The following is a 57,466-nucleotide window of genomic DNA, read 5'->3' on the forward strand; positions in this document are numbered from 1 at the left end:
TAATAAAAACAATAGTAGCAAGCATAGGAACAGGATTTACATGGTTCTTTGGAACTTGGGATTTAGCATTACAGATATTAGTTACTCTAATGACTTTAGATTATGCAACTGGTTGGATGAGGGCATATTTTAATAAAGAATTATCTAGTAATATTGGGCTTAAAGGTATTGCTAGAAAAGGCGTTATATTTGTAGTATTAATAGTTGCAGTAAGCTTAGATAGGTTATTAAATATTGATAAATGGATATTTAGAACCCTTATTTGCTATTTTTATATAGCAAATGAAGGTTTATCTATTTTAGAAAATTGTGGATCATTAGGATTGCCTATACCAGAGAAAATAAGAGAAGCATTATTGCAACTTAAGGAAGGGAATAAAAAAGAAATTAAGAAGGAGGATTAATTATGAAAATAGGTATAGACTATGGACATACTTTAAAGGGTTATGATACTGGAGNNNAGGAGGAGGACAAGGAACAGAAGTATATACCTATAATAAGGAGATTTTTACAGAAGCACATAAAGCTTTAAATAACATAACAGCTTTAGGATTTAATAATAGAGGAGTTAAGGATGGCAGCAATTTATATGTAATAAGAAATACAAAAGCTAAAGCAATGTTAATAGAGCTATTCTTTATAGATAGCATAGACGTAGAGTTATACAAAAAAGTAGGTGCAGAAAGATTAGCTAATGCAATTGTAGAAGGAATTACAGGAAAAGCTATGCCTAACAATGGTAATTGGTATTCTTTAGATGGAAAGCTAGGTGTTGTTACTGCCAAAGACGGCCTAAATGTAAGACAGAGTAAATCTACTAATAGCAAAATATTAGGTATCTTGAAACATGGAGAAAAAGTAAGATTATACAGAAAAGAAGGGAAGTGGATACACATTTACTATCCTAATCATGGTGGATATGTACATGGTGATTATATAGACATATTTCAGTAAAAAGATAGTTTTTAACTTGAAACAAGGACTATCGTATTTTTTATATAATGTATTAAATACTATTCACATCTATAGATATTAATAATTTACATTTGTTACTATAGGTCTAATTATATACTTAAATTTATTCGTATCACTCTAATTTTTAAATCTTTCTTCGATCTTTTTAATTATATAATCTATCTAGCTCCTTTTTAATACTTTTTTGTACAAAATGGTTAAGGTCTATTCTAATGGAAGCCTCTAGTAAACTTTTTCCTCCCTATATTATGCCTACATTTGAGCTAAGATTAGTTTGCAGATTCTAACGGAAAGTTATTATTTATTTAAAATATTAAAAGTAAAGTTTAACTTCTGCGGCAGAAGTAGAAAAAAACGTCTGTACTATCTAAATCTAGCTCTTCAGCTATTCGTTCAACCAAATCTATAGTTACATTCTTATTATATTTTTCTTTATTTTCAAGCTTACTAAGATAAGATTGTGTTATTCCTAACCTTTTAGCAAGATATTTTTGCGACATTCTTTTTGATTTTCTTGCATTTTTTAACATTATCATACCTCGAATTGTTTCATCAATTGGATTTTTACACAAATTACGACAAAATAAAACTTATAAATTGTGCCTCAAAAGGACTATGTCGAAATATTCCTGTCAGGAATACTTTCACGAGGTATAATTATATTGCATTTAAAGTAGAGTTGGAGGGGAATTTATGAAGGGATTTATATATAAAAACAAAAAATACATAGTAAAATTATGTGATTATAATTTTAAATATTACATTACAAAATATAAGGGATATACAATAATTTATTTCAATAAAACCTTAGATAGTAAAGAGAAATCTAGAATACTTCATAAGCTAATAAGAAATTCTATGATATACTTCTAGAATGCAATGTTAAAAAATGCAAGAATAAATTATAGATTTTGTTATATTTTGCATATGTAAAAAGCTAAGTTGTAATATTAAAAGTAGCTTTATTACTAGTTCTATTAAAAAATTATATATATTGTATTGTATTTACAACAATGGGCTGATGGTATAAAATTAAATGAAAGTTGGCAAGTATAAATAAGACATTTTTAGAAAATAACTAGTAATTATGATACTCTATTTTATAATACTGCATTAAGATAATACTTTAATGCAATTATTAGTGAGCCTTTATTCTAGTATTAGTATCAAGTTTTAATTAATTATTTTAGTTCAAATATCTAAAAATGCTCAAATTTGAGTTTAAAATGGAGATGATAATTTTGATAAATGGAAACATTGAAAGTGTAAAAAAATCCATACTTGATAGATTAGATACAATATATGAAATGAAGATACCTAAAGATATGATATTTACAGAAGAGCTTGTAAATCTTTTAAATGAAGTTACTTTAGATTTAGAAAGAGAAATTAGTGTTGCTATAGATAGAAAAGGAAATGTAATAGGAGTGGCAATTGGTGATAGTAGTACCGTAGACATTCCAATAATAGATGTTAAAGAAGGAAAATTATCAGGAGTTAGAGTAATTCATACTCATCCTAATGGAAATCCTAAACTATCTGGATTAGACATATCTGCCTTAATTAAGTTAAAGCTTGATGCTATGGTTGCAATTGGAGTTAATAATGAAGGTAACTTAAAACATCATATAGGATTTTGTGATGTAAACAATAATATTTTAGTTGAAGAAGAATTAGAATTTAAAACTGCGGAAGATGTAATGCAGTTTAAGTTTTTAGATAAGGTTAGGCATATAGAAAGCCTTATCAAAGAAAATGATGTTATTGAGGATAATACAGAGAGGGCAATATTAGTTGGTACAGAAGACGAAGAAAGCTTAGAAGAACTTGGTGAACTTACAAAGGCTTGTGAAGCTATTCCTGTATATTCAATACTTCAGAAGAGAAGCAAAAATAAAATAGATCCTGCTTATTATATAGGCAGAGGTAAAGTAGAAGAGATAGCTTTAGTAAGGCAATCATTGAGAGCTAATGTAGTTATTTTTGATGAAGAACTATCAGGAGCACAGGTTAGAAATTTAGAAGGTGCATTAGGTGTAAAAGTTATAGATAGAACTACTCTGATACTAGAGATTTTCGCAAGAAGAGCAAAAACAAAAGAAGGAAAAATTCAAGTTGAACTTTCACAGTTAAAGTATAGACTTTCAAGATTGGGAGGTCTAGGTACAGTACTTTCAAGAACTGGAGGAGGTATAGGTACAAGGGGTCCAGGAGAAAAGAAGCTTGAGACTGATAAAAGACATATAAGAGAAACAATATATGACTTGACTAAAGAGCTTGAAAGAATAAAGCATGTTAGAAATACACAAAGAGAAAAGAGAAATAAAGATAGCGTATCTAAGATTTCTCTTGTAGGATATACTAATGCAGGGAAATCAACGCTAAGAAATACTCTTTGCGATATTTACCCATTAAAATCTTCAAATATAAAGGAGAAGGTATTTGAAGCAGATATGTTATTTGCAACTTTAGATACTACTACTAGAGGAATATTACTTCCAGATAATAGGGTAGCCACTATAACAGATACAGTAGGATTTATAAGAAAGCTTCCTCATGAATTAGTTGAAGCCTTTAAATCTACCTTAGAAGAGGTTATTTATTCAGATTTACTGCTGCATGTAGTAGATAGTTCTAGTGACAGCGCTGATAAGCAAATTGAAGTTGTTGAAGATGTTTTAAAAGAATTAGATACCTGTGATAAACCAACTATATTAGTTCTTAATAAAACAGACAAAGCTTCAGAAGAAAAATTACAGGATTTAAGAGAAAAATATAAGAACTATAAAATAATAGAAGTATCTGCAAAAGAAAGAATAAACTTACAAAAGTTGTTAAATGAAAGTACAGAATTACTCCCTTATAAGTTAAAAGCTTTTAAGGTGCTAATTCCATATGCAGATTCTAGTACTGCCGCATATCTTCATAGAAATGGAAAAGTTGATAGTGAAGAGTATGTAGAAGAAGGAACAGTTATGATGGTTCAAGGTGATGAGGAAGTATACAATAAATGTAAAGATTATATAATTGAAGAATAAGTATACGCCTTCTAAAATAGAATTATAATGAAGAAAGATAATAGTTTATATAGCTTACTTTAAAAATCATACATAGATATGTTAGTTCTAAAAATTAATATATGAAAATAGTTGATGTCTTTTAATATTATAATTAAAACTATTGAATTCATAAGTTATGAATGAAAATATTTAATGGCACATATATATTCAACTATACTTGAATAAAACTGCTAACTGATTTTAAAGTTAGCAGTTTTAGTTTTATAAGAAGGCATTTTCTTTACATCTTTAAATTGTTATTTTAGATGCCTAAAGATTTATAAATTGGAAAAATGGAAAAGATAATTCTATAAGGAGGGAGTCAATAGTTAATAAAAATATAGATAAATGTGATTAATTATGTTGATATATACCTAAGGGGTGATATTAATGAAATACATAACTAATTATAAACCAAAAGACTTTTCTGAGTTACTTGGAGTTTCAGTGAAAACATTGCAACGTTGGGATAGAGAAGATATTTTTATGTAGGATATATGGTCTTAAAAAGTGTAAGAAAAAGATAGAGGAGGATGAAGAAATTGCTAAGAGCATACAAGGTGGAAATAAAACCAACGTTGGAACAAAAGATGAAAATTAATCAATCAATTGGAATATGCAGATATTTATATAATTTTTATCTTGCCAAAAATAAAGAATTATATCAGCAATTTAAAGATGGTTTATTGGATAAGCAACATTCATTTATGTCAGCTAATGATTTTGATAAATATATCAACAATGAAATTAAAACATTAGAAGAATATCAATGGATTAATAAATGTGGTTCAAAAGCACGAAAGAAAACTATATGTAATGCAGAAACTGCATATAAGAAGTTTTTTAAAGGTGAATCTAAATTTCCAAGGTTTAAAAAGAAGAATAAATCAGATGTTAAATTATATTTTCCTAAAAACAATAAAGGTGACTGGAAAGTATACAGACATAAAATAATGATACCATCATTGAAAAATGTAAGATTAAAAGAATATGGATATATACCAATAAATGCAAATATTAAAAGTGGAACAGTATCTAAGAGTGCTGATAGATATTATGTATCAGTATTAGTGGAAACTGATATTGTAAGTCCAAATATTCCTATAAATTATGGGGTCGGCATTGATTTAGGATTAAAAGACTTTGCAGTTATTTCAAATGGTATTCGTAAAAAGAATATTAATAAAACTGAAAAAGTAAAAAAACTAGAAAAGAGATTAAAACGTGAACAAAGAAAACTTTCAAGGAAATATGAAAGTTTAAAATTAAGAAATAAAGATAAGAAAGGAGATGCTACTAGACAAAATATCCAAAAACAAATAGCTAAAGTACAAAAACTTCATTACAATCTTTCAAATATAAGAACAAATTATATTAATAAAGCAGTATCTGATATAGTGAAACAAAATCCAAGTTTCGTAACTATAGAAGATTTAAATGTTAGTGGAATGATGAAGAATAAGCATTTATCCAAAGCAGTTGCAGAGCAAAAGTTTTTTGAGTTTAGAACTAAATTAACTAACAAGTGTAATTGGATGGGTATTGAATTGAGAATTGTAGATAAATTTTATCCTTCAAGTAAATTATGTCATGAATGCGGCCATATTAAAAAGGATTTAAAACTTTCTGATAGAATCTATAAGTGCGAATGTGGCTATGAAGAGGATAGAGATATAAATGCAAGTTTTAATTTAAGAGATGCTAAAATCTACAAAATAGCATAAATAAGTTATTGTAGATATGTACGGATGGCTAGTTCGGAATTTATGACTATGGAGTGTTATATCAAATGAAAGTAGTTCTACAGAACAAAATCAGACACGTTGAAGTAGTAAAAATCTCGATATGGGTATATTTGTCCATATTTTGAGTAGCAGTGATCATTATGGAATATATTTGTCCACAGTGCAATGAAATAAAGAACTGTAATTATATATGTAGTAAATGTGGAGGAACCATGGAGGATAAAGGAAGAGTGCAAGAGTATTATGGTCCTTATAGTGCAGATGCACCTATTGAGGATAATGGAAATAGTTGTACTCATGTTTTTCTATGTAATAAGTGCAATCTTATGGAGAGAAATAACATAAAAAAGGTTATCATATAATTTTTTCCATGAACTTTCTTAACTTATATATTATAATTAAATATAAGGTATATTGAAAAATAGCTAATCAGTATGTAGTTTATTTTTGTTATATTGCATCATCACAATTCCAAGAGAATTAGATTGCCAGGGAAACTGTTTCATTGCTCGATGTAAAATATAAGATTCATATTTGATTAGTTATTTTCTTTTATATGTAAAATATCTTATTTCTCAGTTTAAGGTATTTAAAGATGAGGTGAAAAAATTATTGAATAATGGTCTAGTGAAGTTTGATTGGAATTTTGCTGAAAAGTATAGTGACGAAGAAATATCTTATTTCTTACATTTAGAAGGTAAATCCATAGAAACTATAAGTATTATTAGAAATTTGCAAAAAACTGAAGTGCAGAAGCATATAATAGCATGTAAAATAAAATATAGGTATGTAGTTAAAAGCCAAAATATAGAAGAGCTTTTTAAGACTTTATCAAAGGTGGGAAAGTCAGAAAGAATATATATATTAAATAGTCTAGATGTGGTTAATAAAACAAAACTCATAGATTATATATTAAAAAATCATTTAGAAGTATCGTTAAAAGAAAAAGAATTTGGAATATGGGTACTAGGTGAACTTAGAGCTTCTCAATCAGTAGATTTTTTAATAAAGTCTACAGTACATAAATTTGTTAATATTAGAAGATTGTCTGTATCAGCTTTAGGCAAAATAGGAGATTCAAAAGGTGAGATGGCACTTTTAAGAGCACTTCAAGATGAAAATAATCAAGTAGTAAGCTATGCTATAAAATCTTTACAGAAAATAAAAAGTGAAAAAGCCATAGAAAAAATAGAGGAAATTTATAAGGTTAACGATAGACCTTATATAAAAAAGGCTTGTGAAGAGTTTCTAAATAGTTTTAAAGATACAAAAGATAGTATTGGTTAAATTTATTATATTTTATGAGGAGGGATAAGGGATATGAGTTATTTTACCATTAAAGATGAGGCAAGTTCAGAATTTGAAGAAAGAAAATCTGTCTTTATAGGATATGCTAAAAGAGTTAAAACTGAAGAAGAGGCTAAAGAATTTGTAGCAAAGATAAAAGCCATGCATAAGCAAGCTACTCATAATTGTTCAGCTTATATAGTAGGAGAAAATAAAGGAATTCAAAGATATAGTGATGATGGTGAGCCTCAAGGTACAGCAGGTATTCCAATATTAGAAGTTATAAAGAAAAATGATTTAACAGATGTAGCAATAGTAGTTACTAGATACTTTGGAGGTATACTTTTAGGGGCTGGTGGTCTTGTTAGGGCTTATTCTAAAGGTGCGTCTGAAGCTATTAAAGTTAGTGGTATAGTTGAAAAGGTTAAAGGACTTGAGATAAAAGTAAAACTAGACTATGACCTATTAGGAAAAATTCAATATATTTGTGGTAAAAATCAATGGCATATAGAAGATACTATATACACAGATAAAGTTGAGATTATAATGTATTGTGAAAGTAAAAATTATGACACTATACATGGGAGTTTTGTAGAGGCCACTAATGGAAAAGTAATAATTTCTGAAGAAGAAGAGGAATATTATTTTAAAATGGAAAATAGACTTTTTAAAGAGGCGATATAGGGTATTTGAAAGAAGATAGATCACTGTGTTATAATGTTTAAGGAGTATTTTAAAGTTAGGCATTTTCAAAAAAATAATAGACCAGTATATTAGTCTATTTTCCATTATACTGCGTTGTCAGAACCCACCCATAGTGTTACTATGAGCGGAACCTGACGCCTTGTCTGATATGAGGCATATTCAAAAAAATAACTAGTCAGTATGTTCATCTATTTTGTATCATACTGCGTCGTCAGAACTCCATGATAGCTAGACTATCATGAAAACCTGTCAACTTGTCTGAAGCAAAATATATTTCACATCTTTAACTAGTTATTTTATTTCATATGCCTAAAATATACTAACATCTTTGGTTTATTATTTTCTTTCACATGCCTTATACAATGCAAAAACATTATTTAGGCATCTTCATAACTAGTATACTGACCAGTTATTTTATTTCAGGTGCCTTACATATAAAGTTAGGAGAGTGGAACTAAATGTCAGGACATTCAAAATGGCATAATATACAAGCTAAAAAGGGAAAAGTAGATGCTAAAAGAGGTAAAATATTTACTAAAATAGGTAAAGAGTTAATGGTAGCTGCTAAAAATGGCGGTGCAAATCCAGAAACAAACAATAAGCTAAGAGATGTAATTGCTAAAGCAAAGGCTGCTAATATGCCATCAGATACAATAACTAGAGCAATTAAAAAAGCAGCAGGAGAACTTGAAGGAGTTAGCTACGAAGAAATTACATACGAAGGATATGGTGCAGCTGGAGTTGCAGTTATTGTTGAAACACTAACAGATAACAAAAATAGAACTGCAGGAAATGTAAGACATGCCTTTTCAAAACATGGTGGAAATATGGGTTCAACAGGTTGTGTGAGCTTCATGTTCCAAAAGAAAGGTGAAATTGTTATAGAAAAAAATGATGACCTTGATGAAGATGAATTAATGATGATGGCTCTAGAAGCAGGAGCAGAAGATTTTGCTTCTGAAGATGAGGTTTATATAGTAACTACTACACCAGAAGACTTTGGAGCAGTAAGGGAATCTCTTGAAGAAAATGGAGTAGAGTTCTTAGAAGCAGAAGTCAAATTAGTTGCTGACACTAACTCAGAAGTAGATATGGAAACAGCAGGTAAAATACAAAAAATGTTAGATGTATTAGAAGATGACGATGACGTTCAAAACGTATATCATAATGCAGAATTCCCAGAAGGATTTGAAGGATAATGTCCAAAGTTTTATAAGTTAATAGACTTCACAATTTATAGAAATTATAAAAATTAATACAAATATTAAAAATAGGTTTGATTACGCTATATGTAGGCTTTTTGCTTAATCGATTTTCCATTTATAAAAAATTTTAAAACCACCTTTAATATAGATTTTTAGTAAATCATCTATATTAAAGGTGGTTTTTTGATTTTATTTAAAGAGATTGCAAAAGAGTTTAAGCTTGATATATAAATAAAAATATTCTATAGAATAGTATTTGTTAAATTATGAAACTATTGAAATCATTGTAAATATATGATAAATTCGATATAGCAATTTAGAATTTAAGAGAGAAATTAAAAGATTATTATTTTTGATTTTAATGCTAACTTTTATTTAATATAGTGGAAAACTAAATCTAAAAATTTAGGGAAGAACTATGGGAGAAGGAGCTAGAATATACTAGATTATTAGAGGAAATAAAAAATATTCAGAAGAGTTGTCCAATTATTATGATAGTTTATTCAATAAAGTAAGCCAAAAGAGATGTTACATTAAAGTTAGAAAGAATTTAAAGATAGTTAAAAATTATGAAATCAAGGGACAAGTTATAGATTATATGAATTTTTATAAAAATATCAATAATAATTGTGATGGAGATTTTTAAAATGGGATGTTATATTAAAGGAATTTTTATCTTACTGGTAATAGGATTTATAGTTGAATACCCTATACCTTCTATTGTTATAGTGGTAGCTTTAATTTATTTTATATTTAAACCAGAGAAGAAAAGTGTTATTGAAGAAAAGGAAGTTAAGGAGACTTATAAAATTCCTGAAGAAACTTTTAAGCTACATATTATTAATTTTAAATATGGAAATGAAGTAATAACAAATAGAGACTTTCAAGTGTGGTTAGATGATAAAGAGCTATGCTTTTTTGGCAATGTTAGCCCGGAAAATCTTAAAATAAAACAATATATAAAGATAAAAATACCAACTAAAAATATTAATTTTTTTACTAGGATAGGAGATATGTATACAAAAGGAAAAGATGAAAAAGTTGTTGACAACAGAGAAACTGTCATGGAAGTAATTGATGATAAAAATGAAATTACATATTTAAGATTTGATTCAGATGCATATGAAATTTTTGTAACATTGATTATAAATAAGGAAAAATCATTAGTTAGTCTTAGAAAAACAACAAGTGGTCAATGCAAATAATAATAATGAGAGTAATATTAGTAGTGATGAAAGCATGTATAGAATAGAAAAGATAAATAGCTAGGGGAAAAAGAATAGTTATAGAAGAAAAAGTAATTATTAATGAAAGTATAAAAGGATTAGGTAATCTAATCTTTTTTGTTTTTTTAGAAACAGAAAGATTATTAATAATGAGAATATTAGCTAGTATGTATAAAGTGTTACATAAGCTAATGTGATATTTAAGTAAATGAGCATTGGATAAATTAAGCAGTTACTGAAGGCGTTTATTATTAAACCCAACAAGTATACACTTTGGCAATAACTTTATTGTAAAATTAGGATAACAATATTTATGGGGTGGGGACATGGTTAATAAGAATAAGATTTTAATTATAGAGGATGAAAAACCAATTATTGATATAATGTGCTATTCTTTCAGAAAAGAAGGAATGGAAGTTGTATATGGATTAAATGGAAGGGAAGGTATGGTTTTAGTAGAAAGTTTTAAACCAGATTTAATAATATTGGATCTTATGCTGCCAGATATTGATGGTTTTGAAATTTGCAAGATAATAACAGTAAAATATAAGATTCCTATTTTGATGGTTACTGCAAGAGATGATATTATGGACAAGGTTCTAGGACTTGAAATGGGAGCTGATGATTATATAACAAAACCTTTTAATATTAGAGAAGTAGTAGCAAGAGTTAAAGTAGCATTGAGAAGAATAGAAAATTTTAATAATAATTATATAGAAAAATATCAGGAGAAGGATATTATAGTATCAGAAAATATTGTGATTATACCTAAAAGTAGAATAGTAAAAAAGAATGGTGAAGAAATTAAATTAAAGCCAAGAGAATATGATTTATTGCTGCTATTTAGTGAAAATAAAGGGAGAGTTTTTTCAAGAGAAACTCTTTTAGATAGTGTTTGGACTATGGATTATGATGGAGATATTCGTACTGTTGATGTCCATGTTCAAAGGCTTAGAAAAAAGTTGGATGATAAAAACAATCCTTCTATTATAGAAACTATATTTGGAGTTGGATATAAGATGAGGTAAGGTCATGAAGTTAAAATATAAGTTTTTGATAGGATTTTTAGCTGTATTTTCTATAGCTTTTTATATATTAAATTTTTTTATAAGCAAGAATATAGAAAAAAACAATAAAGTAGTTTTAAGTAAAGAGATGAGAACTCTTTATCAAAACTCTCAAAGTTATATAACACAGTATTTTGTTTTAAATTCTATAGAGATAAGTGAAAAAGGTTTTAAAGATAATACAACAGATATAATAGTAGAACTTAGTGATAAAAATAATTGTAATGTTTCATTATATGATAAAGATGGTAATATACTGAATAGTTCCTATGGTGGTGAAGATGTTACTGTTTTTCCTAATTTTAAAGAGGATGTAATTTTAGGAAGTAATGAAGATTTAAATATGGCAAAACAAGACAAACTTTCTTTTTTAGTGAATAATATAGAAAACAAAACCATTGTAAATCTATCTTATCCATTATATATTAATAAAAATTTCTTAGGGATAGTACGATTTAGTAAGGATTATACCTATTTATATGAGGGAAATAATAATCTTTTAAATATAGTAAGAATAATTGTTGTAATAACCTTTACAATAATTTTTATTTTTTCATATCTTTTGTCCATAAAAATAACTAATCCAATTATGAATTTAAGTGAGGCTTCTAGAGAAGTTGCTAAAGGTAATTACGATGTAGAGATTTCTATAAAGTCTCAGGATGAAATAGGAAAACTTTCTGAAGATTTTATAAACATGAAGGATAAAATAAAAAGCCAAATAGAAACTTTAAAGGAAATTCAAGCATATAGAAAAAAATTTTTTGATAATGTAACTCATGAATTAAAAACTCCTCTTACCACAATATCAGGGTATGCAGAAATTCTTAGTGAAGAAGAATTTAGTGATGAGGAATTTTCAAAAAAGGCTATAAATCATATAAAAGATGAAAGCGGCAGATTAGAAAAAATGGTCATAGAACTTCTAGAAATATCAAAGTTAGATTCCTTTGATCATAAAAAGATAGAAGTTGAAAGATTCAATTTTTCTAAACTATTAGAGGATTTGTGTTATCATATGAGCTTTAAAGCAAATAAATATAATATGGATATAGAGGATCATGTACAGGATAATATATATATTTATGGAGATGAAAGTAAGTTAAAACAAGTTATAATCAATCTTTTAGATAATAGTATAAAATATGGTAAGTCTAATAGTACTATAAAGATAAAGGCGGATACTATGGAGAATTACTGTGAGATTGATATTAAAAATAAACTTACAGATAATGAAGAAAAAGAAGAGGGGAGTAGGGGATTAGGGCTTTGTATATGTAAAAATATAATAGAACTTCACAAAGGTATTTTTACCATAGAGGATATAAATAATGAATTCAAACTAGTGAAATTTAAAATCCCTTTAAATTAGCAATACTTTGGCAATAAGTATATAAACTATGGCAATATATACAAGTTAAGATTTATATAAGAAATGTTAAAATTTGGGGGGGGTTTAAAAATGAAAAAAAGAATCATAATATTGCTAAGTACAATTATGGTGTTTCTTAGTGGATGTAGTACACAGTTAAAAGATAATGCGATAATTTTAGAAGAAAATCTATCACAAATTTCTCAAGAAGGCTATCAGTTAGAAATAACTAAGAAATTAATGAAAGAAAAAGAGATATTTGATGTAGAATTTTGGGATTATATCTATGAACCGCTATATAGTGTTGCTCCAGAAGAAGTAAAAAGAAATGGTGATATGGTAAAATTAAAACTTTTTGGTGAAGAATTGGATATGTTGAATATGGAAGGCAAGGATGGACCATATCATCTTCAAACTCAAAGTAACGATAGAAAAAATATTTATTTTAATGCTACATCAGATAGGGAAGGTATTTATAAGGTAAGAGTTGACAATATGAAAAAAGTTGAATCTGTAATTATATTACCTAAAAAAGAAGATTTTATATGCAATTTTAATGTACTAAAGAATGGTAATATTATTTTTAGAGGAATTTATAATGAAAGCATAGGGATATTTTATTATAATGCTTCTAAAAATTCAATAAATAAATTAATAGCAGGAGGAAGAAATGAAAAGGGTACGTGGATACCAATATATAACCTATCTCCTGGAGAAAATAAAATAATTTATTACCAACTTAAAGATAGTACTGGTAATGTAAATATTTATGGAGGTACTTTTAATGAAGGAAAAATTGAAGATGCTACAATAATTGAAGAAAATATAGCCCCTGTAATTTCTGGTTATATTAAAGATGGTAGAAATGTTATAAAAGGAAGAAATCTTATTGGTGCGTCTTTTATAGCTTGGAATAATGAAAAAACTGCTATGATATCAATACCTTCAAAGGTATCTTCAGAGTATAGCTGCAAAGAAAAGGTATATCAAGTAACTTTTGAAAATGAACAAGATAAGATAGATAAGGTAGCTAGAAAATTTATAAATAAGTTTTATATTGTAGGGTCAAAGGAATATGACTTAATGAGGACGTTAGGAAATAACAGTAAAAATAAAAAAGAAGTTGCTAAATTGATTGAAGATTCATTAGCATCTTGTATGACTAGTGATGCACGGCTTACATTAATAAATGATATGAAATATATAGATAGATTAGATGAATATATCTCAAAGAAAGACACTTTAAGTGTATATAATATTGCTTTAGAGAAAACAGAAAAAAATAATGGTTATGTAACATATAATTATAAAATTAAATTGTGGAAAAAAAGTAGTGATAATAAAGATGAAGTGAAAGAAATATCAAAATCTATATGTTTAGAACAAGAAAATAATCAATGGAAAGTTAATAATTATACCAAGTTTACTTATTAGCATTTAAAAGTTATGTGAAGGTAAATGAATTAGATAAATCGTAAGGAGGAAATAGCATGCCATTAAATTCTTTTAATAAAGCATCAAAGAATAAAGATCAATATAGAAAGAGTTGATATGATCCTAATAAATTTATCACAGCTGGAAGCTGGAAAATTACTGCAATATCACTAGCAATATTAATAGGGCTTTTTCTTATAGTATTTTTATTTGTTTTATAAATTAATTATTTTAGCTTATAAAATAATAGAAAGTAGTACTATTTCCTTCTTTAAACTTTTATTGTTTATATACAGCCATTATATTACTGTGATCTTATCACAGTTTTTCTTTATATAAAGTTGTTTAGGAACTTTAATATATAATTTATAAAATATTCTCCTATGATTTGAATAATTATTTTATGTAAATATACATAAATTGAGAATTTAATAAATGATTATAGACAAAAATATATAATATACTTAATATATTATATGAGGTGATTTTACAATGAAATATAAATTTAACTTTGAAAATAGAGAATATGAGCTAAAAGAAGATAACCTTGAATATATTTATGATGAAAACATTGAGGGTTTTGAGTATGAAACCCTTATAGAACTTTTAAATAACAGTGATAAAGTTAATTTTGATTTAGAATATTTTGATGGACGTTGTGATGTATGTGAGGCTGGTAAGGGAGAAGGTAGAAAACATTATGATTTTTTAGAATATCATTTCTTCTTATTTACTAAAAATAATAAATACATTATAAGTACTATTTCAAAGGATTATGAAGAAAGCAAATATACTGATCTATATAAGAGAAAGCTTATAGATAATGATTTTATAGTAAGTATAATTGTATGTAAAGAATGTGGAGCATGGATGGTAGAAATAGAGCAATGTGATATGTAAGAAAATATTACATAAGTGTTATAGACATCAAGTATAAAAATTAAGAATTAATATTTAAGAATGAAGAATTAAGGAAGGAATTCACTTTTAGCGAATTTCTTAAAAAACTTCAAAGGCACTGGAGCTTTAACCTTAACTCTTTATTTTTAATTCTTAATAATAGCTGGTATTTTGTAGGGGTGAACATTGTTCGGAAGTTTTAACTTACATATATGAAATTACTATTCTTGGCAAGGTAAAGATAATTTTTAATATATAAAATTAAAGACTTCTACTACAAAAGAGAAGTCTTCAAAATTTTTATAAATTTTTAATTATATAAAGTTTATGCAACCTCATTTATAGTATTGATATTTTGAGGAGCTTTAGCTTGCTTTTTAAATACTCTACTTCCAATTTCACCAGCTAGTAATCCACCTAGAACACTAAGACCTACTGCTAAAACTACATTTAGAGGATTGTTAAAACCAAAAGGTGCTAATAACCCAGGAATAGGAGAAGCTGTTCCAGGAGCATTATTTATAATTTTAAAATGTGCAGCTGCTAATCCTGAAAGTCCACCACCAAAAAAGTTAGAAACGTATATTGGTATAGCATTGGCAGTTACGATATGTGCTTGAGTTAAAGGCTCTAACATTACAGCAACAACATTGCTTTTATTTCCTAATTTTAATTTGTGGAAAATCATTCCGTTTGTAAATGAACCACCTACACAGGCAATAGATGCAATACCCATTGCTAAACCCTTAAGATCAAGCATAGCAGTTAATGCCATTGAACTTAATGGAGATGTGCAAATCATTTTCATAATTCCGCCTAGTAGGAATCCCATTAAATAAGGAGATTGCTCTGCTGCTATAGAAATCATTTCTCCAATATTGATTAAAGTCGCATTAACTACAGGATCTACGCCTAAAGCAATACCTCTAGCTATTGGAGCTATTAATAATGCTCCAACTATAACATCTAAACCTTCTGGTAATTTTTTCTCTATATATGGAGCAATCAATCCTACTATATATCCTGCAATAAATCCTGGTAATATTCCGTAGCCAGATACAGCCACTCCAGCAACTACAGCATATATAGGATTAATACCCATGCTGATGCCAACTAATATAACTGCTGCAACTCCTCCCATGCTTCCTGAAGAGGAACCAACTGTTGATAAGAAACTAATATTTAATAAGTCACCACTAATATATTTATGAATCGCTTCTACTAAGAAAGTTGCGACCGCTGCATTAGCTAGTCCAGACATAGCTTTTTGACCTTTAGGCATTTTTAAGCTAAATAGTGAAAATAAAGCTAAAGTGAAAATTAATAACCCTATTCCTTTAATAATTGTAAGCATAAATGGCCTCCTTATAAATTTATTTTAATCTTATAAATTTAAATTCATTAGACATGGACAAATTTAGCTAAAAAGTAAATATTTATTCTTTTTAAAATAATCTGAAAATTTAATCTGAATTAAGTTAAAAAAATATCAAATGAATTCAGTGTATAAAACATACAATCTAGTAAAATATTTATAACTATTTGAAATTTTTATAGAAAACTTCTTTATTATTTGATTTAAATATAATTATATTTAGTAGTTACAAAAAAACTCACAATACTACAAAAAATATTCTTAAATAAGGTAAAATTTTTAAAATATTAATACAATTCAAAAAATATTAATATATAAAATTTGTTAATAAATAAATAACAAAAAGGCTATGAACTTAATTTTATAAGCTCATAGCCTTTAAACAATGGAGAATGGAAAATTGACAATTGACAATTTAGGTGGAAATTATTTTTAGGAAAAATAATTTCTGTAAGGATTTTTTGATTAGTAATTTTATATTGCTAGTTTTTTATATTGGTGAACACTGTTCACCGCTACAGCTAGATAATTTTAAATTTCTCAGTGATAACTGAGAAATGTCCATAATTGTGAATTAAATAAAATTGTTCATTGTTAATCGTCAATTTTCAATTGTATAAGTATCATCTTTCACTATAAAAAATTATACCGTTTATGAATTTTTTTATATTAATTTTTCCGTGAATATTGGTTTTACCTCTGATACAATCCATTTCTTTTTTTATCTGTTCAAAATTGTACAGTCCGTTAGAATATTCAATAAATGTTTCATTCATATAGTCCTCTAAGCCTAAGTTTGCTATATTTATCATTCCAACAGTAGCAGCACGTCTAATCCGTTGTTCCATAGATTTAGGATTATCAGTAAACTTACTACAAAGCTCTCTTAAAGTGTAATCTGAGATAGTTTCATTATGTTTCTGTAAATATTCTATAATTAAAATGATATCTTTACTACCAAGTTCACCCATGATACCAAGCTTTTGAAGTATATTTTTTAATTTGTTTATGTAAGTATTATCTTTTTTAGGAGTTTTGATATTTACAGATGTTTCAGCTACAAATAAATCTTGAATCTTACCTAAAGTTCTATTCATATTTATATTTTCTATTACTTTCTTAATTACATTTTCAACTTCTATAGCATTTACAGGTTTTTGAATATAAAATTCAATTCCATTTTCATAGGCTTTTGCTATCATATCCTTTGAAGTAACTTGAGATAGCATTATAAAATTAATTTTTAAATTGGATTCTTTACAAGATTTTACTATAGTAATGCCATCTTTATAGGGCATAAGCAAATCTACAATTACTACATCAGGCTTTAATTCCTTTATATCTTCAAAGCCATCAATACCATTAGTTGCATAACCAATAACCTTTCCGAGGTTTCTATCTTCAATAATAAGTTTTAATATATTAATTATACTTATATCATCATCAATTAAAAAAAATCTCATAATTAAATTTCCTCCAATACATTTTTAGGGATTCGTATGATAAAAGTAGTTCCTTCTTCAATTATAGAATTTACTTCAATTTCTCCTTGCAATGCGTTTGTTATGATATCTTTTACTAAACTTAAGCCAAGACCTCTATTAATTTCACCAGTAGTATAGTTTATTTTAGTAGAGAAGCCAGGAGAAAATATTAAGTTAAGATGTTCATCTTTTATACCAGAGCCAGTATCTTTTATTTTAAATATATGGTGTTTTTCACTTTCAATATGTTTAAACCATATTGAGTTACTCTTATCTTTGTCTTTAATAGATTCAATAGCATTCATGATTATATTTCTAAATATGGACATAAGATAATAATGTTTTTTAGTAAAGAAATCTCTCTCAATATAAAAATAGAGTTTAATGTCTTTACCTAATAGCTCTACTTCTTTCTCCATACTTTCCTTTAATATCTTCATAATATCTTTAAAATAAATACCATTGTCGCTTAATTTATCTTCTAATGCCTCTTTAACACCTCTTACTACTAGAGAATATTCTTTTTTAATTTCATGTATATCTTTAGCTATTGTAAGAGCTGAATCTGCCCAAGTTTCGATATCTTCATTATCGGTTATTTTTTCAAAAAGCTTATAGGAGGTGGTCATGGTGTTTTCAATATGATACATATTTTTCTCCATCCAAAATATCTCTGTTCTAAGCTTAGAAGTAACCCATAAGAGTTTTTTATACCTTTGTTCATGTTCATTTTTTAAAAGAAATATTCCGTAGTAATCTAAAGAGGTTAATAAAACCCAAATTAGAAAAGAACGTATTATAGCTACAAAAAAAATACCTTGTTGAATTTTAAAATCAAAAATACCAGGACCTAATCTGATAGTTATCTCAACTAAATTAGCTAAATAATCAATAATTACAAAACTTATAAAAATTTTCTTAATTTTAAACTTAGAGTTAAATCTCTTATAAAGGCTAAAAAGTATACCATAGGAAAGATAAAAAAATATTTCAGGAAAATATGCATATAAAATATCTTGATAAATTCCAGTATTGATAAAATGCACAAGTACTCTTAAAAAATAAACGCCAAATGCAGAAAAAATAGTAGTTATTATTATATTTAAGTCTTCAAAAATATATAAAAAAATAGGGAATAAAATAATGGCTATAGATATCTTAAAGTTAGTTAATAATAAGTTTATATGCATTTGGGCTGCAATAGATACAAAAGTAGAGGCAATAATGCTTTTTTTTAGTTTTTCATTTTTATTATTTGTAAGATTATTAATATACATGATTTTATCCTTTCCAACTTTACTTTAGAAATACATTTATGCTAATTTTAACATAAAATTTATTATAGCTTTAATAAGCTTTTAAATAAATTTTTACATTTAAATATATTTTTATAAACTTTCTAATATATAATAAAAGGGATTTAATATATATGCGTAGTAATTAGAGTATAAGATTAAACAGGTTACTCAATATACTAGTTATTTTTTAGGATACTAATATATACTTAAAGAAAACTAGAATAATAGACTAATTTAATAAATTTTCTAACCTAAAGTTATATTGAATTGGAGGAGAAAAAATGGAGCATAAATGGAGTTTAAAGGAACTATATGATTCCTTTGAAAGTATTAAGTTTAAAGAAGATATGGCTAAACTAGAGGATTATATCCACAGTTTTAAGGATTTTGGAAATCAATTAAGTTGTAGTGGTGATTTGAAAAAAACTTTAGAAGAGTACATTTCTCTCTATAAAAATATGACCACTTTGTTTAATAAATTATTTAGCTATGCTTCACTTACTATTAGTGTAGATACTAAAAATGAAATTGCGCTAAAAAATTTAGAGATACTTGAAAATAAATATAGTGAAACAGCTGAATCACTGGCTAAAATAAATAAATTTATAGGTTCTATTGAAAATTTACAGCATATAATTGAAGATTCTCATTTATTAAAAGAACATGAGTATTATTTAAATGAAATATCTAAAAGAAGCAAATACACACTAAGTGATAAAGAAGAAGGTATTATTGCTAAAATGAGTAATAGTGGATCTTCAGCTTGGAATAAAATGATGGAGCTTTTAGTTTCTAATTTAAAAGTTGACATTGAAGAAGAAGGAGAAATAAAACAACTTCCATTATCAATAGTTAGAAATTTAGCTTATGATAAAAATAAAGATATAAGGAAAAAAGCCTATGAAGCAGAAATTAAAGGCTATGAAAAAATAGAGGATGCAGTAGCGGCTTCATTAAATGGAATAAAAGGTGAAGTTATAACTGTTTGTAAATTAAGAGGATTTAACTCCCCACTAGAGGAAACACTATTTAGCTCAAGGATGGATAAAGAAACTTTAGATGCTATGATTTCAGCAATGAAGGAAAGTCTACCTATTTTTAGAAAATATTTAAAGAGAAAAGCGGAACTTTTGGGGTATGAAAATGGACTGCCTTTTTATGAATTATTTGCTCCTATGGGTAATGTAGATATGAAATTTGAATATGAGAAGGGCAAAGCATTTGTTGAAGATAACTTTAGAACCTTTAGTGATGAGTTAGCAGATTTTGCGAGGAAAGCTTTTGATAATAAGTGGATAGATGTTTATCCTAGAGAGGGTAAGGTTGGAGGAGCATTTTGTGCTGGACTTCACATGTTAGGAGAGAGTAGATTAATGCTTAACTATGGAAATACTTTTAGTGACGTAGTTACTCTTGCTCATGAACTAGGACATGGCTACCATGGAGAGTGTTTAAAAGAGGAGAGCATCTTAAACAGTGATTATCCTATGCCTATAGCAGAGACAGCATCAACATTTTGTGAAACAATAATTAAAAAGGCTGCTATTAAAACTGCTAGTAAAGAAGAAGCCTTTTCAATTTTAGAAGCAGAAATTAGTGACAGTACTCAAGTTATTGTGGATATATTAAGTAGATATATCTTTGAAACTAATTTATTTAATAGGAGAGAAGAAAGCTCTTTAAGTAGTGCTGAGCTTAAAGAACTTATGATTAATGCCCAACTTGAAGCTTATGGTGATGGTTTAGATAAAGAATATTTACATCCATATATGTGGTTATGTAAGGGACACTATTATAGTGCTGGCTTAAGCTTTTATAATTTTCCATATGCCTTTGGATTATTATTTGCTAAGGGATTATATGCAGATTACCTAAAAAGAGGAGAAGAATTTATAAAAGAATATGATAAATTATTGAGCTTAACAGGGAAAATGGATATAGCTAATCTTACTAAGCTAATGAATATAGATGTACATTCAATAGATTTTTGGAGAAGTTCATTAAAAGTTATTGAAGAAGATATTGAAAGATTCATAGAATTAAGCAAATAAATTTGAAAAAAATTACAAATTATTGTAGTTGACATGTATAAATAAGCTAATTATGGATAAAATCCCTCAATAAGGAGGGATTTATTTTATGTTCAAAAAGTTATTAAAAAACAAAAAAATATTAACATATATTCTTGGTGGTATAATAATCTTTTTATCAAGTTATTTTGTATATACTAATATATTAAAGGGAGAAAATGTTTATTCTTTAGCTAAGGAGGCAAGCTCTACAAGCTCTAAGCCATTAAAATTTAATTCAAAGAATAAAATAGAATTTTTTATTAAATACAGTAACTGTAAAGATTTTATAGAAGATAGCCAAATGAATGAAATGGTAGAGAGAGATAAAGACAAACTTAATGGATTAAAGGAATCAGAGCTAGAGGAAATTTATAAAAGCTATGGATATAAGTTAGAGAAGTTTACAAAGGATCAAGTGATTTTTGTAAAAGAGATTGAAGGGTATAACTATGAAGTTGATAATTACTTTATAGGTATAGGAGAGAATAATGTAGTTATATATAATAAAAAACAGGACGGAAATATAACTATTGAGGAACCTTTAATTAAAAATGTAAGAAGTGAAGAAAATAAAGCAATAACTTTAGATTATATAAAGGATAAAGGAAATCTTGTGGAATCTTTATATAAAGGTAAAAAAGAATACCAATTTAAAACTAAAGAGGAAGCAATAGAATATGCACAAGCATTATGTAGTTCATAAATCATGTTTCTAAAATTAATTTTCAAATATAAGCAAAGATTTAAAAAGTCTTAAGAATGAAAGATTCTTAAGACTTTTTAAATTTTAAGTATTTTAATTTAACATTAGAACTTCTCTTATAAAAGAGAAGCATCAACAATTTTCAATTGCATAGCATTGTGAATTCAATAAGGTTTTTTGTTGAATTGTATAAGTTAAGATGGTAAAGTAATATGTAGTTGTAAATTAAAGTAGGAAGGTGATTATTTTGTATGAATATATAAAAGGTAGATTTATTGGTATAAATAAGGATTATGTGGTTGTAGATAATAATAATATTGGTTACAAAATATTTACTTCAGGAAATACAATGTCTCAAATGCCACCTACTGATTCAGAAGTCTTGCTTTATGTTCAGCAAATTGTAAGGGAAGATTTTATTGGACTTTATGGCTTTATAACTAAAGATGAATTAGCAATGTTCAATTTGTTATTAACTATTAATGGAGTAGGTGCAAAAGCAACTCTCTCTCTTTTATCTATATGCACTGTTAGAAATTTAAAATACGCCATTTTAACGGGAGATGAGAAGACTTTAACAAAAGCACCAGGCGTGGGAAAGAAAACAGCACAAAGAATTATATTGGAGCTTAAGGATAAAATTCACTTAGAAGATATGATGGAAGATGATGTAGCTCATGAAACCATAATAGAGATGGATTCAATAGTAAATGAAGTGTTTGGGGCGTTAATAGCTCTAGGGTACTCAGAAAAAGAAGCTGAAAAAGCAGTTAAAGCTGTTGGTAAAGATGGAACTGTTGAAGAGATGATTAAGAAATGTTTAAGACATTTAATGTCTTAACTACCTATGGAAAGTTTAAAGGAGTGAACTTCTTTTGGAAGATAGAGTAATTACTTCTCAGCTAAGAGAAGAAGATTTAGATGTTGAATATTCATTAAGGCCTCAGCGATTAAAAGAATATATAGGACAGTCAAAGGTTAAAGAAAGATTAGATATATTTCTAAAAGCAGCGAAGATGAGAGAAGAACCATTAGATCATGTATTATTATATGGACCGCCAGGACTTGGGAAAACTACTTTGGCTAATATTATAGCAAAAGAAATGGGAGGAAATCTAAAAGTAACTTCAGGACCAGCTATTGAAAGGGCAGGGGATTTAGCTGCCATACTTACTGGCCTCTCTAATTTTGATGTGTTATTTATAGATGAAATACACAGATTAAATAGAGCAGTAGAGGAAATTTTATACCCTGCTATGGAAGATTACTCTTTAGATATAGTTATAGGAAAAGGAGCTTCTGCTAAATCTATTAGATTGGATTTACCCAAATTTACATTGATAGGTGCAACTACAAGAGTAGGACTTTTAACTTCTCCTCTTAGAGATAGATTTGGAGTACTTTCTCCTATGGAATACTATAATGAAGAGGAGCTTAAAGAAATAGTTGTTCGTTCTTCTAATATTTTAAATGTTTCTATTGAAGAGAATGCAGCTATAGAAATTGCTAAAAGATCAAGAGGCACTCCAAGAATAGCAAATAGACTTCTAAAGAGAGTAAGAGATTATTCTCTAGTAAAGGGTAACGGAGTCATAGATTTTAGTACTGTAAAAGCAGCATCTGAACTTTTGGAAATTGATTGTGAAGGCTTTGATAAAATAGATAATAAAATTTTAGAAGCAATTATAGATAATTTTAATGGGGGGCCAGTAGGAATTGAGACTTTAGCTTATTATATTGGTGAAGAACTTGGGTCTGTTGAAGATGTATATGAACCTTACTTGATTCAAAAGGGATTTATAATTAGAACCCCTAGGGGAAGAGTAGCTTCAGCTAAAGCCTATAATCATTTAGGAAGAAAAATACCAGAGAAAAAATAGTATTTGTTATATTATTCATATAATGGTACAATAATTTACCTATGGAATAAATTTATTTTAAATTTAAGAAGGTGTAAAATTTGAAGGTTAAAGATTTTTATTTTGATTTACCACAGGAGCTTATAGCTCAAGTACCACTTGAAAAAAGAGATGAATCTAAACTTATGGTGGTAAACAAAATTAATGGAGAAATAGAGCATAAAAAATTTAAAGATATTATAGATTATTTTGAAGAGGGAGATACTCTAGTTTTAAATGATACTAGAGTATTACCAGCCAGATTACATGGAATAAAAGAAGAAACAGGAGCTAAAATGGAATTTCTTCTTTTAAGAAGATTAGAAAAAGATATATGGGAAACACTAGTTAAGCCAGGGAAAAGAGCGAAATTAGGTTCAAGATTTATTTTTGGTAATGGTGAACTTAAAGCTGAAATAATTGAAGTATTAGAAAATGGTAATAGAAAAGTTCGCTTTGAGTATCAGGGAATTTTTGAGGAAGTTTTAGATATGTTAGGCGAAATGCCACTTCCACCATATATAACGGAAAAACTTGAAGATAGAGAAAGATATCAAACAGTTTATTCAAAAGAGGTTGGCTCCGCTGCAGCACCTACAGCAGGACTTCATTTCACAGAAGAACTTTTAGAGCAAATAAAAAGCAAGGGAATTAAAGTTATATTTATTACTTTACATGTAGGACTAGGAACATTTAGACCGGTTAAAGCGGAAAATATAGAAGAGCATGAAATGCATTCAGAGTATTATTATCTTTCTAAAGAAACTGCTGATATTATAAATGCCACAAAGGAAGCAGGAAAGAAAGTAATAGCGGTAGGAACTACTTCTAATAGAACACTAGAAAGTGTTAGTGATGAAAATGGAAGAGTAAAAGAAGCATCTGGATATACAAATATATTTATATATCCAGGATATAAATTTAAAATTGTAGATGCACTTATAACAAACTTTCATCTTCCAGAATCAACACTTATAATGTTAATTAGTGCTTTTTCAAATAGAGATATTGTAATGAATGCTTATAAAATAGCAGTAGAGAATAAATATAGATTTTTCAGTTTTGGAGATGCAATGTTTTTACACTGAATAACTCTAGGCATCTTCAAAAAATAGCTAGTCAGTATACTAGTCTGTTTTCTATCATACTATGTCAACAGAACTCACTCATAGCTTAAACTATGAGCGAAACCTATTTCTTTGCTTGATACAAAATAGACGTGGTATCTTTGAACAGTTATTTTATTTCAGATGCCTTAACTAATTAGGAGGAAGATTTTTAGTTATGTATAAATTGTTAAAGAAAAGTGGAAATGTGAGAAGAGGGGAATTTACCACAGCTCATGGAGTGGTTCAAACTCCTGTGTTTATGAATGTTGGCACACTTGCAGCTATTAAAGGTGCAGTATCATCAATGGATTTAAAAGAAATAGGATGCCAAGTTGAACTTTCAAATACATATCATCTACATTTGCGACCTAGTGATGAAGTGGTAAAAAAAATGGGCGGATTACATAAGTTTATGAATTGGGATAGACCAATATTAACAGATTCAGGTGGATTTCAAGTTTTCTCATTATCAAGTATGAGAAAGATACAAGAAGAGGGAGTTTATTTTAACTCTCATATAGATGGTAAAAAAATATTTATGGGACCTGAGGAAAGTATGCAGATTCAAAGCAATTTAGCTTCAACTATAGCAATGGCTTTTGATGAGTGCATTCCTAATCCATCTTCAAGGGAGTATGTTGAAAAATCAGTGGCAAGAACAACAAGATGGCTTGAAAGATGTAAAAAAGAAATGGATAGATTAAATTCCCTTCCAAATACTATAAATAAGCAGCAAATGTTATTTGGAATAAATCAAGGTGGAGTTTATGAAGATATAAGAATAGAACATGCTAAAACTATTTCTAAAATGGATTTAGATGGCTACGCTATTGGAGGTCTTGCAGTAGGAGAAACCCATGAGGAAATGTATAGAATAATTGAGGCGGTTGTTCCACATCTTCCAGAAGATAAGCCGATTTACTTAATGGGAGTAGGACTTCCAAGTAATATTTTAGAAGCGGTTTCAAGGGGAGTAGATTTCTTTGATTGTGTGCTTCCAGCTAGAAATGGAAGACATGGACACGTATTCACTAAATATGGTAAAATAAATCTTATGAATGCAAAGTTTGAACTTGACGATAATCCAATAGATGAAGGGTGTCAATGTCCAGCATGTAAATCTTATACAAGAGCATACATAAGACACTTATTTAAAGCTAAGGAAATGCTTGCAATGAGACTTTGTGTATTACATAATTTATATTTCTATAACAAGCTTATGGAAGATATAAGAGCTGCTATTGATGGAGATTACTTTGAAGATTTTAAAAATGAAAAGTTATCTCAATGGGATGGAAAAGCATAATATGCCAATGTTAAATTTTATTTGGATATAATATAAGGAACTGAAAGGAGGGAGATTATGCAACAATTAATTGGTTTATTACCTATAGTATTGATGTTGGGATTATTTTACATCATGGTTTTTATGCCAGAGAAGAAAAGAAGAAAAAAATATGAAGAAATGTTAACTACTTTAAAGATGAATGATGAAATAATGACTAAAGGCGGAATAATGGGCAAAATCGTTAACATACAAGATGATTACATTATTTTAGAAAGTGGTCCTGATAGAGCTAGAATTAAAATGGCAAAACAAGGTATCAGTCATGTTGTAAAAGCATCAGAAGTAGCTTTAACTAAAGAAGATTAATGAATAATTTCTCCCATCTATTCATATGTATTAAATAGATGGGGGGTATTATAAATGTTAAAAAAAATAAAATATTCTTGTATAGGGCATGGAGTGTTAAGGGCTTTTATTTTAACCATGTTTTGTTTAGTGATTTATTCACTAATCGTTAGTTTTATTTCTGTCAATGCTGTGGTAACATCGGTATTTTTTGTGGTGTTAACAACATTAAGTATTCTTTATGGTACTATATATGCTACTATGAAAGCAGGCCATAATGGATGGTTAATGGGTATTTTAGTTGCTCTTTTTTACATGTTGGCAATTTTTATAGTTGGCATAATATGCGGTAGAGAGTTTGCTTTTGGCATAAAAGAATTTGTAAGATTAGCTTTAGCACTAATTGTTGGTGCCCTTTCTGGAATGATAGCTGTAAATCTATAAAATTTATATAGATATAAATAATTAGGATGGAGGAAATCACAATATGAAACACATCAAAACAGTAAACAAATCAAATATTAAAGAAAGCTTAAAGAAGCCAGGATGCAAAGAGTGTGCTAACTCTTGTCAATCAGCATGTAAAACTTCATGCACAGTAGCTAACTTAGCTTGTGAAAACTAATATTTAGAAAAGGCAGTAACTTAGGGTTACTGCTTTATATTTAGCTAGGAGGAAAAAAATGTCACTAATTCATAAATTTGTACAAGGTAATGATTATTATGTAATAGATGTAAATTCTGGAGCAGTACATGTAGTAGATGAACTAGTTTATGATTTACTCGATGAAAATAAATTGAGAAGTAAAGAAGAGTTAATTGAAGAGTTTAAAGAAAAATATTCTATAGAAGAGATTGAAGAAGTTTACAATGAACTTAAAGAACTTGTTAGCGAAGGTATATTATATTCATTAGATTTATACGAAAATATAGCGAAAAAAAGTGGACAAGGTCCATCTTATATAAAGGCTCTTTGCTTAAATATAATTCATGATTGCAACTTAAGATGTAAGTATTGTTTTGCAGATGAAGGTGAGTATCATGGATGTAGAAAAGCAATGTCACCTGAAGTTGGGAAAAAAGCGATAGATTTTGTTATAGCAAATTCAGGAAGTAGAAAAAATATAGAGATAGATTTATTTGGCGGAGAACCACTAATGGCTTTTGGTACCATTAAAGAAATAGTTGATTATGCTAGAGAGCAAGAAAAAATCTATAATAAAAATATAAGATTTACAATGACAACTAATGCTACTTTACTAAATGATGAAAATATGAAATATTTAGATGAAAATATGGGTAACTTAGTTTTAAGTATTGATGGAAGAAAAGAAATCAACGATAAAGTAAGAATAAGAGTAGATGGTAGCGGATGCTATGATAGTATTCTACCTAAAATAAAAAAGATGGTGGATATGAGAGATAAATCTAAATCTTATTATGTAAGAGGAACTTTTACAAGAGAAAATACAGACTTCTTTGAGGATGTTAAACATATGGCTGATTTAGGCTTTGAAGAAATATCTATTGAACCTGTTGTTCTTCCAAATGAACATGAATTATCTCTAAGAAGTGAAGATCTGCCAATAATATTTGAACAATATGATAAATTATACGAGGATATGCTAAGAAGACATAAAGAGGGAAAAGGATTTAGATTTTATCATTTTAATATTGATCTTCAAGGCGGACCATGTGTTTATAAGAGAATTTCTGGCTGTGGTGCAGGTCATGAATATGTAGCTGTTACGCCAGATGGAGACATATATCCTTGTCATCAATTTGTTGGAAATGAAGATTATTTACTAGGAAATATTTATGATGGTATAAAAGATCAAAATTTAGTTCAGACTTTTAAAGATGCTCACATATATAATAAACCAACTTGTAAAAAGTGTTGGGCAAGATTCTATTGTAGTGGAGGATGTCAAGCAAATAACTTTAACTTCAATGGAGATATGCATAAACCTTATGAAGTAGGATGTGAAATGCAAAAGAAAAGAGTAGAGTGTGCCATTGCTTTAAAAACAAAACTTATGGAAGAGTAATGTAATCTTTGAAAACATTGACTATTATTTTTATAGGATATATAATTTACCTTAGGCATCCTCAAAAAAATAATTGGTCAGTATGCTAGTCTATTTTGTGCCATACTGCATCGGCGCAACCTGCTCATAGCACTACTCACAGCAGGTTATGTGTCTTTGTGTGACACAAAATGTTCGTTGCATCTTTTCCTAGTTATTTTATTTTAGACGCCTTAGAAAAGTAAAGATTAACTTAGATGGGAAAGGGGATAAACATGAAGAAAGGTAAAGGTAAAAGTAGTGCTTTATTTATTATTGCTATAGGTATAATAGCCTTTTTAGCTTATGCAGGTTACTTTGGACTAGAAGTCTTTGATTATAGAATTAAATCCTTTGGGTCCGCAATAAATAAAGGACTTGATTTACAAGGTGGTTCGTCTCTACTTATGGAAGTAAAAGCAGATAAAGTTGATTCTAGTACAGTAGACAGAACTATAGAGTTAATTTCTATGAGGGTTAATAAGCTGGGTGTTAGCGAAATAGCAGTAACCCGTGAAGGTGAAAAAAGAATAAGAATTGAAGTACCAGGTCAATTTGATACTAAGGCAGTATTAAATACTGTTGGAAAAACTGGAGAGCTAAAGTTTGTAGGCCCAGATAAAGAAGTAGTGCTTACAGGTAAAGATGTTAAAGACGCTGTAGCGCATTATGATCAAGAAGGTAAATCTGTAGTGGGACTTGAGCTTAATGATGAAGGAACTAAAAAATTTGCTGAAGCAACGGAAAAATTTGTAGGAAAACAAATTGCTATTACTATGGACGAAGAGGTGTTAACTAATCCTGTAGTTAATCAAGTTATAAGAGAAGGAAAAGCAGTTATCTCAGGAATGGCATCATTAGAAGAAGCTAAATCAATAGCAAATATAATAAAATCAGGAGCGTTACCAGTACCAGTAGAAGCAGTATCCGTTAAAACAGTAGGCCCAACTATTGGAATGGAAGCTTTAGGACTAAGCAAAAAAGCGGCAGTAGTTGGAATATTATTTGTAATGTTATTTATGATGCTTTATTATAGAGCACCAGGAGTAGTATGCTGTTTTTCACTAGTTTTATATGTGGTTTTACTTCTTATGGCTTTTGCTGTATTTAATGTTACTTTAACTTTATCAGGTATAGCAGGATTCTTACTTACGGTAGGTATGGCAGTTGATGCTAACGTACTTATATTTGAAAGAATTAAAGAAGAATTAAAAACAGGGAAATCTATTAAAACCTCAGTGGAGTCAGGATTTGATAAAGCATTTTCATCTATATTGGACTCAAATATTACAACTATAATTGCTGCTGCATCATTATATTTTGTAGGAACAGGGGCAGTTAAAGGTTTTGGACTAACATTAATGATAGGTATAATTATAAGTATATTTACAGCTCTTACTGTTACCAAGTTTTTATTAAGAAAAACTGTCGAAATGGGACTTATTAGCAAACCTTCCCATTTTGGTGTGAAGAGGGGGTAGGAGTATGATTAAGATAATAGAAAGAACAAAAGTATGGTTTACCATATCACTTTTAGTTATTTTGATTGGAATGGGGTTTACTTTATTTAAAGGGCTAAACTTCGGTATAGATTTTAAAGGTGGTACCCTAATAAACATAAATATGAACAAACAGTTTGAAAAAGAAAAAGTAAATTCAATTTTAGATAAATATGCTAAGGATAAATACTCAACGAAGATTGCAAATGAGGGAAAAGAAATTGAAATAGTAGTTCAAGCAGATGTTCTTAATGAAGAAAAGACTAATGAGTTAGTAAGTGAAATTAAAAAGGAATTTTCATTGGATGATAGTGCCATTCTAGATAAAGAAACTATAGGAGGAACAATAGGTAAAGAGTTAAAAACAAAAACTTTGTTAGCATTAATTGTAGCTAACTTAGCAATGCTTGTTTATATAGGCATGAGATTTGAATTTAATTTTGGGGCTGCTGCAATAATAGCTGTAGTTCATGATGTTCTTGTTACTATAGGGGTATATGCAATTTTAGGTATTCCTGTAAACACACCTTTTATTGCTGCAATACTTACAATTGTAGGTTACTCTATAAATGATACTATAGTTATATTTGATAGAATAAGAGAAAATTCTAAGAAGATGAGAAAAGTTAGCGTGGATGAAATTGCTAATATAAGTATTAATCAGACTTTATCAAGGTCAATAAATACATCATTAACTACATTATTCACTATAACAGCAGTTTATATATTTGTTCCAACTATAAGAGAGTTTTCATTTCCATTAATAGTTGGTATAGCGACAGGAGCTTATTCTTCAATTTTCATAGCAAGTCCTATTTGGGTTATGCTAAAAAAAAGAAAGATGTCTCCTGCTACTAAGTAGTTTTTAAGAAAGAAAATAAAGTCAGAAAGAGAATTAAGAACATTCCATTTCTGACTTTTTTAATCTATGATAATGACAAATATGAATGTTATATAGATGCATTACATTAAAAATAAGAGTATTTTAATTTATTGCATGAAAGAGGCTAAGGCGTTTTAACTAATTGAAAATTGACAGTTGATAATTAATGATTAAATTAATTTTAGACAAATTAATTTCTGTAAAGATTTAGTTAAAAAGCATAACTTTTTAGTGCTTTATAAGAAAAAAAAATTTTTATTATTATATAAAAGAAAACAATAAAATTCATAAAATAAATCAGTTGAAAAATTCTTATGCTCTGCTGAGAATTTACCATAATTGTCAATTGTTCATAGTCAATTATCAATTTTATATTGATGTGAGTTTTAAATAATGCAATTATATAAATGCATGTATTAAATTTAGTAGCAGTATATCTATAGTTATAAATATATAAGTTTAATATTTTATAGTTGAAGTTATATATTTGTAACTATAAATCTTTATAAAAATGATGAATTTTTAATTACTTTTAGTTGTAATTTATAAAAGTTTAATTTAAGTCATTTTGAAAAAATAATTAGGAACTATGTTAGCTTATTTTATATCATAATTTATAGCAATTTTCACTAATTATTTTATTTCAAGCGGTTAAAACTTTGTTTTTCATGTTTTTTTGTAAAAAGGTTTGTAATATCAAGGATTTTAAATTATAATATATTTGTTTTCTATTATTTTGGAGGAGCATATTATGGACGAACACTACATTAAAAATACCTATAATCCACTATTACTTAAAGGTATGAAGAATGCTCTAAGAAGAATAATACAAGCTATAAATGAGAGAGAAAAGATAGTTGTTTATGGTTATTATGATTTTGATAGTATTACAGCTATATCTCTTTTAATTTTAGTTTTGAGATATCTTAATGCAGATGTGGAGTATTTTCAGCCTAACGAAGCTAGAGCAAATAGAAACTTAAATGATAATGACATACAAAATTACATAAAGTACTTAGGTGCAGACCTTATAATAACTGTAGGTTCAACTATAAACTCAGAAAAGGAAATAGCGCTTTGCAAGGAGTTAAATATAGATATTATTGTCACTGATTATCATAAAACTACAAATGATATGGAAGATATAATTGTAGTTAATCCTAATCAAAAGGGATGTAACTATCCTTTTAAAAATCTCTCTGCAGTAGGGGTTGCCTATAAGTTAGCACAAACTATATCCTCTTATTATAAAATGAGTTGTATAAATAAATATATAGATTTAGTAATGCTAGGAACTATATCTAAGGGTAGTCCTGTAGTGGGAGAAAATAGCTACATAATTGAGGAAGGTTTAAAACAATTATCTTATACTAATAATTATGGTATAAGAGCATTGTTAGATGATAATAATGTTAATAATATTGAAGAATTTATTAATAGCAATTTAACTATTGATATATTTCCTAAGTCAAACTCTATGGGGCGTATAGATAATGCAAAAATAGCTATAGAACTTTTTACTACTAATGATAGCTATAGAGCAAAACAAATTTCAAAGTATTTATATAATGAGATAAAAAGGACTAATAAAATAATTAATAAAAAAGAAATACAGATGAATTTACAAATTGTATAATAAAAAATTAAATTAGGCTTAGGCAACTTAAAAGATAACTAGTCATCATAATAGTTTATTTTCCATTATTCTATGATAGGGTACTATAACTGAGTTTCGTGGATATGTTTAGTGCAAAATATCCGTCATATTTTGATTAGTTAATTTATTTAAGAGGCCTTATTGCATAAATTATAGTTTTAAATATATAATAAACTGTATGATTAAATTACTTACTATAGAGATGTTCGTACAGAATATTATAGAGGGGGAATAACGATGGATTTAAAAGATAAAATAAGAGTTATTGATGGATTCCCAAAGGAAGGTATAAGCTTTAAGGATATTACAACTTTATTACAGGATGGAGAAGCTTTAAAATTAACTATAGATAAAATTGTAGAGCACTTAAAGGATAAGAATATTGACTTAATTGTTGGTCCAGAAGCAAGAGGTTTTTTATTTGGAGTACCTGTAGCTTATGCCATGGGTATAGGATTTATACCTATTAGGAAGCCGGGAAAATTGCCATATGACACAATGAAGGTTGAATATGATTTAGAATATGGTACTGATTCATTAGAAATTCATAAGGATTCTATAAAGCCAGGACAAAGAGTTGCTATAGTTGATGACTTACTAGCAACAGGAGGAACGGTTTCAGCAGTAGCTAAGCTTGTTGAGGAAGTTGGAGGAGAAGTTGTATCACTAGACTTTGTTATTGAGCTTACTGATTTGAACGGAAGAGAAAAGATTGATAACTACGATATTATGTCTGTAGTACAATATAACATATAATAAAATACATTGTTACTGCTAAATTACACAAAGCAAATTGCATAAATATAATGGTTATTATATAATATTATTATTAGTAAAAAATAGTGGCTGGTTGTGTAACCAGCCTTTAGTTTTAGGGGTGTAATCTCAATGCTAGAGAAATTATTAGATAAGATTGAAAATAATTGTCATAATGTAGATATAGAATTGGTTACAAAGGCTTTTAATCTTTCTGTAGAGGCTCATAAAAACCAAAAAAGGGAGTCTGGTGAACCCTATATAATCCATCCAGTAGAAGTTTCATGTATATTAGCAGAGCTAGGATTAGATACATCTACTATAGTTGCTGGTCTTCTTCACGACGTAATTGAAGATACTGAATATACTTATGAGGATATATGTAATATTTTTAGTGTGGAGGTTGCAGACTTAGTTCAAGGAGTATCGAAACTTGGAAAAATTAAATATAAGACTAAAGAAGAACAACAAGCGGATAATGTTAGAAAAATGTTACTTGCTATGGCTAAAGATATTAGAGTTATATTAATTAAGCTTGCAGATAGATTACATAATATGAGAACTTTAAAATATATGCCTGAAGCTAAGCAAAGAGAAAAGGCGAAAGAAACATTAGATATTTATGCACCACTAGCACATAGATTAGGTATATCTAAAATTAAGTGGGATCTAGAAGATTTAGCACTTAGATATTTAAATCCAACTGAATATTATGATTTAGTTAAATTAATTTCAGAAAAAAGAGCAGAAAGAGAAGATCAGATTGAACATATTATATCTAAATTGAAATCTAATTTAGATATAGTTGGAATTAAATCAGAAATAGAGGGAAGACCTAAACATTTTTATAGCATTTATAGAAAAATGATTACTAAAAATAAAACTATAGATCAGATATTTGATTTAACAGCAGTTAGAATATTAGTTGATGATATAGGTAACTGCTATGCTTCATTGGGGATTGTCCATACTATGTATAAGCCTATTCCTGGTAGATTTAAAGACTATATAGCTATGCCTAAGCCTAATATGTACCAATCCATACATACTACAGTAATTGGACCTTTTGGTAAACCTGTAGAAATTCAAATTAGAACATATGATATGCATAGAACTGCTGAGTATGGTATTGCTGCTCACTGGAAGTATAAAGAAGGAGTAGAGGGCAATAACGATTCCTTAGAATCCAGACTTTCTTGGCTTAGGGAGATGCTGGAATGGCAAGGAGAAACTGCAGATGCTGAAGAGTTTATGGAAGGGTTTAAAATAGATTTATTTTCTGATGAGGTTTTTGTGTTTACACCTAAAGGAGATGTTATAAGTCTTCCACATGACTCAACACCAATAGATTTTGCTTATAGCATACATACAGATATAGGTCATAAATGTACTGGAGCTAAAGTTAATGGTAAGATAGTTCAGCTCACATATAGCTTAAAGACTGGGGAAATAGTTGAAATTATAACTTCACCTAATTCTAAAGGTCCAAGTATTGACTGGATTAATATTGCAAAGAGTAACAGGGCTAAAAGTAAAATAAAAGTTTGGTTTAAAAAGTCAAGAAGAGATGAGAGTATTGAAAAGGGTAAGGAATACCTTGAAAGAGAAGCTAAAAAACAAGGTTTTATGGTAAATGAGCTAATAAAATCATCGGCATTAGAAAAAACTCTTAAAAGATATAATTTGAAAAATTTAGAAGATTTATATGCAACTTTAGGAGTGAATGAGATTCTTCCTAATAATATTGTGAATAAGCTTAAAGAGCCGCTTATTGAATCTAAAAAAGCTTTAACTCAAGAAGAAGAGAATAAGAGCATTGAAGAAAAAATAAATAAATATAATAATAAAAATTCAAACAAAAAGCACAGTTCATCTCAAGTTCAAGTTAAAGGTGAAAGTAATCTTTTGATAAGATATGCTAAATGCTGTAATCCTGTACCGGGAGATGAGATTATAGGTTATATAACAAAAGGTAAGGGTGTTTCTGTTCATAGAAAAGATTGTAAAAATCTTATTGCACTTCAAAAAAGTGAGGATAATAAGATTGTAGAAGTAAGCTGGGGCAGTGAAAAAATTTCGGGTAGATATGTAACAGAGCTTCAAATTAAGGCTGAAGATAGATTTGGCATATTGACAGAGGCTATTAACTTGCTAAATGAAGTTAAAACTTCAATAAATTCAGTAAATGCTAAGGCTACTAGAACTGGAGAAGTAATAATAAATATTAAAATTTCTATTACAAGTGCAGAACAACTAGTAGAAATTCAAAAAAAGATAAGACGTCTTAATGGAGTTTACGATGTCTATAGAATTAAAAATTAATTGAGGAGATGGATAGGTTATGAGAGCGGTTGTTCAAAGGGTGAAGGCGTCAAGGGTTGAAGTTAAAAATAAAGTGATTGGACAAATTGATCGAGGATTGAATGTACTAATAGGCGTTAGTAAAGAAGATACAAAGGAAGATATAGAGTATATAGTTCGTAAAGTCTTAGGAATGAGAATATTTGAAGATGAAAACGATAAGATGAATTTTTCAGTAGAAGATATAGGCGGTAGTATTTTATTAATATCTCAATTTACTTTATATGGAGATTGTAGAAAAGGAAAAAGACCAGACTTTATAAAATCGCAAGGTGGAGAAATTGCAGAACAAATGTACAATGAGCTTGTTTCTGAATTTAAAAAGCAACTAGGTGAAGATAAAGTCCAAACAGGAGAATTTGGAGCAGATATGCAGGTTTATATTCAAAATGATGGGCCAGTAACATTATTACTGGAAAGTAAAAAAGATTTCTAGAGGTGAAAAATATGGTTATAAGAAGAGTTGTGGCAGGGATTTATGGCGCTAATTGCTATATAATCATGGATGAGGATACTAAGGAAGCAGTAGTCCTAGATCCTGGCGGAGATGTTGATGATATAGAAAAAGCTATAATTAGTTTAGGTGCAGAAGTTAAATATATACTTTTAACTCATGGACATCTAGACCATACTGGTGGTGTTGATGAACTTCATAACATTTTTAATAGTAAAGTGGGCATAAGTGAAAAAGATCATATTTTAATGGAAAGAGGTACTTATGTTTATGGAGCAGAAATTGCTGCTGGAATAAGTTTGTTTTTAAAGGAAAAAGACCAAATTAAATGTGGAAACTTTATAGTAGAGTGTATTGAAACCCCAGGTCATACTCCAGGTGGACTTTGCTTTAAAATAGATAATAATCTTTTCACTGGTGATACGTTATTTACTGGTTCAATAGGTAGAACAGATTTAGTTGGTGGAGATTATGAAACATTAATGGAATCTATAAAGAAAAAAATAATGATTTTACCTGAGAATACGGTAGTTTATCCTGGACATGGACCAAGTTCCACATTAGCAAAAGAAAGGCTTATGAATCCTTTTATTAAAGGATAGAGGTTTTATAAAGGATTTGATAAAATTGTATAAAGTAGACAAAGTAATTAAAGTAAAGTTAAATAATTTAGACTTTAGATATGATGTTTTTCAAATGATAAATTTATTTTATCCCTTTAGTGATATAGAATTTGTTAATGAAAATCCTCACATTGAAATTAAAGTTGATGATGAAGTAATAAATATAAAATGCAATGATAAGATAAAGATATTAAAATTAGATAAAGAATATAAAGTAAAAGAAGAGTTAAGAAAGGCAGTATTTAAAATTTTAAGTGAAGAAACAGATAAAATACTGCCTTGGGGAACTTTAGTTGGAATAAGGCCTTCTAAAAAAGCCTTAGAGCTTTTAGGAAAAGGATATAGTGAGGAAGAAATAATAAGAGACTTTCAAAATAGACATTTAACCTCAGAAGAGAAAGCTAAGTTATGTATAGATGTAGCTAAATGGGAGAGAGATATAGTAAATAAGGATGAGAAGGTAATAAGTATTTATATAGGTATGCCATTTTGTCCAACAAGATGTGCATACTGTTCTTTTACATCAAATCCAATAGGAATATGTAAAGATATAGTAAAGCCGTATTTAAAATCTCTTTATTTGGAGATAGAAGCATTAAGCACTTATATTAAAGAAAAAAATTTAAAAATAGAATGTGTTTATTTTGGAGGAGGTACACCTACTTCAGTAAATGATGAAGATTTTGAAGAAACTATGAAGCATATTTATAGTGGTTTTGTTGATGGTAGAAACATTAAGGAGTTTACTGTAGAATGCGGAAGACCAGATAGTATAACTGAAAATAAGCTTTTATCTATGAAAAAGTATGGAGTTCAAAGAATTAGTATTAACCCTCAAAGTATGAATGATAATACCTTAAAGTTAATAGGAAGAAATCATGACGTGTCTTCAGTAATTGAAAAATTTAATTTAGCAGTAGATTTAGGTTTTGATAATATTAATATGGACATGATTGTAGGGCTTCCAGGGGAAAATATACTTAATATAGAGAAAACCTGTGATGAGATATTTAAGCTAAAACCTCATAGTATTACCATACATGGAATGTCTATCAAAAGGGCGTCTAAACTTTATGAAAATATGATTATTAATAAAAGTTTTGAAATTCCAGAGCAAGATGAATTGAATGCTATGTATAAAAGGACAGTTAAGCTTTCCAAAGAACTTAATATGAAACCCTATTATATGTATAGACAAAAAAATATGGTTGGAAACATGGAAAATGTAGGATATGCACTAGAGGGTAAAGAAGGTATTTATAACATACAGATGATAGAAGAAAAACAAACTATAATAGCACTAGGTGCAGATGCAGTTTCTAAAATAGTTTTCTTAGATGAAAACAGAATTGAAAGATTTGGAAATGTTAAAGATGTAAGGGAATACATAAAAAGAATTGATGAGATGATAGAAAAAAAGATAGAGCTTTTAAACTCTATATATAAATAATAAAGGAGGGTGAATATGGATTTAAAAGCGCCAAAGGGTACTAAGGATTTATTACCAAATGAAGTTTATAAGTGGCATTATATAGAAAATTTAATGAGGAATATAGCTTCAAATTATGGTTGTAGAGAAATAAGAACTCCTATGTTTGAAAACACCGAACTTTTTAAAAGAGGTGTTGGTGAAACTACTGACATAGTTCAAAAGGAGATGTATACTTTTGAAGATAAAGGTGGTAGAAGTATTACTTTAAAACCAGAAGGTACAGCACCAACAGTTAGAGCTTTTGTAGAAAATTCATTATACAGTGATACACAACCTACAAAGATGTTTTATTTTACTCCAGCTTTTAGATATGAAAAAATGCAAAAGGGAAGACTTAGAGAACATCATCAATTTGGAGTAGAAGTTTTTGGAGCAAAAGAAGCTTCTGTAGATGCTGAAATAATAAGTATAATAATGGATGTCTATAAGCATTTTGGAATAACTGGGTTAGAACTTAACATAAATAGTTTAGGATGCCCGGAATGTAGGAAAAAGTATAATGAAGCTTTAAAGATGTTCCTAGAAGAAAAGAAAGAAGAGCTTTGTACAACTTGTAATACAAGACTAGAAAAAAATCCACTTAGAATATTAGATTGCAAAGTTGATAAATGTAAAGAAGTAGTATCAGATGCACCTATTATATTAGATTTTATCTGTGAAGAGTGTAGTGAGCATTTTAAAAGATTAAAAGATTATTTAACTGCCATGGGTATAGAATATAAAGTTAATCCTCAAGTAGTTAGGGGCCTCGATTACTATAGTAAGACAATATTTGAAGTTATGGACAATGGATTTACCCTTTGTGGTGGAGGAAGATACGACTATTTAATAAGTGAAGTTGGTGGGCCTGAGATGCCTGCAGTAGGATTTGGTATGGGAATTGAAAGATTACTTTTAACTCTTGAAGAAAAGGGAATTGAAATTTCAAAACCAAATTATATGGATGTTTACATAGGTTCTATGGGTGATGAAGGAAAATTAGAAGCAGTGAGATTAATTCATAAGTTAAGACAACAGGGATTAAAGTGTGACTGTGATCATCTTGAAAGAAGTGTTAAAGCACAAATGAAATATGCCAATAAAATAACTGCTAATTTTACAGCAATATTAGGTGAAGATGAAATCAAAAATAGAAGCTTCAGATTAAAAAACATGAGTGATGGTGCACAATTTGAAGTTAGTTTAGATAAAATAGAAGAGATAATTAATATCGTAAATAATAATTAAAATTTATGGGAGGAATGGACATGGGAGAATCACTAAACGGACTTAAAAGAACCATTATGTGCGGTGAGCTTAGAGAAGAACATATATCTAATGAAGTGACTGTAATGGGGTGGGTTCAAAGAAAAAGAAATTTAGGTGGTCTAGTTTTTATAGATTTAAGAGATAGAACTGGGCTTTTACAAGTAGTATTTGGAGAAGCAATAAATAAAGAAGCTTTTGAGAAGGCAGATCTTGCAAAGTCTGAATATTGTATTGCTGTAAGTGGAAAAATAGTAAAGAGAGAATCTCCAAACTCAAATTTGCCAACAGGGATGATAGAGCTTAAGGGAGAAAGTATTAAAATATTATCTGAGTCAGAAACACCACCAATATATATAAAAGAAGATTTAGATGCTTCAGAAAATATAAGATTAAAATATAGATATTTAGATCTTAGAAGACCTGATATGCAAAAAATATTTATGATAAGACATAAAACAACTAAGATTGTTAGAGACTATTTAGATGAAAATGGATTTCTAGAGATGGAAACTCCAATGTTAACTAAGAGTACACCAGAAGGTGCTAGAGACTATTTAGTTCCAAGTAGAAACTACCCAGGAATGTTCTATGCATTGCCACAATCACCTCAAATATTTAAGCAATTACTAATGGTATCAGGCTATGATAAGTACTTCCAAATAGTAAAATGCTTTAGAGATGAAGATTTAAGAGCAAATAGACAACCAGAATTTACACAAATAGACCTTGAAATGTCTTTTGTTGAAATGAATGATGTCATTGCACTTAATGAAGGATTAATTCAAAGAGTATTTAAAGAAATCAAAAACGTAGATGTTTCACTTCCAATAAAGAGAATGCCATATAGTGAAGCTATGGAAAAGTATGGTTCTGATAAGCCAGATTTAAGATTTGGTATGGAAATAAAGAATATTACAGAAACTGTTAAAAATACTGAATTTGCTGTGTTTAAAAATGCTATAGAAAATGGCGGATCGGTAAGAGCTATAACTGTTAAAAATTCAGCAGATATGGGAAGAAAAAAAATTGATAAACTAGGTGAATTTGTTAAAACTTATAAAGCTAAAGGACTTGCATGGATAGCTTATAAAGAAGAAGAAATAAAATCTCCAATAGCTAAATTCTTTAGTGAAGAAGAAATGAAAGCTATATTGGATAAAGCAGAAGCTAAAGTAGGAGATTTAGTACTGATAGTAGCAGATGTAGATAGTGTAGTACTACAATCTTTAGGAGCACTAAGACTTGAACTTGCAAAAGAACTTGAATTACTAAAGGATAATAAGGAATTTAACTTTGTATGGATAACGGAGTTCCCTCTTGTTGAGTACGATGAGGAAGAAGGAAGATATGTAGCTCTTCATCATCCATTTACATCACCTATGGATGAAGATATAGAACTTTTAGAAACTAATCCATCAAAGGTAAGAGCAAAAGCTTACGATATAGTTCTAAATGGAGAAGAATTAGGCGGAGGAAGCATAAGAATACATGATTCTAGTCTACAAGAAAAAATGTTTAGTCTTTTAGGATTTTCTAAGGAAAGTGCTTGGGAGAGATTTGGATTTTTATTAGAGGCATTTAAATATGGACCACCTCCACATGGTGGACTCGCTTATGGCCTTGATAGAATAGTTATGTTCTTAGCAGAAACTGATAATATTAAAGACGTAATTACTTTCCCTAAAAATCAAAATGCTTATTGCCCAATGAGCGAAGCACCAAATGTAGTTGATAAAAAACAATTAGATGAGTTGTCCTTAGCTACAAATGCAAGAAAAGAAGAGTAATTATTAACTATTTCCATGATAGTTAAGCTTAGAGGTAAAATAACAATATAAAATATTATTAAATTTAACTTAGAACTATTTGAAAAATTTAAAAATATGTTTTATAATATAGATACAAAGTAAAAAATATTTAATTTTTCTCCTGCTGTGTGCGTTGAATAGGTCTATGTTGAGCCAACATTGATACAATAGGAACTTAACTCTTCATGTGGAGTGTTGACTAGAGCACGACTCGGGTACCAGAAGCAATGAAGGAGATTTCCGCCCGTGGGAGAACGGGTTCAAATATACCTTGGAAACGGCATGGTGGGGATTAATTAATAAGAATTTAAAAGGTTGCAATTATTGCAACCTTTTTTAATAAAAATTTTTATAATTTCTTATTATTGGAGGTGTAAAAATGAGTGATGTAATTGATTTTAATGAATTAAAGAATAGAGCAAGTGATAAGGATTTAGATAAGTTCGAACAATATATTTATGGATTATATTACTCTATGGCTCAAGGTGATTTAAACATAATGGAATTTACTAAGAGTCTTAGAGAATATATGGAAAAGAATAATGTATCTGAAGAAAAGCTTATGAATATACAAAAAAAACTTATGGAAAGATATGGTTTAGATGTATCAGATTTAGAAAATCAAATGAAATCCTTTGGTGTTGATATGAATGGTTTAGGCTTAGGAAACTTAAATAAGGATTATGAAGATATAAGAAAAACTGTAAGCTTTCATGAAAAATATAAAGACAAGATAGCTCTTAGTCAAGTAACTATATATAAAATTCATAATGACTTAAACACATTAGATATCATTCTTCAGGAAGAAAAGGTAATATTAAAAAGTCCCAAGAATATAAACTTAAAAGATAATGAGTTAAATGAATTTTTATGTTCTTACAAAAAAGTCATTAAAGAAAAAAATTTAAAAATATCACTTTGCCAAAATGTTTCAGAATATGATTATTAAAGCTTATGACATGTAATATATAGAAATCCAATGCGAAAATTTTAAATATACTTTGGAAAATAAATTTTCTAAAAAAGTTTAACACCTTAAAAATTAAGAATTAATATTTAAGAATGAAGAATTAGAGATGAAATTCACATTTAGTGAATTTCTAAAACAAAATTTATTTTAAAAAACTCCAAAAGCTTTGAGGTTGGAGTTTTAACCATAATTCGTATATTTCATTCTTAATTTTTAATTCATAGAAAAGAATTTGTGTTATGTAAATTAAAATAATGTATAAATTGAATTTTCATTGTGGAGCTCTATATTAGGAATCAAATACCTATATTAAAAATTGACTAAAAAATTTAAATTAAAAAACTATGGCACTAAGTCATAGTTTTTTTAAGATTTTTTTCTTTTTTTCTTCTTTGCAGACAATGCAATTATAACTCTACTTATAGTTGATACAAACATTACTGCTACTGCTATAGATCCTGCATTAAATAGAGTTTGAATTCCTTTTGTTAAAGAAGCATTATAGTCTCCTTTAACTGCTTCAAATATGGTATAATACATACCACTACCAGGTACAAGAGGTATTAAAGCACATATTAAATATAAGGTAACGGGGTTTTTAAATACACGAGCACAAATTTCAGAATGTATGCTAAGTGATATTGTGCCGATAAATAATGCTATGACTTCAGAACTAGTAAGTGAGAGAATTTGAGTATAAAAAAACCACCCAATTCCACCGCCAAGAGATGCAAAAAATAGATCTTTACCTCTAACATTAAATAGTATTCCAAAACCTAAAGAACTCATAAAGGCATAGAAATATGCTAACATTATAATGCACCTCCTAAAATATAGAGCCATATTTTAAAGCCTATTGTTGTACCTATTGCAATACCAGCAGCTATCATTAATGCTTCTACAGAACGAGAAATACCAGATAATAAATCTCCAGCTAAGGTATCTCTTATTGCATTAGTAATTACAAGTCCTGGTACCAAAAGCATTATAGAGCCTATAATTATGGTATCTACATTAAAACTAGGATAAAAGTGTGATATTACTATAGCTACAGAAGCAGCTAATAGTCCTCCACAAACATTGGAAAAAAAGCTATTAACTTGGTATTTATTAAATAATCTAATAATTAAACTAATTACTATTCCTATAAATACAGATACTACGAAATCTCTAAGTGCTCCACCAAATAATAGTGTAAAAAAACCTGCACTGAGTCCTGACATAAATGTGGTCATTTCATCACTATATCTAGGAATTGTATCTATATACTTAAGTTCACTTCTAATATCATCCATGGAAAGTGCTTTAGTATAAACACTTCTAGATAGATCATTTACTAGGGAGACCTTTTTTAAATTAACTGTTCTATATTTTATTCTTCTAACTACTGTGATCGTTTCTGAATTTTCATTAAGTATAGATATTACTATAATTGTTGGAGTAACAAAATTTTCTACAGTTTTGATATTATAGGCTTCACAAATTTTAGAGATTGTTTCTTCTACTCTATAAGTCTCTCCACCATTCTCAAGTATTATTTTCCCTGCATCTGCAGCAATATGAACTATATTATCAGTATACATAGCTACTCCTTTCTAACCAAAAATTTCTCAGCCTTTCATATTATATATCAAATTAAATAAAATTCAATACAAAGCAGAATTGTTTGAAAATTTTAATTATAACTAATATAACCTAAATTCTTATAAAGGAGAACCTTAGGCTAAATAAGGATTAAACAGTTATTATAAATTTAAAATAATTAAAATTTAATAATTCTGTTGAAATCGGTTTTAATTAAGGAAATTTCTTTAATTAATTGTTTACTATTAATGTATTGCTAGTACTTTATAAGAAGTGACTGCATCTTTCAAATAATAAATCAACTGAAAACTTCTCTTATAAAAGATAAGTATCAATAATTCTCCATTGTCAATTCTCAATTGTATAAGTGTCATACTACATCTATAGGTATTATTTCTTAATTTTATATATTTAATAGATGTTAATTTAAAAGCTATATAATATCAAATATTTTTAATATTTGATATTATAACAAACCTTGTTAAATAAATACTATTATTGATTATTATTCAATAAAAAACTATAATTAAGTTGTAGTAGTTATTATTACAAGTTAATTATAAATAAAAGGGGCGTGGAAGGAATGAATTTAACTCATTTAGAAAAAATGGATAGAGAATTACTTGAAATGATAAACCAGGAACAACAAAGACAAGAAGAACATATTGAACTTATTGCTTCAGAAAATTTTGTCTCTAGATCAGTAATGGAAGCTGCTGGTTCAGTATTGACAAACAAATATGCAGAAGGATATCCAAATAAGAGATATTATGGTGGATGCTTTGTAGTGGACAAGGTTGAAGACTTAGCAAGAGACAGAATGAAAAAACTATTTGGTGCTGATCATGCTAACGTTCAACCACATTCAGGTTCACAAGCTAATATGGCAGTTTATTTAACTGTATTAAAACCGGGGGATACAGTTCTAGGAATGAATTTAAGCCATGGAGGACATTTAACTCATGGAAGTCCAGTAAACTTTTCAGGTTTATTATATAACTTTGTTTCTTATGGAGTTAATAGTGAAACTGAAACTATTGATTATGAAGAGTTAAGAAAATTAGCATTAGAATCTAAGCCTAAGCTAATAGTAGCTGGTGCTAGTGCTTATTCTAGAATAATAGATTTTAAGAAAATTAGAGAAATTGCTGATGAAGTAGGAGCTTACTTTATGGTAGATATGGCACATATTGCTGGTCTTGTAGCAACAGGTTTACATCCATCACCAGTACCATATGCAGACTTTGTAACTACTACTACTCATAAAACATTAAGAGGTCCTAGAGGTGGAGCGGTTTTATGTAAAGAAGAATTTGCTAAAGCATTAGATAAATCTGTATTCCCAGGAATGCAAGGTGGACCACTAATGCATATAATAGCAGCTAAAGCAGCATGTTTCAAAGAAGCAATGGAAGAAGATTTTAAAACTTATATGGAGCAGGTAGTTAAGAATGCTAAAGTGCTTAGTGATGAATTAACTAAGTATGGATTTAGAATAGTTTCTGGTGGCACTGATAACCATGTTATGCTTGTAGATTTAACTAACAAAGAATTAACTGGTAAAGATGCTGAGAAACTTCTTGATTCTATTGGAATTACAGTAAATAAAAACACTATTCCATTTGAAACTAAAAGTCCATTTATAACTAGTGGAATAAGAATAGGTACTCCAGCAGTTACAACTAGAGGTTTCAAAGAAGAAGAAATGAGAGAAGTTGCAAGACTTATAAATGAGGCTATAGACAATAGAGAAGGAGACTTAAGTTCAGTAAAAGCAAAAGTACATGAACTTTGTAAAAAATGCCCATTATATTAGTAAAGTAAGGTTATATTAATATGAATAAAAGTGAGTATATTTTAGAGTGTTTAATAGAAAATCTCAACGAAGGAATTCATATTGTAGATAACAAAGGAAAAACTATATATTATAACAATCCTATGGCAAAAATTGAGGGTTTTAAAAAAGAAGATGTCCTTGGGAAAAAAGTTTATGAATATCTAAAAGGTATGGAAGATATTTCAACTCTTATGAATGCCTTAAAAGAAAAAAAGCAATATAGAGATATTATACAACATTATTCTAGCAAAGAAGGAAAAAATATTACTTCTATAAATACTACTATTCCTGTGATTCAGAATGATAATGTTATAGGAGCAATAGAAATTGCTAGAGATATGACTCAAATTAGAAAACTAAATGAAAAGGTATGTAAGCTTGAAAATAATAGTAATAAATATGAAGAACATCATGTATTTAAAAATATTATTGGAGATAGTGTAAAGATAAGAAATGAAGTGAATAAAGCAGTTAGAGCTAGTCTTTCTAATTCTTCAGTACTTATATATGGTGAAACAGGAACGGGAAAAGAGGTTTTTGCTCAAAGCATACATTATGGTGGAATAAGAAAGGACAAACCTTTTATTCCAATAAATTGTGCAGCAATACCAAGTGCACTGTTGGAAGGAATGTTATTTGGTACAGTAAAAGGAAGTTTTACTGGTGCAGAAAATAAAAAAGGACTTTTTGAAGAGGCACATCAAGGTACAGTGCTTTTAGATGAGATCAACTCTATGGAGCCATATTTACAATCTAAACTTTTAAGAGTACTTCAAGATGGCTATATTAGACCTTTAGGAAGTAATAAAATTATTGACATTGATGTTAGGATAATAGCTACTTTAAATGAAGAACCTGAAAAGTTAATAAGTGAAGGAAAGCTAAGAAAAGATTTTTATTATAGACTTAGTGTACTAAGAATCGATATACCTCCACTAAGAGAAAGAAAAGAGGATGTTGAGTCATTAGCCTATTATTTTTTAAGTTACTATAATAAAATTCTATCTAAGAATGTAAAATCTATAGATAAGGAAGTTATAGAGAAATTTTTAGAGTACAATTGGCCTGGAAACATTCGAGAGTTAAAAAATGTTATTGAGTCTGCTATAAATATGATAGATGACAGTGAAATACTTACCAAAGAGTTTTTTGAAAACAAGATAGTTCAATATGGTGATGCTTATGATAATACATCTTACGATGGAGATATACCTCTTTCAGATTATTTAGATTCTATAGAAAGGGAAATTATTGAAAAATGTCTTAAAAAGCATTCCTATAATGTAACTAAAACTTCTAAAGAATTAAAAGTTTCTCGTCAAAGTTTGCAATATAAATTAAAAAAGTATAATTTATTAGATAAATAGTAAAGCTGAGTGCAAATATATTTGCACTCAGCTTGTTTTTTTATTAACGATACCATTAAGGCAATGTTTGCAAGAAATAACTTGTAAAAATATTTTGCATTTAATGCAAAATATTTTCAGAAAATTGAAATTATTATTGGAAAATAGATCAATTTTTAGTGTTTTACTAGTAAAATACGTTTTTTTTACTAAATAAGTTGGCACAGTAATTGCTATAGTTTAAATATAAGGATCTAGCATGAAAATTTAAAATATACTGTTAAAAATAAATTTTCTAAAAAAAGTTTAACTCTATGAAAATTAAGGATTAATAATTAACAATACAAATTTAGGATGAAATTCACCTTTAGTGAATTTCTAAAAACAAAATTTATTTTAAAAAACTCCAACGACTTTGATGGTGGAGCTTTAACCATAATTTTTCATCTTCCATTCTTAATTTTTAATTTAAGGTAAAAAATTTTGTTATGGAAATTAAAATCATATATGAGTTAAATTTTCATTAAGGAACCTTATAACGTAAGGCATCTTCAAAAAATAACTAGTCAATATGCTAGTTTATTTTGCATCATACTATGTAATTAAAGCTTGCTCATAACTGAATTATGAGAAGAACTTGCCTCCTTATTTGATACAGAATATCACTATATCTTTGATTGGTTATTTTATTTTAGAGCCTAATATTTAAATTTTGGTTATATAATTAAAAATTTTATTAATTATAGGAGGGGATTTATATATGGAAAATGTTAAGGTAATATTTTGGGGATTAGGTGCTATGGGAAGTGGAATGGCTAAGATGGCATTAGGAAAGAAAGGAATAGAAGTAGTAGGTGCAATAGATAAAGACCCAAATAAAATTGGAAAGGATTTAGGAGAATATTTAGAATTAGAGAAAAAATCTGTATCTATATCTGAAAATGAATTGGAAGTTATAAATAATGTTAAAGCAGACATAGTTATATTAGCTATAGATTCTTTTGTGAAATCCGTATTTCCAGCAATAAAAACTATTGTAAATAGTGGAAAAAATTGCATAACAATTGCAGAAGAAATGGCATATCCATACGTAATTGAGCCTGAGTTATCTTCAGAAATGGATAATTTAGCTAAAGAAAATAATGTAACAATTTTGGGAACAGGAGTAAATCCAGGTTTTGTTTTAGATTCATTAATAATAATGTTATCTGCTGGATGTAGAAGTGTAAAATCAATAAAAGCTGCAAGAATTAATGATTTGTCTCCATTTGGTGCTACAGTTATGAGAACTCAAGGTGTAGGTACAACTTTAGAACAGTTTGAAACTGGACTTGAAAATGGCTCTATAGTTGGTCACATAGGCTTTGCTCAATCCATTCCAATGGTGGCTAAGGCATTAGGACTTGAGTATGATGAAATTGTTGAGACCAGAGAGCCCATTATATCTAATACACATAGGGAAACATCATGCGTAGTGGTTGAACCAGGTATGGTTGCAGGATGTAACCATATAGCTACAGCTTATAAAGATGGAAAAGCTGTTATTACATTGGAACATCCTCAACAAATTCATCCTGAATGTGAAGCTATTGATACAGGGGATTATATTGATGTATATGGAGATGCTGATTTACATCTTTCAATTAAACCAGAAACTCCAGGTGGAATAGGAACAATGGCAATGGCCATAAATATGATTCCACAGGTTATAGCAGCTTCTTCAGGACTTAAAACGATGATAGATTTACCACTTCCACATGCTATAGAAAATAGCTTTAGTGATCAAGTTAATTATTATAGACAATAGATTTAAATAATTGAATACTGAAAATATATAAGTAAAATTAATTGAAATTTCTCATTATTTATTATTGTAAATACTTATTCATAAGTAGAATTTTTTTAAAAGGTAGTGATTTTATGATTAAGAAAGGTACCTACGTTGAGATTATTAGTGAAGTTTTATCTATAGAAGATAGATCTAAATCCATACCAGAGGATACTAAAAGTACTCCTCTTAAGATGTGGGTAAGGGGAAATGTTTTAGAAGATTGTGAGCTAGGTGAGGAAGTTAAAATAGAAACTGTTATAGGGAGAATCGTTAGTGGAGTAGTAGTAGAAGTAGAACCTTATTATAATCATGATTTTGGAAGACATGTAGAAGAAATTTCTTATATAGGAAAACAAGCAAAGAAAATATTATTTGAGCAGTAGAGTGTAAATAATGTATAGAAAAGTTTTTTATTAAAGTAGGTGATAATTGTGAATAAATATGAAGCTTTAATGGCTAGAAAAAATGAAATAATGATTGAATCTGTAGGAATAGATTTTTTAAAGTATGAGACTGGAGTTATTTCTTTTGATTATGAAGGAATGATGAGAGATATTGGATATTCTCTAAGTGACATTATGAAAATTCAAAGAGAAGTAGGGGTTGGTAATACTCCTTTACTAGAACTAAAAAATATTACTAATCTAGCAAGGAAAGTTTCTAAAAGTGGGAAAGCAGCAAGAATTTTTGTGAAAGATGAGAGTTGTAATCCATCTGGCAGTTTTAAAGACAGAAGAGCAAGTGTATCTGTCTATGATGCGAAAAAAAGAGGATATAAGGGGGTAGCATCAGCTACTTCAGGAAATTATGGTGCTGCAGTAGCTTCTCAAGCTGCAATTCATGGATTAAAGGCAATTATAGTACAGGAGTGCTACGATTCAAAAAAAATAGGACAGCCTGAAATAATAGAAAAAGGAAGAAAATGTGACTGTTTAGGAGCTGAAGTTATGCAGCTTACTGTTGGTCCTGAACTATTTTACACTTTCCTAAGCATGCTTGAAGAAACAGGATACTATAATGCTTCTTTATATTCTTCTTATGGTATTGCAGGCATTGAAACTTTAGGCTATGAAATAGCAACAGAGTGTAGAGAAAGGTTTGGAAAAGATCCTGACATGGTAGTAGCAACTCATGCTGGAGGAGGAAATGTTACAGGTACAGCTAGAGGACTTATAAAAGCTGGAGCATTATATACAAAAATAATAGGTGCATCAGCAGATTTGGAAGGTCTTCATATGGCAAGTGATAATGATTTTAATAAAAAATCTTTCACTACAGGTCATACAGGCTTTGGAATACCTTTTATGGTGTGGCCTGATAGAAGTGATGTGCCAAGAAGTGCTGCAAGACCACTTAGATATTTAGATAGATATGTAACTATATCACAGGGACAAATTTTCTATATGACGGAACTTTTAGCACAGCTTGAGGGATTAGAGAGAGGACCAGCAGGGAATACATCTTTAGCAGCAGCCTTTGTATTAGCTCAAGATATGGAGGATGATGCAATAATTGTAGTACAGGAAACAGAATATACAGGTGCAGGAAAACATATATTGCCTCAACTTACTTTTGCTAAGGATAATGGTATAGAAATTTTAATAGGAGATCCAAGTGAAGAAATTGCAGGGAAAAATCTAATTTTACCACAGCATCCTAAGGATTTAAAAATAAAAGAAAAAGATTTAAATAATTATAGAAAATCTTTGATAAAGAATACTTTGAAAAAATTAGAAAAAAATATGCTAGATATAGTGGATGTAGAATTTTTATGTAGTGAAACTAAATTATCCAAAATTCAAATGTTAGACATTTTATCTCACGAGGGAATATATATAAAATAAAAGTCTAGGGGGGAACTTTTGTGAAAAGAGAAGATGATTTTCAATTAAGAAGGCAACACTTAAAGAATCTAAGTGATGAAGAATTATATGAAAGATTTTGGTCATTAACAGAAGAGATAGTTAATCCATTAGTAGATCTTGCTCATAACCATACTTCTCCATCAATAGAGCGTTCTGTATTACTTAGAATGGGATTTTCAAGTATAGAAGCTTCTAAAATAGTTATAGAAGGTACTAAGGTAAATCTACTTTCTAAAGGTATGGGAAATGTAGTTCTAAAATATAGTGAACTTAAAGGTATTGATTATTTAAATGCAGGACGCATACTGGGGGAAGGAAAAGGATGGAATGAAGTAGTTGAACTTTTTAGGGGGGATAAGTAGTGCTACAAGAGAATAAAAAAATAAATGTTGAAGAAATTCTTAAAGATTTAGATAAATATAAGCCTAAAAGAAGAGGATGGCATTGGAGAGAAAAATATGATAGAAATGTTGGGGAATTTAAATATAAAGAAATCTCTGCTCCCCTTAAAAAAAGTAGAGCTTTACCATCAGCAAGAAGCTTTGAAAATATAGACCCTCAACCAANNACTTCAGAAATTGCCTCTGGTAGATTTGAAGACGATATAAGAAGAATGAGAATGGCTGCTTGGCACGGTGCTGATCATATAATGGTTATAAGAACAGCTGGACAAAGTCATTACGATGGATTAATTGAAGGATCACCAGAAGGTATAGGCGGAGTTCCAATTACAAGAAAAGAAGTTAGAGCTACAAGAAAAGCGTTAGATTTAATTGAGGAAGAAGTAGGAAGAGAAATAAACTTTCACTCTTATGTATCTGGTGTAGCAGGGCCAGATATTGCGGTTATGTTTGCAGAGGAAGGAGTAAATGGAGCACACCAAGACCCTCAATATAATGTGTTATATAGAAATATAAATATGGTTCGTTCCTTTGTAGATGCAGCAGTAGCTAAAAAGCTTATGGCATGGGGAGATATTGTTCAAATAGATGGAGCACATAATGCTAATGCAACTGCTATGAAGGGATATAATGTAATGCCAGAGCTTATGGTTCAGCATGCTATTAACTCTAAGTATTCTGAAAGGGTAGGAATGAAGAGTGAAAATATTGCACTTTCAACAGTTCCTCCTACAGCACCGCCAGCACCTTGTTTAACATATGACCTTCCATATGCTGTAGCCCTTAGAGATTTATTTAGAAACTATAAAATGAGAGCTCAAATGAATACTAAATACATGGATTCATGTACAAGAGAAGCTACTGTTACTCATAGTTTAAATCTACTAATTTCTAAGCTTACATCAGTAGATATTCAAAGTACAATAACTCCTGATGAAGGAAGAAATGTACCTTGGCATTATAATAATATTCATGCTGTCAATACTGCAAAACAAGCGCTGATTGGTATGGATGGTTTAATGGATATGGTCGAGCTTAAAAAAGATGGGTACTTGCCAGCGAAGGTTAGAGAACTTAAAGAAAGAGCAATACTATTCTTAGAGGAAATAATTGAGAATGGTGGCTATTTTGAAGCTGTTCAGAAAGGATTCTTCGTTGATTCAGGAGAGTATCCAGCTAGAAATAGCGATGGTATAGCAAGAAAGATTGATGGAGGTATTGGTGTAGACACAGTAGTTAAAAGAGATGAAGATTACTTTGCACCGGTTTGTGCTCATTTTGGATATAATAATGTTCCAGAAAAATATAATAAACCTTGTGATGTTATAAAAGAATGTACTCTTTGTAATCATGATAAAATTCAATATATAGATGAATTAGATGAAGAAGACAATGTTTTTAAGAGAATGGAAAAAGTTAAAGAAGATGGAACTATAACCCCTGAAGTTGAGTGGAGTAAAGATGGATATGTATCAGTAACCTTATTCTTACCTGAAAGTGAGAGAATAGCTGAAGCTGCTGCACTGGAAATAGGGAAAAATATGAATTTAACTGATGTTGAGGTTATTCATAAACAAGTAATGCAAGAAGCAGAAGGTACATTAGTTGAAATAAAAGGAAGAGTATCCTTCAAAATTGATAAGAGTAAGCTCAAAGTTCCAGAGAAAAAGCAACTTTTAAGTGATGGAGTGATGAAGGAATACGTTCAAAATAATCCAGTTAAAATAGTAGCTGCTACTGTTGGAGAAGATGAACACTCTGTAGGGCTAAGAGAAATTATAGATATTAAACATGGCGGTATGGAAAGATACGGTATAGAATGTATTTACCTTGGAACCTCTTGTCCAGTAGAAAAATTGATAGATGCGGCTATAGAAACTAAAGCTCAAGCTATAGTTGCAAGCACAATAATAACTCATAATGATGTACACATTAAAAACATGAGAAAAATAAATGACCTTTGTATAGAAAAAGGTGTAAGAGATAAGTTTATATTAGTATCTGGAGGAACTCAGGTCAGTGATGAAATTGCAAAAGCAAATGGTATGGATGCGGGTTTTGGTAGAGGAACTCATGGAAATGATGTAGCCTCATTTATAATTGAAACTCTAATGAAAAAAGAAGAATAATATTAAAAAGGCATACATAAAACCATGTATGCCTTTAATTAAATAAATTTAAAGAGTACATAAATTGTTTCAATAGATAACTGGCGAACACTGTTCACCGTTACAGAATCAATTTTAAATTTCTCAGTGGTAGCTGAGAAATATCCACAATTGTGAATTGTGCATCGTGAATTATGAATTGAAATATTAGGAGGGATTATTATGAAAGTTGATTATTTAGTAGCAGAAATAGGAAGTACTACAACATTAGTTACTGCTTTTAATTTTAAGAATGGGGTAGAAATAATAGGACAAGGTAAATACTTTACTACAGTATTAGATGGAGATGTAACAATAGGCTTAAAAAAAGCATTAGAAGAAATAGAAGGAAAAGTTGGGGAAAATGTCGAATATAAAAAGATGCTGGCAACTAGCAGTGCTGCAGGAGGGCTCAAGATTACTGTTCATGGACTTGTAGAGGATATGACAGTAAAAGCAGCGCGAGAGGCAGCTTTAGGTGCTGGTGGAATTATAAAAATGGTAACAGCAGGAAAGCTTAGAAAAAGCGATATTAGAAAAATTAAAGAGATTAAACCTAATCTTATTATGATTGCAGGAGGAACCGACTATGGAGAAAGAGAAACGGCACTTTATAATTCTGAATTACTTAGTAGTGAACAGTTAAATATACCTATTGTTTATTGCGGGAATATAGCAAATGTTGAGGAGATTAAAGATATATTTGAAAATCAAGAACTCTATATAATTGATAACGTTTATCCTAGAGTGGATGAACTAAATGTAGAGCCAGCTAGAGCCATGATTCAAAAAGCTTTTGAGAAGAATATTGTTAAGGCGCCAGGGATGGAAAAAATAAAAGAAATGGTAGATGGCCCTATAATGCCTACACCAGGTGCTGTAATGGAGGCTACAAAGCTGATTTATGACATTATGGGAGATGTAATAGTTTTTGATGTAGGTGGAGCAACTACAGATGTGCATTCTGTAACAGAAGGTTCAACTGAGATTTTAGATATACTGGTAACTCCTGAACCTAAAGCTAAGAGAACTGTAGAAGGAGACTTAGGTGTATATATAAACAGTGATAATGTTATTGAACTTTTAGATGAAAGAGAAAGGAATGGTTTATCTTTAGAGGAAATAAAATCCCACATAAAACCGATACCAACAGAAGATGAAGATAAAAAATGGAGTGGAATTTTAACTAAAAAAGCAGTAGATACCGCCATTAAAAGACATGTTGGCCATATCAAAAGAGTATATGGTGCAGGAAAAAACTTTTTAGCCTATGGTAAGGACTTGTCTATGATTAAATATATTGTAGGAACAGGTGGAGCACTTACAAGACTTCCAAAGGGAGAAGATTTTTTAAGTGGAGTTAGAGCTTTAAATGAAGATTTAACTATGTACCCTAAGGTTGGAGCTAAGATACTTTTAGATAATATGTATATAATGGCTTGTGCAGGCGTTTTATCTATAGAAGATAAAGAGGCAGCTAGTTTATTATTAAAGGAGAGTTTAGGCATATGAAAAAAAATTATCCATGTATAGAAGTAAATTTACCAAAAATAAAGCACAATGTTCAGACTATTATAAATATCTGTGGCGAACATAATATTGAAGTTGTTGGCATTACAAAAGGATATTGTGCAAAAGAACCAATAACAAGAGCTCTTGTAGAAGCAGGACTTAAGAATGTTGGTGATGCGAGACTTTTAAATCTAAAAAATTCGGAACATTTAGAATGTACAAAATATACTGTGAGAATACCTATGGGAAGTGAAGCTTTAGATGTTGTAAAATATTCTGATATAAGTTTAAACTCTGAGCTTAAAGTTATTAAAAAACTTTCAGAAGCAGCTGAAAGTTTAAATAAGAATCATAAAATAATACTTATGGTAGATTTAGGTGACTTAAGAGAAGGGATATTTGAAGAAGATCTTTTAGATACAGTAAAGGAAATAATAAAATTACCTAATATAGAGTTGGTTGGATTGGGTACCAATTTAACTTGTTATGGTGGAGTATTAGCTGATGAAAATAATCTAGGAAACCTTATTAAAATGAAAGAAATGTTAGAAGAAACATTAGATATAAATCTTCCAATAGTTTCAGGCGGGAACTCTAGCAGTCTTTATATGATTATGGATGGTACAATTCCAAAAGGAGTTACTCAGCTTAGAATTGGAGAAGGTATACTTTTAGGTACAGAATCTTCTTTCGCAAAAAGAATACCTAATACTTACAGTGATGTTTTTACATTAAAAGCAGAAATTGTTGAGGTGAAAAGCAAACCTTCTATACCTATAGGTACAATAGGATTAAATGCTTTTGGGGAAGTACCTGAGTTTGAAGATCTTGGAATTAGGAAAAGAGCTATAGTTGCAGTAGGTAGACAAGACATTAAAATGGATGCTATGGGCCCTAGAGATGAAAAAATGAAAATTTTAGGGGCCAGTAGTGATCATTTAATTTTAGATATAACAGAGTGTGAATATGACTATAGAGTTGGAGATATTGTAGAGTTTGATGTAAAATATGGATGTTTATTGCAAGCAATGACTTCAGCTTATGTAAGTAAATACTATATTGAATAAAAGTTAATATGAAATAAATGGTGGGAATTATGTGAGTAATATTGAAATAATAAATCAAGTTTTAACCTTATTTTTTATGATGCTTATGGGATATTATGGAGCCAAAAAAGGATTTATAAATAAAACAGTAGAGAAAGGGATGTCTGAATTATTACTTAATATTACCTTGCCCTTTCTTATAGTTACTTCTTTTAATATTGATTATAGTGATGAACTTCTAGGAAATGCGTTAAAAATTTTAATCTATTCTATTATAATACATGGAAGTCTTTTATTAGTTACAAAACTTTTATATATAAAAAATAAAAGTGAAAAACAAGGTGTTTTGAGGTTTGTAACTACTTTTTCTAATGTAGGATTTATGGGATATCCAATTTTAAATAGTGTTTTAGGACCAATTGCAGTGTTTTATGCTGCTATGTTTAATATGGGATTTAACTTATTTCTATGGACTATAGGTGTAAGACTTTTAGATGATAATGAAAAGGGAAGTTTCAAGAAAGCTATAACTAATCCATCAATGATAGCAGTTTTAATTGGGGTTATTCTTTTTATTACACCATTGGATTTACCATTACCAATTAAGGATGGAGTTAAACATTTAGGTAATACGACTACCCCTATTTCTATGATTATAATAGGTTCTATGTTATCTAAAGTTAAGATAAAAGATTTATTTTCTGATTTATCTTTATATTATGGAAGTTTTAATATTTTAATATTAGTTCCATTTATAGTTTTATTTGTAATGAAAACCTTTAGAATAGATAATAGTTTAATGGAAATTTGTGTTATAATAGAGGCAATGCCTGGTGCAACTTTAGCACCAATTATTATTAATGGATACGGAAAAGATGCTAGTTATGCTTCTAAAGCAGTTTTTATAAGCACACTAATTTCTATGATAACTATACCAGTAATCATTATAGCAGTAATATAAAGGAGTGATAGTATGAAAGCAAATTTTACTAACCATTTAGAAGAAGCTATGGAAAATTTACATACTAAAGGGGCATTCTTGACAGTAAAATCTAAGGACAAAATAAACACTATGACAATAAGTTGGGGAGATATAGGATATCAGTGGAAAAGACCTATATTTACTGTACTTGTTAGAAAGTCAAGATATACTTATGAATTTATAGAAAATAGTGATAATTTTACGGTAAGCGTACCTCTTGATGATTCTAAAAAGAGTGAATTAGCCTTTTGTGGAAGTAAATCTGGAAGGGATTACGATAAATTTAAAGAACGTGATTTAACCATAGAAAAATCAAACATAGTAGAAACTCCAGTAATAGGTGGAGAAAATATTATGCACTATGAATGTAAAATAGTTTATAAACAAGAATTAGATATAAATCTTTTAGATGAAGAAATAAAAAATACCATATATGGTGATAATGATATTCATGTATTATATTATGGAGAAATAGTAGATTGCTACAAAAAATAACTAAAAGCAGTGATTCAATGTCACTGCTTTTTAATTAGTGTGCCCAGCATGGGCGC

Annotated in this window: 52 protein-coding genes, 1 other RNA gene and 1 pseudogene; 48 read left to right on the forward strand and 6 right to left on the reverse strand. The window is 28.9% G+C overall.

Annotated elements, in window-relative coordinates; all coding sequences use genetic code 11:
- Positions 1-2 precede the first annotated feature (2 nt).
- Positions 3-404, forward strand: a complete 402-nt coding sequence (locus tag B3603_RS19540) for a phage holin family protein (protein WP_291568062.1) — start codon at positions 3-5, stop codon at positions 402-404.
- Between the two features lie 100 nt (positions 405-504).
- The gene (locus tag B3603_RS19545; RefSeq protein WP_291568155.1) at positions 505-954 is read left to right on the forward strand and encodes an SH3 domain-containing protein; all 450 of its coding nucleotides are present in this window, start codon (positions 505-507) and stop codon (positions 952-954) included.
- A gap of 347 nt (positions 955-1,301) precedes the next feature.
- On the opposite strand, the gene B3603_RS19550 is transcribed toward B3603_RS19545, so the two are convergent.
- Positions 1,302-1,505, reverse strand: a complete 204-nt coding sequence (locus B3603_RS19550; protein ID WP_291568064.1) for a helix-turn-helix domain-containing protein — start codon at positions 1,503-1,505, stop codon at positions 1,302-1,304.
- A gap of 163 nt (positions 1,506-1,668) precedes the next feature.
- On the opposite strand from B3603_RS19550, the gene B3603_RS19555 reads away from it, so the two are divergent.
- The 13 genes and pseudogenes from B3603_RS19555 (at position 1,669) to B3603_RS19615 (ending at position 14,975) form a co-directional block, all read left to right on the forward strand.
- Positions 1,669-1,848 (forward strand): hypothetical protein, encoded by a 180-nt coding sequence (locus B3603_RS19555; RefSeq protein ID WP_291568066.1) that lies wholly within the window; start codon positions 1,669-1,671, stop codon positions 1,846-1,848.
- Between the two features lie 368 nt (positions 1,849-2,216).
- Entirely contained in the window at positions 2,217-4,013 is a 1,797-nt protein-coding gene (gene hflX / locus B3603_RS19560) for a GTPase HflX (RefSeq protein ID WP_291568068.1), read from the forward strand.
- A 420-nt stretch (positions 4,014-4,433) separates the two neighbouring features.
- Positions 4,434-4,511, forward strand: a pseudogene (locus B3603_RS23300) (IS607 family transposase); the annotation flags it as partial.
- A gap of 56 nt (positions 4,512-4,567) precedes the next feature.
- The gene (locus tag B3603_RS19570) at positions 4,568-5,758 is read left to right on the forward strand and encodes an RNA-guided endonuclease InsQ/TnpB family protein (RefSeq protein WP_414632392.1); all 1,191 of its coding nucleotides are present in this window, start codon (positions 4,568-4,570) and stop codon (positions 5,756-5,758) included.
- A gap of 161 nt (positions 5,759-5,919) precedes the next feature.
- On the forward strand, positions 5,920-6,141 hold the full coding sequence (locus B3603_RS19575) for a hypothetical protein (RefSeq protein WP_291568072.1): 222 nt from the start codon (positions 5,920-5,922) through the stop codon (positions 6,139-6,141).
- Between the two features lie 250 nt (positions 6,142-6,391).
- On the forward strand, positions 6,392-7,066 hold the full coding sequence (locus tag B3603_RS19580; RefSeq protein ID WP_291568074.1) for a HEAT repeat domain-containing protein: 675 nt from the start codon (positions 6,392-6,394) through the stop codon (positions 7,064-7,066).
- A 33-nt stretch (positions 7,067-7,099) separates the two neighbouring features.
- Positions 7,100-7,750, forward strand: a complete 651-nt coding sequence (locus B3603_RS19585) for a YigZ family protein (protein WP_291568076.1) — start codon at positions 7,100-7,102, stop codon at positions 7,748-7,750.
- 479 nt (positions 7,751-8,229) lie between these two features.
- Positions 8,230-8,970 (forward strand): YebC/PmpR family DNA-binding transcriptional regulator, encoded by a 741-nt coding sequence (locus B3603_RS19590; protein WP_291568078.1) that lies wholly within the window; start codon positions 8,230-8,232, stop codon positions 8,968-8,970.
- 653 nt (positions 8,971-9,623) lie between these two features.
- Positions 9,624-10,181: a hypothetical protein gene (locus B3603_RS19595; protein ID WP_291568080.1), complete on the forward strand. Its 558-nt coding sequence runs from the start codon at positions 9,624-9,626 to the stop codon at positions 10,179-10,181.
- A gap of 347 nt (positions 10,182-10,528) precedes the next feature.
- Positions 10,529-11,230 carry a response regulator transcription factor gene (locus tag B3603_RS19600; RefSeq protein ID WP_291568081.1) on the forward strand — a complete coding sequence of 234 codons (702 nt, stop codon included), beginning with the start codon at positions 10,529-10,531 and terminating at the stop codon, positions 11,228-11,230.
- A gap of 4 nt (positions 11,231-11,234) precedes the next feature.
- Positions 11,235-12,641 carry a sensor histidine kinase gene (locus tag B3603_RS19605; RefSeq protein ID WP_291568083.1) on the forward strand — a complete coding sequence of 469 codons (1,407 nt, stop codon included), beginning with the start codon at positions 11,235-11,237 and terminating at the stop codon, positions 12,639-12,641.
- A 90-nt stretch (positions 12,642-12,731) separates the two neighbouring features.
- Complete coding sequence (locus B3603_RS19610; RefSeq protein ID WP_291568085.1) at positions 12,732-14,075, forward strand: hypothetical protein; 1,344 nt, start codon at positions 12,732-12,734, stop codon at positions 14,073-14,075.
- Positions 14,076-14,567: 492 nt separating this feature from the next.
- Positions 14,568-14,975: a DUF3785 family protein gene (locus tag B3603_RS19615; protein ID WP_291568087.1), complete on the forward strand. Its 408-nt coding sequence runs from the start codon at positions 14,568-14,570 to the stop codon at positions 14,973-14,975.
- 325 nt (positions 14,976-15,300) lie between these two features.
- Here B3603_RS19615 and B3603_RS19620 read toward each other — a convergent pair whose 3' ends face one another.
- The 3 genes from B3603_RS19620 to B3603_RS19630 form a co-directional block, all read right to left on the reverse strand.
- Positions 15,301-16,329 (reverse strand): PTS sugar transporter subunit IIC, encoded by a 1,029-nt coding sequence (locus tag B3603_RS19620; RefSeq protein WP_039631315.1) that lies wholly within the window; start codon positions 16,327-16,329, stop codon positions 15,301-15,303.
- 644 nt (positions 16,330-16,973) lie between these two features.
- Positions 16,974-17,813: a response regulator gene (locus tag B3603_RS19625; protein WP_291568089.1), complete on the reverse strand. Its 840-nt coding sequence runs from the start codon at positions 17,811-17,813 to the stop codon at positions 16,974-16,976.
- A gap of 2 nt (positions 17,814-17,815) precedes the next feature.
- Positions 17,816-19,111 carry an ATP-binding protein gene (locus B3603_RS19630; RefSeq protein WP_291568091.1) on the reverse strand — a complete coding sequence of 432 codons (1,296 nt, stop codon included), beginning with the start codon at positions 19,109-19,111 and terminating at the stop codon, positions 17,816-17,818.
- A gap of 302 nt (positions 19,112-19,413) precedes the next feature.
- Between B3603_RS19630 and B3603_RS19635 the strand changes: the two genes are divergently transcribed.
- The 22 genes from B3603_RS19635 to B3603_RS19740 all read left to right on the forward strand — a co-directional run bounded on the left by B3603_RS19635 (position 19,414) and on the right by B3603_RS19740 (position 42,343).
- Positions 19,414-21,183, forward strand: coding sequence for a M3 family oligoendopeptidase (locus B3603_RS19635; RefSeq protein WP_291568093.1), 1,770 nt, complete (start codon positions 19,414-19,416; stop codon positions 21,181-21,183).
- 88 nt (positions 21,184-21,271) lie between these two features.
- On the forward strand, positions 21,272-21,907 hold the full coding sequence (locus B3603_RS19640) for a hypothetical protein (RefSeq protein WP_291568095.1): 636 nt from the start codon (positions 21,272-21,274) through the stop codon (positions 21,905-21,907).
- 247 nt (positions 21,908-22,154) lie between these two features.
- Positions 22,155-22,748, forward strand: a complete 594-nt coding sequence (gene ruvA / locus B3603_RS19645; protein WP_291568097.1) for a Holliday junction branch migration protein RuvA — start codon at positions 22,155-22,157, stop codon at positions 22,746-22,748.
- Positions 22,749-22,782: 34 nt separating this feature from the next.
- Positions 22,783-23,787, forward strand: coding sequence for a Holliday junction branch migration DNA helicase RuvB (gene ruvB, locus B3603_RS19650; RefSeq protein ID WP_291568098.1), 1,005 nt, complete (start codon positions 22,783-22,785; stop codon positions 23,785-23,787).
- Positions 23,788-23,867: 80 nt separating this feature from the next.
- Positions 23,868-24,893: a tRNA preQ1(34) S-adenosylmethionine ribosyltransferase-isomerase QueA gene (gene queA / locus B3603_RS19655; protein ID WP_291568099.1), complete on the forward strand. Its 1,026-nt coding sequence runs from the start codon at positions 23,868-23,870 to the stop codon at positions 24,891-24,893.
- A 196-nt stretch (positions 24,894-25,089) separates the two neighbouring features.
- Complete coding sequence (gene tgt / locus B3603_RS19660; protein WP_291568101.1) at positions 25,090-26,220, forward strand: tRNA guanosine(34) transglycosylase Tgt; 1,131 nt, start codon at positions 25,090-25,092, stop codon at positions 26,218-26,220.
- Positions 26,221-26,277: 57 nt separating this feature from the next.
- Complete coding sequence (gene yajC / locus B3603_RS19665) at positions 26,278-26,568, forward strand: preprotein translocase subunit YajC (protein ID WP_291568103.1); 291 nt, start codon at positions 26,278-26,280, stop codon at positions 26,566-26,568.
- 54 nt (positions 26,569-26,622) lie between these two features.
- Positions 26,623-26,991, forward strand: a complete 369-nt coding sequence (locus B3603_RS19670) for a TIGR04086 family membrane protein (RefSeq protein WP_291568104.1) — start codon at positions 26,623-26,625, stop codon at positions 26,989-26,991.
- A gap of 43 nt (positions 26,992-27,034) precedes the next feature.
- Complete coding sequence (gene scfA / locus B3603_RS19675) at positions 27,035-27,172, forward strand: six-cysteine ranthipeptide SCIFF (protein WP_010292964.1); 138 nt, start codon at positions 27,035-27,037, stop codon at positions 27,170-27,172.
- 58 nt (positions 27,173-27,230) lie between these two features.
- A complete protein-coding gene (scfB, locus tag B3603_RS19680; RefSeq protein WP_291568108.1) occupies positions 27,231-28,595 on the forward strand; it encodes a thioether cross-link-forming SCIFF peptide maturase in 1,365 nt (454 codons plus the stop codon).
- Between the two features lie 236 nt (positions 28,596-28,831).
- Positions 28,832-30,094, forward strand: a complete 1,263-nt coding sequence (gene secD, locus B3603_RS19685; RefSeq protein WP_396152992.1) for a protein translocase subunit SecD — start codon at positions 28,832-28,834, stop codon at positions 30,092-30,094.
- Positions 30,095-30,098: 4 nt separating this feature from the next.
- Positions 30,099-30,974 carry a protein translocase subunit SecF gene (gene secF, locus B3603_RS19690; protein WP_291568112.1) on the forward strand — a complete coding sequence of 292 codons (876 nt, stop codon included), beginning with the start codon at positions 30,099-30,101 and terminating at the stop codon, positions 30,972-30,974.
- Between the two features lie 772 nt (positions 30,975-31,746).
- A complete protein-coding gene (locus B3603_RS19695) occupies positions 31,747-32,631 on the forward strand; it encodes a DHH family phosphoesterase (protein ID WP_291568115.1) in 885 nt (294 codons plus the stop codon).
- Positions 32,632-32,889: 258 nt separating this feature from the next.
- Entirely contained in the window at positions 32,890-33,408 is a 519-nt protein-coding gene (locus B3603_RS19700) for an adenine phosphoribosyltransferase (RefSeq protein WP_291568116.1), read from the forward strand.
- A gap of 132 nt (positions 33,409-33,540) precedes the next feature.
- Positions 33,541-35,730, forward strand: a complete 2,190-nt coding sequence (locus B3603_RS19705) for a RelA/SpoT family protein (RefSeq protein WP_291568118.1) — start codon at positions 33,541-33,543, stop codon at positions 35,728-35,730.
- Positions 35,731-35,749: 19 nt separating this feature from the next.
- Positions 35,750-36,205 carry a D-aminoacyl-tRNA deacylase gene (dtd, locus tag B3603_RS19710; RefSeq protein WP_291568120.1) on the forward strand — a complete coding sequence of 152 codons (456 nt, stop codon included), beginning with the start codon at positions 35,750-35,752 and terminating at the stop codon, positions 36,203-36,205.
- Positions 36,206-36,216: 11 nt separating this feature from the next.
- On the forward strand, positions 36,217-36,825 hold the full coding sequence (locus B3603_RS19715) for an MBL fold metallo-hydrolase (protein WP_291568122.1): 609 nt from the start codon (positions 36,217-36,219) through the stop codon (positions 36,823-36,825).
- A gap of 94 nt (positions 36,826-36,919) precedes the next feature.
- A complete protein-coding gene (locus B3603_RS19720) occupies positions 36,920-38,296 on the forward strand; it encodes a coproporphyrinogen III oxidase (RefSeq protein ID WP_396153003.1) in 1,377 nt (458 codons plus the stop codon).
- 15 nt (positions 38,297-38,311) lie between these two features.
- Complete coding sequence (hisS, locus tag B3603_RS19725; protein WP_291568124.1) at positions 38,312-39,565, forward strand: histidine--tRNA ligase; 1,254 nt, start codon at positions 38,312-38,314, stop codon at positions 39,563-39,565.
- A gap of 20 nt (positions 39,566-39,585) precedes the next feature.
- Entirely contained in the window at positions 39,586-41,373 is a 1,788-nt protein-coding gene (aspS, locus tag B3603_RS19730) for an aspartate--tRNA ligase (protein WP_291568127.1), read from the forward strand.
- A 136-nt stretch (positions 41,374-41,509) separates the two neighbouring features.
- Positions 41,510-41,690: non-coding RNA, 6S RNA (gene ssrS, locus B3603_RS19735), on the forward strand.
- Positions 41,691-41,773: 83 nt separating this feature from the next.
- Positions 41,774-42,343: a DUF3867 domain-containing protein gene (locus B3603_RS19740; protein ID WP_291568129.1), complete on the forward strand. Its 570-nt coding sequence runs from the start codon at positions 41,774-41,776 to the stop codon at positions 42,341-42,343.
- Positions 42,344-42,730: 387 nt separating this feature from the next.
- Here the strand turns inward: B3603_RS19740 and B3603_RS19745 are convergent, their stop codons facing one another.
- Together B3603_RS19745 and B3603_RS19750 are read right to left on the reverse strand one after the other, a co-directional pair.
- Positions 42,731-43,177: a threonine/serine exporter family protein gene (locus B3603_RS19745; RefSeq protein ID WP_291568131.1), complete on the reverse strand. Its 447-nt coding sequence runs from the start codon at positions 43,175-43,177 to the stop codon at positions 42,731-42,733.
- A complete protein-coding gene (locus B3603_RS19750) occupies positions 43,177-43,947 on the reverse strand; it encodes a threonine/serine exporter family protein (protein WP_291568132.1) in 771 nt (256 codons plus the stop codon). Before B3603_RS19750 ends, B3603_RS19745 begins: the two co-directional genes overlap by 1 nt.
- A 584-nt stretch (positions 43,948-44,531) precedes the next feature.
- Between B3603_RS19750 and glyA the strand changes: the two genes are divergently transcribed.
- From glyA to B3603_RS19805, 11 genes are all read left to right on the forward strand, one after another.
- Positions 44,532-45,764, forward strand: a complete 1,233-nt coding sequence (gene glyA, locus B3603_RS19755) for a serine hydroxymethyltransferase (RefSeq protein WP_291568134.1) — start codon at positions 44,532-44,534, stop codon at positions 45,762-45,764.
- A gap of 20 nt (positions 45,765-45,784) precedes the next feature.
- Positions 45,785-47,152, forward strand: a complete 1,368-nt coding sequence (locus tag B3603_RS19760; protein ID WP_291568136.1) for a sigma-54 interaction domain-containing protein — start codon at positions 45,785-45,787, stop codon at positions 47,150-47,152.
- 739 nt (positions 47,153-47,891) lie between these two features.
- Positions 47,892-48,938 (forward strand): 2,4-diaminopentanoate dehydrogenase, encoded by a 1,047-nt coding sequence (gene ord / locus B3603_RS19765; protein WP_291568138.1) that lies wholly within the window; start codon positions 47,892-47,894, stop codon positions 48,936-48,938.
- A gap of 113 nt (positions 48,939-49,051) precedes the next feature.
- The gene (ortA, locus tag B3603_RS19770; protein WP_291568141.1) at positions 49,052-49,345 is read left to right on the forward strand and encodes a 2-amino-4-oxopentanoate thiolase subunit OrtA; all 294 of its coding nucleotides are present in this window, start codon (positions 49,052-49,054) and stop codon (positions 49,343-49,345) included.
- A 48-nt stretch (positions 49,346-49,393) separates the two neighbouring features.
- On the forward strand, positions 49,394-50,806 hold the full coding sequence (gene ortB / locus B3603_RS19775) for a 2-amino-4-oxopentanoate thiolase subunit OrtB (protein ID WP_291568142.1): 1,413 nt from the start codon (positions 49,394-49,396) through the stop codon (positions 50,804-50,806).
- Positions 50,807-50,826: 20 nt separating this feature from the next.
- The gene (locus B3603_RS19780; protein WP_291568145.1) at positions 50,827-51,189 is read left to right on the forward strand and encodes an ornithine aminomutase subunit alpha; all 363 of its coding nucleotides are present in this window, start codon (positions 50,827-50,829) and stop codon (positions 51,187-51,189) included.
- Positions 51,189-53,357: a D-ornithine 4,5-aminomutase subunit OraE gene (gene oraE / locus B3603_RS19785; RefSeq protein WP_291568146.1), complete on the forward strand. Its 2,169-nt coding sequence runs from the start codon at positions 51,189-51,191 to the stop codon at positions 53,355-53,357. The genes B3603_RS19780 and oraE overlap by 1 nt, the downstream gene beginning before the upstream one ends.
- A 201-nt stretch (positions 53,358-53,558) precedes the next feature.
- Entirely contained in the window at positions 53,559-54,887 is a 1,329-nt protein-coding gene (locus B3603_RS19790) for a GlmL-related ornithine degradation protein (protein WP_291568148.1), read from the forward strand.
- Positions 54,884-55,954: an ornithine racemase Orr gene (gene orr / locus B3603_RS19795; RefSeq protein ID WP_291568149.1), complete on the forward strand. Its 1,071-nt coding sequence runs from the start codon at positions 54,884-54,886 to the stop codon at positions 55,952-55,954. The genes B3603_RS19790 and orr overlap by 4 nt, the downstream gene beginning before the upstream one ends.
- A 31-nt stretch (positions 55,955-55,985) precedes the next feature.
- On the forward strand, positions 55,986-56,894 hold the full coding sequence (locus B3603_RS19800) for an AEC family transporter (RefSeq protein WP_291568151.1): 909 nt from the start codon (positions 55,986-55,988) through the stop codon (positions 56,892-56,894).
- A 12-nt stretch (positions 56,895-56,906) separates the two neighbouring features.
- Positions 56,907-57,410 carry a flavin reductase family protein gene (locus B3603_RS19805; RefSeq protein WP_291568153.1) on the forward strand — a complete coding sequence of 168 codons (504 nt, stop codon included), beginning with the start codon at positions 56,907-56,909 and terminating at the stop codon, positions 57,408-57,410.
- Positions 57,411-57,466: the final 56 nt, after the last annotated feature.

The organism is Clostridium sp. UBA2485 (genome assembly GCF_002341865.1).
Taxonomy (GTDB): domain Bacteria; phylum Bacillota; class Clostridia; order Clostridiales; family Clostridiaceae; genus Clostridium_J.

Excerpts from the sequence above, each read along its gene's own strand:
- B3603_RS19550 (WP_291568064.1), bottom strand. The coding sequence starts at position 1,505 with ATGTTAAAAAATGCAAGAAAATCAAAAAGAATGTCGCAAAAATATCTT.
- B3603_RS19555 (WP_291568066.1), top strand. The coding sequence starts at position 1,669 with ATGAAGGGATTTATATATAAAAACAAAAAATACATAGTAAAATTATGT.
- B3603_RS19570 (WP_414632392.1), top strand. The coding sequence starts at position 4,568 with ATGAAGAAATTGCTAAGAGCATACAAGGTGGAAATAAAACCAACGTTG.
- B3603_RS19575 (WP_291568072.1), top strand. The coding sequence starts at position 5,920 with ATGGAATATATTTGTCCACAGTGCAATGAAATAAAGAACTGTAATTAT.
- B3603_RS19585 (WP_291568076.1), top strand. The coding sequence starts at position 7,100 with ATGAGTTATTTTACCATTAAAGATGAGGCAAGTTCAGAATTTGAAGAA.
- B3603_RS19590 (WP_291568078.1), top strand. The coding sequence starts at position 8,230 with ATGTCAGGACATTCAAAATGGCATAATATACAAGCTAAAAAGGGAAAA.
- B3603_RS19595 (WP_291568080.1), top strand. The coding sequence starts at position 9,624 with ATGGGATGTTATATTAAAGGAATTTTTATCTTACTGGTAATAGGATTT.
- B3603_RS19600 (WP_291568081.1), top strand. The coding sequence starts at position 10,529 with ATGGTTAATAAGAATAAGATTTTAATTATAGAGGATGAAAAACCAATT.
- B3603_RS19605 (WP_291568083.1), top strand. The coding sequence starts at position 11,235 with ATGAAGTTAAAATATAAGTTTTTGATAGGATTTTTAGCTGTATTTTCT.
- B3603_RS19610 (WP_291568085.1), top strand. The coding sequence starts at position 12,732 with ATGAAAAAAAGAATCATAATATTGCTAAGTACAATTATGGTGTTTCTT.
- B3603_RS19615 (WP_291568087.1), top strand. The coding sequence starts at position 14,568 with ATGAAATATAAATTTAACTTTGAAAATAGAGAATATGAGCTAAAAGAA.
- B3603_RS19620 (WP_039631315.1), bottom strand. The coding sequence starts at position 16,329 with ATGCTTACAATTATTAAAGGAATAGGGTTATTAATTTTCACTTTAGCT.
- B3603_RS19625 (WP_291568089.1), bottom strand. The coding sequence starts at position 17,813 with ATGAGATTTTTTTTAATTGATGATGATATAAGTATAATTAATATATTA.
- B3603_RS19630 (WP_291568091.1), bottom strand. The coding sequence starts at position 19,111 with ATGTATATTAATAATCTTACAAATAATAAAAATGAAAAACTAAAAAAA.
- B3603_RS19635 (WP_291568093.1), top strand. The coding sequence starts at position 19,414 with ATGGAGCATAAATGGAGTTTAAAGGAACTATATGATTCCTTTGAAAGT.
- B3603_RS19640 (WP_291568095.1), top strand. The coding sequence starts at position 21,272 with ATGTTCAAAAAGTTATTAAAAAACAAAAAAATATTAACATATATTCTT.
- tgt (WP_291568101.1), top strand. The coding sequence starts at position 25,090 with ATGTATAAATTGTTAAAGAAAAGTGGAAATGTGAGAAGAGGGGAATTT.
- yajC (WP_291568103.1), top strand. The coding sequence starts at position 26,278 with ATGCAACAATTAATTGGTTTATTACCTATAGTATTGATGTTGGGATTA.
- B3603_RS19670 (WP_291568104.1), top strand. The coding sequence starts at position 26,623 with ATGTTAAAAAAAATAAAATATTCTTGTATAGGGCATGGAGTGTTAAGG.
- scfA (WP_010292964.1), top strand. The coding sequence starts at position 27,035 with ATGAAACACATCAAAACAGTAAACAAATCAAATATTAAAGAAAGCTTA.
- scfB (WP_291568108.1), top strand. The coding sequence starts at position 27,231 with ATGTCACTAATTCATAAATTTGTACAAGGTAATGATTATTATGTAATA.
- secD (WP_396152992.1), top strand. The coding sequence starts at position 28,832 with ATGGGAAAGGGGATAAACATGAAGAAAGGTAAAGGTAAAAGTAGTGCT.
- secF (WP_291568112.1), top strand. The coding sequence starts at position 30,099 with ATGATTAAGATAATAGAAAGAACAAAAGTATGGTTTACCATATCACTT.
- B3603_RS19695 (WP_291568115.1), top strand. The coding sequence starts at position 31,747 with ATGGACGAACACTACATTAAAAATACCTATAATCCACTATTACTTAAA.
- B3603_RS19700 (WP_291568116.1), top strand. The coding sequence starts at position 32,890 with ATGGATTTAAAAGATAAAATAAGAGTTATTGATGGATTCCCAAAGGAA.
- B3603_RS19705 (WP_291568118.1), top strand. The coding sequence starts at position 33,541 with ATGCTAGAGAAATTATTAGATAAGATTGAAAATAATTGTCATAATGTA.
- dtd (WP_291568120.1), top strand. The coding sequence starts at position 35,750 with ATGAGAGCGGTTGTTCAAAGGGTGAAGGCGTCAAGGGTTGAAGTTAAA.
- B3603_RS19715 (WP_291568122.1), top strand. The coding sequence starts at position 36,217 with ATGGTTATAAGAAGAGTTGTGGCAGGGATTTATGGCGCTAATTGCTAT.
- B3603_RS19720 (WP_396153003.1), top strand. The coding sequence starts at position 36,920 with ATGATAAATTTATTTTATCCCTTTAGTGATATAGAATTTGTTAATGAA.
- hisS (WP_291568124.1), top strand. The coding sequence starts at position 38,312 with ATGGATTTAAAAGCGCCAAAGGGTACTAAGGATTTATTACCAAATGAA.
- aspS (WP_291568127.1), top strand. The coding sequence starts at position 39,586 with ATGGGAGAATCACTAAACGGACTTAAAAGAACCATTATGTGCGGTGAG.
- B3603_RS19740 (WP_291568129.1), top strand. The coding sequence starts at position 41,774 with ATGAGTGATGTAATTGATTTTAATGAATTAAAGAATAGAGCAAGTGAT.
- B3603_RS19745 (WP_291568131.1), bottom strand. The coding sequence starts at position 43,177 with ATGTTAGCATATTTCTATGCCTTTATGAGTTCTTTAGGTTTTGGAATA.
- B3603_RS19750 (WP_291568132.1), bottom strand. The coding sequence starts at position 43,947 with ATGTATACTGATAATATAGTTCATATTGCTGCAGATGCAGGGAAAATA.
- glyA (WP_291568134.1), top strand. The coding sequence starts at position 44,532 with ATGAATTTAACTCATTTAGAAAAAATGGATAGAGAATTACTTGAAATG.
- B3603_RS19760 (WP_291568136.1), top strand. The coding sequence starts at position 45,785 with ATGAATAAAAGTGAGTATATTTTAGAGTGTTTAATAGAAAATCTCAAC.
- ord (WP_291568138.1), top strand. The coding sequence starts at position 47,892 with ATGGAAAATGTTAAGGTAATATTTTGGGGATTAGGTGCTATGGGAAGT.
- ortA (WP_291568141.1), top strand. The coding sequence starts at position 49,052 with ATGATTAAGAAAGGTACCTACGTTGAGATTATTAGTGAAGTTTTATCT.
- B3603_RS19790 (WP_291568148.1), top strand. The coding sequence starts at position 53,559 with ATGAAAGTTGATTATTTAGTAGCAGAAATAGGAAGTACTACAACATTA.
- orr (WP_291568149.1), top strand. The coding sequence starts at position 54,884 with ATGAAAAAAAATTATCCATGTATAGAAGTAAATTTACCAAAAATAAAG.
- B3603_RS19805 (WP_291568153.1), top strand. The coding sequence starts at position 56,907 with ATGAAAGCAAATTTTACTAACCATTTAGAAGAAGCTATGGAAAATTTA.